The organism is Ralstonia sp. 22111 (genome assembly GCF_052045895.1).
Classification (GTDB): Bacteria; Pseudomonadota; Gammaproteobacteria; order Burkholderiales; family Burkholderiaceae; genus Ralstonia; species Ralstonia wenshanensis.
Genome location: NZ_JBQEPR010000012.1, coordinates 1 through 57,354 on the forward strand (window position 1 = coordinate 1; position 57,354 = coordinate 57,354).

A 57,354-nucleotide genomic window follows, 5' to 3' on the forward strand; every position below is an offset into this window, starting at 1 on the left:
CTTACACCGCGCGGCGCACCATCAATTCCTTGATCTTGCCGATGGCCTTGGTCGGGTTCAGACCCTTCGGGCACACATCGACGCAGTTCATGATGGTGTGGCAGCGGAAGAGGCGATACGGATCTTCCAGGTTGTCCAGACGCTCGCTGGTCGCCTGATCGCGGCTGTCGGCGATGAAACGATACGCCTGCAGCAGACCGGCGGGGCCAACGAACTTGTCCGGGTTCCACCAGAACGACGGGCACGACGTCGAGCAGCTCGCGCACAGAATGCACTCGTACAGGCCGTCGAGCTCTTCACGCTCCTCCGGCGACTGCAGGCGCTCCTTCTCGGGCGGCGGCTCGTCGTTGATCAGGTACGGCTTGATCGAGTGGTACTGGTTGAAGAACTGCGTCATGTCCACGATCAGGTCGCGCACCACGGGCAGCCCCGGCAGCGGGCGCAGCACGATCTTCTCGGGCAGCTCACGCATGTTGGTCAGGCATGCCAGACCATTCTTGCCGTTGATGTTCATGGCGTCGGAGCCGCACACGCCTTCACGGCACGAGCGACGGAACGCGATCGACTCGTCCAGCTTCTTGAGCTTGACCAGCGCGTCGAGCAGCATGCGCTCGTGACCGTCGAGCTCAACCTCGTAGGTCTGCATGCGGGGCGCTGCGTCCTTGTCCGGATCGTAGCGATAGACTTCAAAAATACGCTTCATTTTTGTGGGCCCTTCTTATCCGTTAGAACGTACGCGCCTTGGGCGGCACCGATTCCACCGACAGCGGCTTCAACTGCACGGGCTTGTAGTCGAGGCGGTTGCCTTCGCTGTACCACAGCGAGTGCTTCATCCAGTTTTCGTCGTCGCGATTCGGGAAGTCGCTGTGTGCGTGTGCGCCGCGCGATTCCTTGCGGGCGGCGGCCGACACCATCGTCGCCTTGGCCACTTCCACCAGGTTGGCCACTTCCAGCGCTTCAACGCGCGCGGTGTTGAACACCTTGGACTTGTCCTTCAGGTGGATGCTGCCAGCACGCTCGGCCACTTCCAGGATGCGCTCGACGCCTTCATCCATCAGCTTCTGCGTACGGAACACGCCGGCGTGCGACTGCATGTTGCGGCGGATGTCGTTGGCAACGTCCTGCGCGTACTCGCCCGAGCTGGACGCATCGAGCTTGGCCAGACGCGACAGTGCGCGGTCCGCTGCATCGGCCGGCAACGGCTTGTGCTCGCGGTTCTTCAGGTTCTGCGCAATGATGTGGTTGCCCGCCGAACGGCCGAACACCACCAGGTCGAGCAGCGAGTTCGTGCCCAGGCGGTTGGCGCCGTGCACCGACACGCACGAGCATTCGCCGATCGCGTAGAAGCCGTTGATGACCTCGTTCGGGTTGCCGTTCTTCGGCACCACGACCTGGCCGTGATAGTTCGTCGGAATGCCACCCATCTGGTAGTGGATGGTCGGCACCACCGGAATCGGTTCCTTGATGGCATCGACGTTGGCGAACTTCAGGCCGATCTCGCGGATCGACGGCAGGCGCTTCATGATGGTCTCGGCACCGACGTGGGTCAGGTCGAGCAGCACGTAGTCGCCGTTCGGGCCGCAGCCACGGCCTTCCTTGATTTCCTGGTCCATCGAGCGCGACACGAAGTCACGCGGCGCCAGATCCTTCAGCGTCGGGGCATAGCGCTCCATGAAGCGCTCGCCATCCTTGTTACGCAGGATGCCGCCTTCGCCACGCACGCCTTCCGTGATCAGCACGCCCGCACCGGCCACGCCGGTCGGGTGGAACTGCCAGAATTCCATGTCTTCCAGCGGGACGCCTGCGCGCGCTGCCATGCCCAGGCCGTCACCGGTGTTGATGAAGGCATTGGTGGACGCTGCGTAGATCCGGCCTGCACCGCCCGTGGCGAACAGCGTCGTCTTCGCTTCGAGGATGTAGACCTCGCCGGTTTCCATTTCCAGCGCCGTCACACCCAGCACGTCGCCGTCCTGGTCGCGGATCAGGTCCAGCGCCATCCATTCGACGAAGAAGTGGGTCTTGGCCCGTACGTTACGCTGATACAGCGTGTGCAGCAGCGCGTGGCCGGTACGGTCAGCCGCGGCGCAGGCACGCTGCACGGGCTTCTCGCCGTAGTTCGACGTGTGGCCGCCGAACGGGCGCTGGTAGATGGTGCCGTCGGCGTTGCGGTCGAACGGCATGCCGAAGTGTTCCAGCTCATACACCACGTTTGGTGCCTGGCGGCACATGAACTCGATCGCGTCCTGGTCGCCGAGCCAGTCGGAGCCCTTGACGGTGTCGTAGAAGTGATAGTGCCAGTTGTCTTCGCTCATGTTGCCCAGCGAAGCACCGATACCACCCTGCGCCGCCACGGTGTGCGAGCGGGTGGGGAAAACCTTGGACAGCACGGCCACGGAGAGGCCGGCTTCTGCCAGCTGCAGCGATGCACGCATGCCCGAACCGCCCGCACCGACGATCACCACGTCGAATTTGCGGCGCGGCAGCCCAGTCTTGACTGCGACCATGTCTTAAACCCTCCAGAGAATCTGAGCTGCGTAGCCCGCGCAACCGACGAGCCACAGAATCGTCAACACTTGCAGCGTCAAACGCACTGCCACGGGCTTCACGTAGTCCATCCAGATGTCACGCACACCGATCCAGGCGTGATACGTGAGCGACACGAATGCCAGGAACGTCAGCATCTTCATCCACTGGTTGGCGAACAGCCCCGCCCAGCTTTGGTAAGACGTGTCTTTCGAGAGCAGGAACGCAGCCAGCAGCACGATGGTGTACACCGCCATGATCACGGCGGTGACGCGCTGCGCGAGGAAGTCCTTCAGGCCGTAGTGCGCGCCGACAACGAGGCGCTTGGGACCAATATTGTTTTGTGCCATTGCGGATTCCTCAGAACAGGCCGAACAGCTTGGCGCCGAACACGACGGTCAGCAGCAGGCTGACGATCAGCACGCTCACAGCCGATTTGGAGGCCGAGGCCTTGTCGATGCCGATATGCAGATCGAGGATCAGGTAACGGATGCCGGCGCAGAAGTGGTGCAGGTATGCCCAGATGAGGGCAAGGACGACAACCTTGGCAAAACCGTTGGACAGAAGCGCCGAAAACTTGGCGAAACTGATTTCCGACGTGAGACTTTGCTCGAACAAGTACAGCACGAACGGAAGAAGAAGGAACATCAGCGCACCGCTGGCACGGTGCAAGATGGACACCTTACCGGCCCAGGGCAAGCGGTAACGGGCGATATCGCCCAAACCGATGTTCCTGTAGATGGCGGTGCCATTTTCTGAATTGATTGCCACGTGGCCCTCCGAACAGACTCCAGACACAGATGAAGTTGATGAACTTGACGCAAAGCTCGTCTTTGTAGGGTAACGATCTTCGATGCTCACCCCGGGCTTGCAAGACCGGTAAGCATGAGCGACGCCACTGCTACAAAGGTCAATAGACTGCGCAACCGGAAATACCAGGCTGGTAGTGCCCCCCAACGTAGAAAAACGGCATCCGTCAGCCAGCAGGCTGCCAGCACCATCGCCATCCTGATGAGCGCAGTACGCGGCTCGCCACTCATGGTTGCGCCCCACGCTGCGAGCGATGGCACAACGCTCCAGGCAAGCTGCAAGACATGCCTGCGCGTGGTGTTTGCCTCGTTGAGTACGCGCCCCCAGTGCACCGCACCTACAAAGGATGTAATGGACGCCGCGTACACCACCAGCGAATGCTGGTATTCGCTGCTCCCCGAGGTGTCCCGAAGGCAAAGCCACGCCAACGCGATAAATGGGATGAGACCGCCGATGCCGAGCAGGACAGCCAGGCCGCGCAAGTCTTTCGGCTGCGTACTCATGACTTGGGGGGTACGAGTAATCGCCCTTGGCCTCCATCCACGCCGATCTGCTGGCCGGTGATCCAGGAGGCTGCAGGACTGAGCAGGAATTCCGCAAGCGCCGCGGTGTCCTCTCCTTGTCCGAGCCGGCCCATGGGGTTCGTCTTTGCGAGTCGCTCCGCAACTGCTGGAGCACTTGTCAGGCGAGAAGACATTGCTGACGTGGTCAGCCCCGGATGAATGCAATTGACGCGGATATTGCGATCCGCATACGTTGCGGCCGCCGACTGTGTAAGCGCTCCGACGGCAGCTTTCGCGCTGGCAATTGCTTCATGGTTCGGGAAGCCGGCAGTGGCGGCAACCGAGCCGATCAAGACCGCGCTTGCGTGCACTCTGTGGCGAACAGCCTGCTGTACAAACAGACGCAACACATTCCACGCCGAGAAAAAATTGGCGTCGAATGCCTGCTTGAGTTCGTCCTCCGAAGTCAGGTGCAGTGGCTTGATGATGATCGAACCGACGCAGTGCGCGAGGCCTTCCGGCGCGCCAAACTGAGCGACACCGGCCTCGACTGCAAGCTGAGCGCTATTCCGATCCGTAACATCGGCTGGACATATCAGTGTCGGGCCCGACTTGAGCGAACCAGCAAGCTCTTCGAGCTTGCTCCCGTCTCGTGCACTCAGCACAAGCGGAATGTCTGCCCTGTTCAATCGTCGAGCGAGGGCAGCGCCTACAGCGCCGCTAGCTCCAGTAATCCAAACAAATCCCATGATGACTTCCTGACGTGTGCCCAACTGAACAGCAAAGGCGCAGGGGCAGGGGTCTTCGGAAATATCGCTTGAAGCTGCTCATGGCAACCGTCGCGTGGCGCGCCAGGGGTGGTTTAGAGCTTAGCCCCGTTGAGCAAGTCTTCTTGACGGACGATTTCGGCAAGCGCGGTCTCAAGCAGTTGTACCGCCCGGTTTGCGACGTTCCCGAGCCGGCGGTGCAACAGGGCGTCTTGCGCCGAGCGGTATATGCACTCATCGCTGTAGCGTTGGAACGCGCTGAGCTGGATCACGAGTTCAGCCAAATGCCGCGGGCATTCGCATTGAATCGCTGAGGCGTGACCGGCCAGAGAGGCGAGTGCCTTGTCGTCGAAGCGGCGGGCCGAGCGCCTGCGAGTGTCGGCATTCAAGACGTCTGCCTGGCGGAGCGCCGTAGCCCAATCGACAAGCTCAGCGACGAGCGGTTCAGGTTTGGCTTCAGCGTCGGCTTGTCGGATTACGCGTATACCGCCCAGGCCCGCGCGCTCCGTCGCGTGCGCTGACGCCTCAGAGCAGATCACGCTCACCGCTTTCGCGTGTAACGCTTCGGCCAGTGCCGCAATGCGTGAGATCGTTTCTTCCTGAAGCGAAGGGACAAAGGCCAGCAGTGCATCCGCCCTCGTACCCGTGCGTGCACTTCGAATTGCGTCTTCAAGCGATCTAGGGCGTCCGCAGACACGCATGTGGGCGCAAGCGCAATGAGCGATGTCAAATGACACAGGGCCTACGATCAGAAGCGAAATGGGCTCAACATTGGCCGTCTGAACAAAGCCAGTCGATTCCACCAGCGCCTTCAGAGATTCCGCATTCAAGCTCGCCACGGCGCTGATGGGGTGCCCACGGTCAACAAGGTCTCTGATCAGGCGCAGGCGTTCTATGTCGTCCTCTGTATAGAGGCGTTGGCCCGAGGCGCTCTTCGGCGGCGAGACTACAGCGTATCTGCGCTCCCAAATGCGCAGCGTGGATGCCGGCATCCGAGCCAGTTTTGCTGCTTCGCCGCTTCGGTAATGCCTGGGGGCTAATGACTTGTAGAGCCTTTTCACGAGTCCTCCTCATCACCCTTGTAGGGTAATGCCCCGTTACAACGGAGAACAGCGCATTTCTCTACGGCAAACCACAATGCCCGTTGATGAGTCGGAAATGCATCAAATATCCATGCTCCCGTCGTCGAGCTCTGAGAAGAACTACTCGAACATTCAACCTGCTGATTGCGATTGCGCTTCCTCTTTCATGAATCAGGATACTGATTCAGGCGCTCATGCGATGTGGCTGCACTGTGTAGAGACGACCTTGGCCAGAGCAACCAGAAGGAAGTCCCTTTGGCAGTCTGGCTTTGTGGTGTCACGCCGCACTCAGCCCGGTCGGCAGCCACTCGCCATCGGTGTAGCGCTGAAGCTCGTTGTGTCCGAACCGCCAGAGGTGAAGCCAACCGTTTCTGACAAGTTGCCGGACGACGATCTGGTTTTCAATCACCCGGTCAATGGCCTCCTGTGGCGCATCCACCAGGACGGTCAGCCGAAGCGGCTCATGGACCCAACGCTCTCCGTCATGAAGCGACTGCCGGGATAGGCCGATTCGCAAATCGCCTCCATTGCCTTCAAATACCCCGATTGAGCTGCCGACGACGTTATGCAGGAGTTTGTTGCCGCTCCCCAGATGTTTTGGATCACATGTTGACGCGTGGTATTGCCAGTTGATCCAGTGGGTCACGAGCATGGGTGCCGTCAGCAATTGATCGAGCAGGCTACCGTCGGGATCGGTGCGGTGGTCGTAATCATGTAAGAACACGCGTCCGTCGAGCACCGCACCCTGGGTCCGATAACGCGGAGCGATCACGAATGCTGCATTGCCGGCCAGCCCCCATTCCGGTCGCGTCTGTGCGCCGTCGTTGGCGCGCCGCAGGAGCTTGGTCAAGAGTTGATCATGCGGCAAACGTGCATCGATACCCAGCTTGGGCGCACGCTCGCGTCTGACCTGATCGCAAGCGTGTTTCATTGCGTCTTCAAAGCGTGCCCAGCGCTCAAGCGCGGATTCGGGCAACAGATCAAGGTCGAAGCCTTCGATCTCGTCGGTTGTCGTGTTATGCAGCGCCGCCACAAATTGCACCCGTGCGGGAACGTCGACGCCCAAGTTGATTAGCTCGGCGCGCACCTTCGGGTCATTGAGGAGCAGGGCCAAGGTGCGGGCATTGACCTCACCGCTTTGGCCACAGCATGCGCCGCAATCCAACGATGCCGAATGCGCGTTGTTGTTCGACTGGCTGCCATGACCGACCAGCACCACTAGCGGGGCCAGATTGTGAGCGAGCCCCATGGCGCGGAGCACGCGCGCCGCCAGGTCAGCTTTTTCACGTGGAGACTGCGATAGCAGTGTAGGCCTGCACACCTTCTTGTACCGGGAGGGCAATCCTGCCAAGTCTGCACGCACGCGCCGCTGCGTCGACGGACGGACCCACCGCCACAGCGCGCCGGCGTAGCCAACACCTGCAACCTCGACAAACGAGAATGCACCACTGGGCCAGCGACTGGATTGATTCAACTGTGCGGCAACCCCGAGACGGGTGCGCCGTGCGCGTGTGACCGTACCGTCAGCAGAGGGTCCGTCTTGGCCTGTATTGAGGTGGACACTGTCTGTTACCTCCATTGAGGGCGACAGTAAGCCGGGTAGTTGCGGGCGCCGTGCCCCTGTTCCGAGCGGCGTATAGGCAACGGGTATGCCGAAGAATCCCGCAAAGCCCACCGTCTGGATGGCCGGCCAGACCGCCTCCAAGGAACGGCGCAAGGGTTCGCTGCGGACGTCAATGCAAAACGCTGCTTGTACTTCAATATCGGAGGGCTCAGGCGCCACGCAGGACGCCCCTACACGCTGCGCCAGTTGGCGCTGGTAACCGGCTTCCAGGGCGTACTGCCAAACCTCGTCGATCAGCAAAGCCTCCTCGGCCTCTGCAAGCGTTGAAGATGCGCGGCGCCAGGCGTTGCGAAGGGTGGAGATGGCGGTCTTGGTGCTGTAGTCGTCGTGGCACTTCTGCAGAACGGCGCCCCAGGCAAGCCGAATGGCAAGCAACTCACGCAGGTTGGGGTCTTCCTTCCCGTCCTGACGAGCTTGCCACCCAAGGTAGGCGCACCAAGATGCCCAGCCATTCACCGTGAGCAATACGGCTTCCAGATAGTCTGGCCAGACATCGCTGGACAGATCCAGTTGCTCCAGCGCCCAGTGTTCCGCGTCCCGGAACGTGGGCGGCAACTCCGCCAGATGCTGATCAAGATTCGGAATGCCCATCAGCAAGCCAATGCCGCGATCGTGCCGTAACGTGTCGCGCCAGAAGGCATACAGCCCATCGTTTTTCTGGATCGCCCAGTCCGACTGATTCTCGTCGAAATAGGCGGCGCAGCTTTGGCTGACCTGGTGCGTGATTGCCTCGCGCCAGGAAAGCCTTGTATGGCGCAATGGATCGGTGTCAAGTATGTCGATCAGCAACGGCAAACGTGGCGCTGACCAATCGGTGTTGATGGCATTCAGGCATTGGGAAACCGTCAGACCGGAGACTTTGGCGACGGGCAAGGCAGCAAGCGCATATTCGACGTCGTCTTTGGTAATGCGGCCGGATTGCCATGCCTGGCGCAGGCTTGGACGACTCGGAAACACCTGGATGCCGCCAAGCACTGCCATCCGAGCTGCCACTTGGCGAACAGGCCTGCTCACCCGGCCCCAATGAGGATTGACTGCAATTGCCCGATCTAAAGGCCATGCCGGTGCGATCGCTGCGCATGCTTGATTGCAGGCGGCTTCCATCTGCGCCAGCCGCGCAGCGTCCGTGTACTTTTCCGCCTCAAGATTGACGCACGCTGCGTTATGTTCCGACGTCGGGCTGGGATTGGTGGAGGAGGCAATACCGTTGTTCATGTGAACCTCTTTGAGCAGCATTTACTGGTGTGCATTCGCCTTGGCGGCCCGGGCTACTGCGAGGGGGAAGACATCGGAGCGACTCGGCGTCCAGTTGGTCGGCCACGAGCGCAAAGCCAAGCGGGTATAGAACTCATCCAAGTAAAGGCCCGCATAACAGGCACGGCGCACAGAAGCCAAAGCATGGGGAGATGTCTGCAACGCCACCAGGACGCAATGCATGGCAGCCATACCGAGCAACGCTGCAATGCCGCCACCTGTGTCGGCGTGGTCCGCTATGCCGGTTGGCAAGAGGTGCAGGACGATTGCTGCGCCCATGAGACCCGCAATACTGATCAGGCTTGCGGCAAGTCGGGCCAGCAGCATTGCAGTGGTCGAGCCTTCCTCGACGGATGGCAGCCAGAGCAGTGGTGCCCAAGCAAGCGCGAGAATGCCGCTCCACCACCAAGGCCAGGGAACCTGATTTACCAGCGCATGAAGAAGGACGGCGATGCCGATTGCGATGACGGGGGCTGCGTACAAGCTCAAGCGAGACCGCTTTTCATGGCCAAGGAGCTGTTCCACGCGAAGCCGATCGACCACCGAGGACGCGGAGAGAAACGCGTGCGCCTTGTAAAGCGAATGGCCGAGAAGGTGAAGCGCCGCCAGTGTGTACAGGCCCAATCCACACTCCATCACCATGAACCCCATCTGCGCCACCGTGGACCAGGCCAGCCGGACCTTAATGCTGATGCGGGTGAGCATGATCAAACCCCCCATGACTGCCGTGGCGAGCCCGACCGTAATCAGCAGCCAGCGAGCCGGGGCGCTCTGGCTGAGCAGAGGGGCAAATCGGATCAGCACATAGCCGCCCAGGTTCACCACACCCGCATGCAGCAAGGCCGATACCGGCGTCGGAGCCTCCATGACCTGGATGAGCCATCCGTGCACGGGCAGCAAAGCTGTTCTCAAGATCACACTGACGGCGACGCAGACCGCGCTGACCTGAAGGCTGGCGGATACCCCTTCGCGCGCAATGTGAAGCCATAACTGCGACAGCGAACCGCTGCCTACCTCGTGCCAGGCAAACGCGGCTGCCGTAACCAGAAAGACATCTGCCAACCGGTCTGCCAAGCGCTTTTTGTGCGCGGCAAGCATTGCGAATGGTCGGTCGGGATAAAAGCACAGCAAACGCTGCAACGCGACGCCGATCGTCGCCCAGGCCGCGATCAACACCACCCAATGGTCTGCAAGCAGGAGCACGTGCACAGATGCCAACACCCCGGCAAGCGCGCCGAGATAGCTGCGTTGCCCTGGCTCGCCTTGCAGGTACCGCGCAGAGAACGCGCCGATGCAGGTGCCCAGCAGTTGGACAAGCACGGCCATCCAACCGCCAATCAGAGACAGGTGCAGCCAAGGCGAGAGGACGGAGGTGCCAAAAGGCTCGCCGGAACTCCACGTCGCCCAGGCCAAAGAGAATATGGCAGCACATAAGGCGATTGCCGACAGTGCGATAAAGCCGTGCCAAAGTGTCGGCGTACTTGCGCGGACGGACCGGGGAAGGAGGGCGGCCACCCCCATCAAACCTGCCGGCAGGAGTGTCGAAACAGCCGTAAGAACGTGAACGATATCCATGGGAAGCGCTGGCGAAAATTCATGTGCCCGCATCTTCTCCTTTGGAAATCATTCTGTAAAATTCAATGATCAGAACGATTTGATATATAAAACAGAATGATCAGGCTGGAGCAACTGAACTTCCATCACTTGTTCTACTTTTGGCGCGTGGCCAAGTTGGGACACCTCACGCGCGCCGCCCGTGAGCTGCACACCTCCCAGTCGGCGCTTTCCGCTCAGATCCGCCAGTTGGAAGAAAGACTTGGCGACGCTCTATTCAGCCGGGAAGGACGCAGCCTTGTGCTGACCGAGACCGGCCAGGTCGTGCTGTCTTACGCCGAAGACATTTTCGGACTCGGCCAGGAGATGCTCGGAAGATTGGTTGGCCGAAGCGAGGGAATGACGCGACTTCGCGTTGGAAGCGTGGCGACCCTCTCGAGAAACTATCAGGAGAACTGGATCAAGCCGCTCTTGGCTGACCCCGAAGTGCTACTCACGCTCGAATCCGGGGTTCTCGAAGACTTGCTCGGGCGGCTAGTTGAACATCAACTTGACGTGGTGCTCGCCAATGAAAGCGTGCCCACCAATCCGGATCGCCCTCTCCACTGTCAGTATCTTGGTAGCCAATCCATTTCCTTGGTAGGGCCAGCATCAGTCTGGAAAGGCCGAACCCTGCACATCCCAGAAGATCTTGATGGGCTTGAGATTGCGTTACCTGGGCCGCGCCACGCGCTTAGAACTCAGTTCGACGCCCTGTGCGCGTCAATGGGTGTGGTCCCCCGATTGCGGGCCGAGATAGACGACATGGCTATGCTGCGTCTGATCGCTCGTGACAGCGGCTGGTTGGCCGTGTTGCCCGAAGTTGTCGTTCAAGATGAGTTGCGAACGGGAATCCTGGTGACTGTAGGGCAGTCGACGCAATTGCAGGAACGCTTCTACGCCATCACCACAATACGCAGACACAGGCTTGAAGCGCTAGAGCGATTGCTGTCTCAGCCGGTCTAGGCAGACGCCGGACATAGCCTCCAAACCGTAGTCGTATGAGGTTCCCGCACATGGATGGAGAGCTTGTCGAGCCGTGCGGCGATCCAGGCCATTGCCGGCTGCTGCCGGACGGCTGCGGCGAGCACACAACGCCTGCATCTCAGGGGTAGGCTGATTCAAGCACGGTTGGCTTGGATCAAAGAACCGACGGACGCACCGGCGGCATAGTCGGCGCCATGTCCACGGTATCCGTAAGGAGCCCCCCATGAATGCTCCCGACAATGTCCCCAGCGTCACCCGGCATAGCCTGCTTGAGGACGTGCTCGCCATCGTCACCGGTACGCTCTTCGTGTCGCTCGGCATCACGCTCTTCAAGCAGGGCGGTCTGCTGTCTGGCGGCACGGCCGGCGTGGCCTTTCTGATCCACTACGCCACATCGCTGCCCTTTGGCGTGGTGTTCTTCACCATCAATCTGCCGTTCTATTACCTGGCGGTGCGGCACATGGGATGGCGCTTCACGCTCAAGACGTTCTGTGCAGTGGCGCTGGTGTCGTGGCTGAGCGAGGTGCACGCGCATTTCGTACAGCTGGGGTCGCTCAATCCGCTGTATGCGGGTGTCATTGGCGGCACGTTGATGGGCGTGGGCTTTATCGTCCTGTTTCGGCACCAGGCCAGCCTGGGCGGTGTCAACATCGTCGCCCTGTATCTGCAGGACAAGTACGGCATTCGCGCTGGCAAGCTGCAGATGGCGGTGGATGTGGGCATCGTGTTGGCCTCGCTGGTCGTGGTCAGCCCGATGGCACTGGCGGCCTCGCTGTTGGGGGCGGTGGCGCTCAACCTCAGCATTGCCCTGAACCATCGGCCTGGTCGCTACCTGGCCATGCAGACTGCCAGCACTGCCGCTGGACATGTCGGTAGCAACGGCTCGCCGGGGTCCTCAATGGCTTAACAAGGCTGCGGCGCGTTGCGGCGGGCATAGCCGGCCTACGTCATTCGCACGCACCGCATGTAGACGGCGATGCAGCAGCGCAGTGTTGACTGAGCCGTCAGCTTCACCGAGATGCCGAAGCGTTTGGGGATGAAAAACCTACCGTACGCGCTGGTGATGGGCCGGAAAGCCCAGCATGGCAGCGGGTTCCTTACGTGCATGCTGCGCGGACTCAGCATGAGGACGCAGTGTGTCGGTATCGGCCGCGATAGGGTGGATCGTAGCGAATCGACTCAGCACCCGCGACCCGGTCCGTTTCTCTTCATTGGGGCAAGACCGGCTTTAGCGTGCTGGCGCGAGGCTAGCGGGGACCGTACCGAGCCAACGCCGACTTTGATGGTAGTTGAAGCTTTCGTGCGTTGACCGTTCTCGAAGACGATCCAGGCAGCGGCAAGGTGATCGACACCCGGAGCAACGGGCACCCAGTAGAAGAACGGTAAACCAAAGCGCGCAGGGGCCCTCTATTTGTAGGGCGGCACTCACAGCAGACCGGTGAAGGCCTGTCGCCCCTGCGGATTGTGGATAGCGTGATGGCGACTAAACAGCGGCTGCTAAAACGAATGCTTCATGCCGGCCATCACCCCGAGCTGATTGCCGCCGGGCGCGGGGTTGCTCGTCCCTCCACTGCCGCCGGCGCTCACTGAAAGATTCGACTGCCCACCGTTATCGATGTACCCGCCGGTGAGATACACCGACGTCCGCTTTGAGAAAGCGTAGGTACCCCTGATGGCACCTAGCCACGCTTTGTTGGCACTGTTGTTGAAGTGCAGATAGTAGACCTGCCCTGCAAGGTTGAAGGCGGGTGTGATGTCGTAGGACGCACCTGCGTAGTACAACTGGCTGTGTGACGGCGCGCCACCTTCGTTGTTGCGGAACGAAGCGCCGATGCCCACCTTTGTTTTGTCGAATAACGCGTAAGCCCCGAGGAGCAGACGATCGTCCTTCAGTTTGCTACTGGTGAGGCCAGCCGCTGCGCCGGGGCCACCTCGCAGCGAGTCGTACGCGGTTGAGATGCCCCAGGTGCCGGTTTCGTACATCACCAAGGCGGACCACTCGCGGCACGCGCGGCTGTCCGATGCCAGTTCGCCGGCACAGTTGGTGCCGGCTGGGTTGGCACCGGCATTGACCGTATCCCGGCCGAAGCTATACGTGGCGCCCACGGTGAGGCCGCCGAACTTGCCCTTGTAAGCGATGGCATTGTCGACACGCGCATTCGGGCGGTAGCTGTCCAATGCGTTACCGCCATAGACGTTGGGTCCAAGGATGTCCGAGTCGAGAATCGCCCAGAACAACATAGTGTTCTGTCGGCCAAACGTCACCTCGCCCCACGGCCCGCGGAGCCCCACGTTTGCTTGCCGGCCGAATAGCCGTCCGCCCTGATTCGAGATGCCGGAGTCCGGCGCGAAGCCCGATTCAAGCGTGAAGACGGCATGCAGACCGCCGCCCAGGTCTTCTTTGCCGCGCACCCCCCACCGCGACGGCACGGTGCCTGTGAGGTTCGGCATGCGCACCAGCCCGCTTTTCGCAGCCCCAACGTTATTGACGTATTCAACGCCGGTATCCACCAGGCCGTAGAGCGTGACGGACTGTGCGGCGGCCATCATCGGGGTGGCTGCACCGATGCTCATGCCGATCAGCCAGGACGTGGTTTTCATGGTGAGGTCTCCTCTGTGTTGTACCCGTGCGTGGCACCGCGACGGGGTTTTGTATGGTTTTTTGGGTGCGCTCCGCCAAGAGGCGGTCGCACATGGCGACCCTCTTGGGGCAATACAGGAAGGTAGGGGGGATGGCGCACGGCGGCGCCTCGATACCTAGGGCGAGATGTCTTCGAGCGCCCGGTTGGTGGTCTCGATCATGCGCATGGCCGCCAGCAGGCCGATAACGTTGACCAGCGCAAACATGACAAACACCGACGCGATGCCATAGCCGGCGAGAACCACTCCGACGATGGCCGGCGCAGCAGCCGATGCGGCACGCAACCATGACGTCGCCAGCCCGGTGCCGATGGCACGCATGCGGGTTGGATAGATTTCAGGCGTGTAGAGATACAGCAGTACGGTGGTCGTGCCCATCACAGCGTAGGCAGAAGACGCCAGGATCATCACGGACAGCGCACTGCCGGCACCGATCGCCGCCAACGCTGCCAGCAAGGTACCACTGATCAGGAAGCACGCCATGGCCCAGCGCCGACGGCCGACGCGATCCACCAGGAGGGCGCACACCAGCACTGCACAGGTGCTCAGGACGTTTGAGACTGACGCCATATGCAGAGATTCCTGCAGCGGCAGGTGGTACACGGTCTTGTACAGGCTCGGAAGCCAATTATTGATGCCGTTGGCAACAAAGTAGGAACTGGCCCACAGCAGCCACACGACAAGGGTCCGCCCCCGATATAGAGGCGAGAACAGTTCCTTCCATGAGCCCTTGCGACGTGTGCGAATGCCCTCGAGCAGCGTGGCGACTCGCGTATCGATTTCGGTGCTGTCGCGTTGCGGGTCGAGGTTGCGGCGGGGCGTGCTGGCTTCAATGTCCCGGATCACGTGTTCTGCTTCGTCAAAGCGGCCCTTGCCGATCAGCCAGCGCGGCGACTCCGGCAAGCGCATGATCAGCAGCGCCACGAGAATGCCCGGGATGCCCCCGACCAGAAACATGTATTCCCAGCCAAAGCGCGGCACAAGGAACGCGCCAACCTGGGCCGCCGCCAGCAGCCCCAGCGGAAAGATCAGTTCGTACAGGATGAAGAAGCGTCCGCGCCCGTGCGCTTGCGACAGCTCGTTGATGTAAGTCGCTGCCACCGGCACTTCACCCCCAACGCCGATGCCCTGCAGGAACCGGCACAGAAACAGCATCTGAAAGTTACCGGCAAACGCGCACACCACACTCATGACCGACATCAACCCGACCGTGATGGTGGCGCTTCGCACTCGGCCCAGACGCTCAGCCAGCCAGCCGAACAGCAGCGCGCCGATCACCTGGCCAAGATATCCGGCCGCGATCAACACGCCGATCTCGCCCGGTGAGAGACGCCACAGTCCCACAAGCACCGGCATGACGAAGGCCAGCGATAGCGCGTCAAAGGCGTCGAACAGCGTGGCGCTGCCCATGATGATGCGGGCCTTCGTGTGCCAGCGACTGAAAGGGACGTTCTCGATACGAAAGAGAAGCTGTGCGGCGCGCAAGCCGGAATCGGCCGACGCTGCGCGCGCGCTCTCCTGCACGCCGTGGTGTGCCAGGGCGGGCGTGGTGATGGTCATGTTGTCTCCAGATGTCATTGTTCTGATGCGAGGCTGCGGGTTGCGTCCTGCATCGATGATCTTGTTGTTCTGGTGGCAGCCGTCGGTCGGCTGTGGTGCCGGGCGTGGCGCTTTGATAGCGCTTGTATCACGCCCGGACAGGTACCGCTTATGGTGTGCGCACGCCCTTAAGGCGTTGCCGGCAGCCTGCTTGCCTTATGCGGCAAGAGGCTGCACCACACCGGCACCCGGGCCAGTCAGCCCGGCCGAGCGCATCGCGTTGGCAATGTCGATCTCCGCGCCGGGTTCCAGCGGCAGCAGCGGAGGGCGCACAGTGGCGTGCTCAAGGATGCCCCGTGCGACGAGCGCGTGCTTGAGCGCGACGGTGCCCTCCATGTGCGAGCCACGGTGATAGACGTTCTTCGTGATCGGCAACAGCTTGTCGTGCAGGGCGCGCGCGCGAGGGTAGTCCTTGGCCTTGCCGGCTGCGATCAGTTCGATCAGCAGTTCGGGCGCGATGTTGCCGTATCCCACCAGTGCGCCGTCTACATCGAACATGGTGTGCAGCAGGTATTCATCGTGGCAGGTCAGGATCTGAAGATCGGGGTTCTCACGGCGGATAACAGGAATTTCCGTATCCCAGCGGCGCATGTTGCGTACGCCGTTCTTCATGGCGAACACGCCCGGTTGCGCGGCAATCTCAAGCTGCGTTTCGAGGTTGTACGTTGCCTTGGTCACGTCCGGATACTGGAAGAGGATCAGCGGTAGACCACTTTCCTCATAGATGGCGCGATAGCGGTCCTGCGGTGCACCTTTTTGGTAACCGAAGCGCAGCCAGCCGTGCGACGGATAGACCAGACCAGCCGAGGCTCCGGCCTTGACGGCGCGCTTGGCCTCGGCCGCGGCCACCTGCGTACCTTCGAGCGTGATGCCGGCGATGACGGGAAGCTTGCCGTCGACCGACTTCACGAAACTCTCGATCACGGCGGTTTGTTCATCCTGTGAAAGGAAGGTGCCTTCGCCGGCGTGTCCGAGCACGACCAGGCCCTTCACGCCGTCAAAGCTGCCGAGCCACTTGCCTAGCCGCTGGATGGCCGCGTGGTCGACGGCACCATCGCGGGTGAACGGGGTGACGGGGGCGGGTACGAGGCCGCGCAGATCAATGTCTTTCATGGAGTCTCCTCACGAGTGGATCGATAGGTCTTCCCGGGGGCGTCATGCCTGTGCCCGGGGAGCGCTCGTCGCCGGCGAAGCCTTGGAACGCCTGGGTGGTCAACGTGCTTGCGATGCAGTCTAGGGAGACACAGGACATGCCGGAAGGATGAATTCCGACATTTCAGATATACTGAATTGACATATCAAGAACGTGGGGACACCGTGGATTACGCGGGCTGGAAACTGTTCATCGAGGCCGCCGAGCTTGGCAGCCTCAGCAAGGTGGCATTGGCGCACGGCACGACGCAGCCCCATATCAGCCGTCAGATTGCAGAGCTGGAGCAGGCAGCCGGCGGCCGGTTGTTTCAGCGGACGGGCCGGGGCGTCGTGCTGACGGAACTGGGTCAGCGCATCGCACCGAAGGTGCGGGCATGGCTGGCGGGCACGGAGCAGTTGGCCAATGACATTCAAAGCTCAGCCGGCAAACCGATCGGGACCGTACGCCTGGGCATCATTCCCTCTACGGCGCATCCTCTGGTCAGCACGCTGTATTACCGCTTGCGCGAGCGCTATCCGCTCGTGCAACTCAGCGTGCGAGAAGGTCAAGGCGCGCAGTTGGAAACATGGCTGGAAGACGGCAGCGTTGATCTTGCCCTGTTGTTCCGGCACAGCCCGACACCCAAGCACGGCGACATCTATCTGACCGAAGCCGCGACATACCTGGTTGGCAGACCCGGCGATCCGCTTCTGGCCGAGCCCACCGTGCCGTTTGCGGCGGTGAACGGTCTACCGCTGGTTTCGTTCTGCCGGCCCAGCAGTTGGCGCGATTGGCTCAACCACCTCGCGACCCAACGCGGCATCTCTCTGAACGTCGTGGTGGAAGCCGATTCCCTCAGCCTGCAGACGCGCATCGTCGAGGATGGCGGCATGTACGCGCTGCTAGGGCCCTATGCCATCGCCAACGCCGTGCGCGAAGGCCGGCTGCAAGCCGCCAAGGTTGTGGACCCGACGGTCTATCGATACATCGCGCTGGCGATGTCGCGTCATGGCGATCTGACGCTTGCAAGCCGCACGGTGATGCAACTCACCAAGGAGATCGCACAAACGGGAACAGCGGTCTCCGAGCATGGCCAGTAAGGAAAAGGAGAGCCGCCTTGGCGCGCCTGCGCCTGTGCGAACCACAAGCGACCTCGACGGACTTAATTTACATCCGACAGGCTTTATTTTTTCAGATCAGCCATTGATCCGTAAAAATAAAGTCTGTCGGGAGGGGTGTTTCTAACTCTTTGATTTATAAAGAGTTTCTGTGCCTAAAAAATGGCAGAAAGTCTGTCGGGCCCCCTCGATTTGGCTTCGCGGCCCCTGCGAAATTTAGCAAAAGTCTGTCGGGGCAAGGCGGCACAAGGTTTCGCTGGCCAGCACGATTGCGTAGATGCCTTCTTGGAATAATCCACTGAGGCGCGTGCATTTCGAGTAGCACGCTTGACCGTCCGCAATCACCGGAGCAACATGGATTTACTCCATGTTGGAGAGAATATGCAGACGTTCAATATTCACGACGCCAAGGCCCACTTCTCCCGCCTTGTTGAAGCAGCGTCCGCTGGAGAAGAGATTGTCATCACAAAGGCGGGGAGGCCTGTAGCCCGCTTGGTGCCGATTACACGTTCAAGCGTGGAGCGCAAGTTCGGCGCATTGAAGGGCCAAGTGCGAATTGCTGAAGACTTTGATGCCCCGCTGGCGGATGATGTGCTTGCCTCGTTCGATGGGCGCTAATGTGTCTGCTGCTCGTCCCAAGGATTCACAGCGGCCGTGTCATTCCCTATCGACCTCGAACCGCAACTCCTTGCATTGCTCTCTGAGTGTCAGCGTCTCCTGAATAGCAACGCAGTGGGAAACGAGCGTTGCGCGCACGATCAGCCGAACCAGGTGGCGAAGGAATCGTAGCCGTTGTCAGCGGTCCGGCAATACGTGCGGTACCCCAGCTCCGACAACCTTATGGTCCGACCACGTTTAACATCGGACGAACTCCGGCAATGGGAGTGTGATCATCGTCACTCAGCTTGATCAAGAAGCACCTTGCTGCAGGCCTAATCTAACTGCTTAGTCCCAGCTTTTCGAAAAGAATGCGATTGCGTCGCTGTGCATTGCGGAGCAGTCGATCGTAGGAGATGACCTCGATATAGGCCGGCATATTGGGTGGCTGGAAATAGTATCCTTCACCATCGAACGTCTCATGGGCGATGTTGCGCAGACATCGTCGGAGGGATGGCGTTAGGTCAGCAATGAAGTAACCGACGAACCGGAGGTTCCTCCCGTTGATTTGGCGGCCGGTCACAGACGTTACGGTACCTTCTTGGAGTTCATAAAAACGGTCCGTGATCTGCCGTAAGGGGTCCGAGTTAGAGTAGTCATCTCGCTTTGGACGCTTGAACTCGATCACGACCGCTGCCCCTGTGGCGTCTTCCGAATCCGGGCCAACGGTGATGGCACGATCGTAAAAGCATCCGATGATATCGGGCTCCTTGTTGGAAGTGTTCTTCAAGCCCGGAATGGACTTCATCTTCTTGTCAGACGCCAAGATCGAATGGAAGCTCAGACCTTCGTCGATAACCCACAAGTTCTGCTGATCGCGGAAGATGTCGACTGACGTCTTGCCCATGGGGAATACTAGATTGTGCAGATCCTGTTCCAATGCGTAGTTCTTGTCATCAGCCAGTTTTTGCAAAGATCGCTCGAACAAGTCGAGGATGACTCGTCGATGCACGATGTATTTTGCAAGCTGTGACTTGCCTAGCTCATTCTCTGTTTCTGTGTATTCCTCGATACGCTTTCGGTAGTCCTCCTCCAAACCATCATCCAGAAGTTGTCGGATCTTGGCTCCCTCGGCGCGATGCTCAGATTCGATGTCACGCAGTTCCCGCCAGAGCTCTGCGTCGATGGTATTTCGTGCACCGCTGAATCGCACGCGCCGTAGCACACGATCGCGGTATTTCGCGTGGGTCAAGATCCGATACTCCGGCATCTCGCGGACCAGATCATGAAGCTGCGCCTCGCGTTTCGCGACGGTCTCGTCAACCTCTGCACGGAAGCGATCTCGAACCATTGCCCCAATCTTCTCGAGTAAATCGCCTTTGTTTATCAATTGCTCATCCTCGAGATCTCCCTCTTCACTTTGGAAAATTACGTTCGTGCGGGTCTGATCCAGATGCTTGTCTAGATAGTCGCCGCTGACTAGTACGCGCAGTCCATACGATTTAGCGTCTTCGTCGAGCAGGCGCTCTGGCATATCGGGGACAGTCTTGCCCAACTCTTCGTTAATGACTGCCCGGCCATTGCCACAGAGAATGATCCTAGGAACCGCGTTGGCGCGGTAGTTCCGTACGTAGGCCAGTTCGAACGAATGCCCTGAAAAATTGAGCGTGTCTCGCGTTGTGCGAGACCCGATGCTGGCGTTATATACGGCCGCCAAGACTACAGTCTTGCCACCGGCTTTGATCCAGATGTTCGGCATTCTTCCCAGTGCAAAGAGTGGCAAGAAATGCTCGATGATCTGTTCGCCAACGGAGTAAGGGTCCGACGGCAAGTGCTTCACGTAGCTTTCGCGGGCGCCTCGCAGATGAACGACTGTCTGATGTTCGCCGTCGTACGGGCCGTGCGACTGGATTTGTACTTCCTGTGCGGCATCGAATGAGAAGCAGATTCGCGCTGCGCGGCCTTCGTCACCAGCATATACGCTTTCGACTTGCGCATTGCTGAAGACCTTGAGGTAGGTAAAGCGCCCAAAGCCCTTGCCACCTATCGCAATCTTCCTACTGCTGTACACCTTCTCGAAGGAGGCGAGATTGCCGCCATGGAAGCCGGACCCATTGTCGGCAATGATCAAGCCTTCAACCGGCCACGCCGTTTCATCGGGGTCGCCATCATCCAGTAGATCGTGACGTTTGCAAATCTCAATATTGATCAGCCCTTTGCGAGGATCGTCGCGGAATCTCTCCTCGATAGCATGCATGCTATTGGAGATAGCCTCAAACAGGGGAATCATCGCGCGTTTCGCAGGCAGGCCGATCGCCCGGATAAGACCCTCTACATCGCTGTCCATAGATCCCCTCGGTTCGAATACGTTCATGGCTGCAGGTTGCATCCACAACATCGCCTGATAGGCGGCAGCGATGGCCATTGATTATGCCACTTGCCACAGCAAGCATTTCGGGGGCTGTGTGGAACAAGGGGGCGGGATGTACGGGAGTGGGCTGAGTCGTGTTGATAAGCCATTTGAACCTGATGCTTTTCCATCGCGAGTGGCCATGTACCGACTAGACTGGAAGAAATCTCCACGGAATCCGCAATGAGGGAAGAAGACCGTCTATATCTCGATCGGGCCGTGCCAGTCACAGAAGATCGTGGTCGACCATACAGCGTCAGGATTGATACAGTTCCTTTACCTTGGCGAAGGGCTTTGTAAGAACACATTCGATGTGAGCTAGTGCCTGTCTTCAGCGACGGGGGGGGCGACTGTGTCTATGCTTGGGACTGGGTCGACTGGCTGGATGGCCGTCTGTATTGTCCGTTCTAATGCAGCGTGTCTCCTGTGAGCGAGGCTGGCCTCGCTGGCGGCGCTGATGTCGCAGCCTTCAGATTAACGAGACTAGGCTTCTCTTCGTCCGGGTGGTACATCCATCGCGGGGCGCAAGCAGTAAATCTTCTGCGGCCGCGCGAAAATTCCGTCACAGTTCCCCCCCTGCTCAAGCCGGCTACACGCGACCGTTACGGTGGATGCTGGCTAGCCAATCCCGGATGCGACGCTGAGCATCCGCATCATTGATGCCGCGTGCCGGATCCAGCAGCAGAAAATGGTCTACCAACTCCCCGGGCTCGCGACCAAACTGGTGAGCACCACGTACCGAATCGTCAATTGCCAGCCAATTCTTCAGACTCTTGCCATAGGCATAGCTGGTGATGACGTACGTCCTTTCCGAACCGTCCAAGACATAGCCGAGGCGTGGTTTGATGCCGTACGTTGTACCGACAACCCGTCGGGCCAGTTCCTCAGGCAAATACGAAATTATCTGATCCAAAGTCAGAGTCTCTAACCACGAGGTGGTGAGGACAATTTCCACCTCGGGGTATGGCTTGAGCATTTCGACAAGCAGCGGCGCAAATTCGAGCAGAGGTCTACCCGTATCCAGAGTGACTTCGCCGGTAGTCGTATCGAGCAGCGCGTGACCCACGTGAAGCGTGCCGTCGAAGTCGACGAAAAGCGTCGGCGTGGTGGAGCGAAGCTCCTGTGCGGGCCGCGAGGTGTTCTTTTGCGCTTCATCTGCTGTCGTCGAATAGGGGTGCCATATCACGGTGTGCCCGAGGGCTCGAAGCGCAGCGTCTGCCTCCGCGCGCGGCAGGATCATCATAGCTAAGCCGAGGCCCTCGAGAACCTTCAAGAGGCCGCCGGTCAGCACGGGTTTTCCATTCTCAAGCCGCGAAAGCGTGTCTGCGGAAACACCGCAAGCATGCGCCGTATCGTCGATACGCAACACACAGTCTCTACGTCGACTACGTACGGCTTCTCCTAACGCTTGCAGGTCTCGCGTTAGCGGATTGCGTGCCAATTTTGGAAGCTCGTGTGCCATGGCAGTTCGGCTCTGTCACTGGCGTGAATATGAGTCCATGCTAGTGCGAGACTCGACGCGAGGGAAAGAAAACAGTAGCCCATGGTGTGGCGGGATTTTCTTCCGGACCGGTTGTGCCTATCCTGATTAGAAAGTGAATCGTCAGCATTGGCGCGTTCTAACGTGGTGATGTTGCTCACGTGCGAGTTTGTGTGTTTGCGGCGGCTAGGGTGTGTACCGACGAGGCTGAATTGGTTGCGTAGGTGCTCGATCAAGCCGCCCATAGAGCAAGATGTCTGTTGGTCCGGCGGTAAGCAATTGGTTACCCGACGAGACGCTATTCAGTTTGGTGTCGCGGCAGCATTGCTTATCCGGAAATGCGAGCACTGCTAAAACATGCCGCGAAGCGTTTGGGATCGAACAATTGGGCCCGGAAGCGAACATCCCGGCCGTGCCAGGGCCCTTTGTCATCGCGACTGGCGGCAGATATGGCTCTGCCGAAGAGATTCTGCTGCAACACACCGTGCTGCCGTACTACTTGCCGTTGGCCAGTGCCAAGGTTCGTGCCGATGTGTGGTCAAGTCTCACGTCCGGGAAACCCCTATCCTCGAGATATCCGATTGGGCAGCTTACCGGGCAGTTCTGTTCACACCATCCACTGAAAGCCTGCTCGGCGTGCATGGGCGATGATCAAGCGGCCTTTGGCGTTGCGTACTGGCATCGGCTACATCAGCTGCCAAGCGTTTGGATCTGCACAAAGCATCAAGCGCTATTGTCCGAGTGTATCCGTAGGCAACCTGGAGGCGAGTGGGCGCCGCTATGTCTCCCAGACGCGCGCTCTCTGCGTCTACCTTCATCGATGATCGGAAGTGGTTCGGAAGTCTTGCAATTGATGACCAGCGTTGCCGAGAACTCCGCCGACTATATTCAGTGCGCGCCGCAGCTCTCTCTTGATCGGTTTCGTGTGTGCGCCGTGTTGACGGCGCAAGCCATTAAACTCGGCGCCGCTGACGACGCCGGAAGGGTTGATTTCTTCAAATGCGCACAACTTCTGATGCCGGAATCTGTGGCATCGTCTTCCTTGCTGAACTTGATTAGGCGTGGTCTTGGTGAACGGAGCATTGTCTGGATGGCAAGGCGCGTGTTCGGTGCTGAGTTTCGCTTATCTGTCCTGCACCTCTTGATTACCGTGTCACGTATGTACGGTAGCTGGGCGGCATTCCTGAACGCTTATCAGGCGCAGGAAAACACCCAGGCCCGAAGTGCGGAACGTCGTGTGTCGCGAGCGGTTCACATCTACTTTTAAAGCGGGGCCGGCTATCGCACTCGATACGAGCTCTTCGTATTAATGGACGTGTACCTCGGCGGAGTAGCTGATGCCGGAACGGTTGGAAACTCAGCAAATACTTCTCGCACCCTCCGAGTCGTGCTCTGTTTTTTTACAAGTGCAATGACTTGATCCAGGCCGAGAATCACGAACGGCTGACCCCGTTGCGTCACCACCTCGATCGCCCCCGCGTTGATGCGTTTCAATATGGTGGCGTAGTGCGTCTTAAAGACGGAAACTGGTGTGCCGGCGACGTTGACATCTCCCGCTCGAACGCGTGCACCAACTATCCTGACCGCCGCCTCGAACTCCACCATCCTCCGGCGTCCAAGATGGATTGCCCTGACGGGATTATGCGGGCTTTTGCGCATGATAACTCCTGGTTGGTTGGGCTAGTTGCGCGGTCAGGCGACGTCACGATTCGATCGCTACGCTGTCACGATTTTACGTATCCGAATTTCGCCGGCGCTTGACCGCGTGATCTCCAACGCGTCGCCAATTCTCCAACCTAGGGCATGCATGAGGTCATTAGGGAGTTCCAGCAATCGGTCTCCGCTGCCATCGGCAATGTCGGTAGCTACCGACAGCGGAGGAGGTGCAGCCCTTCGTGGCTTCTTGACTCGCTCCAACGCATGCACCAACTATTCTCACCGCTGTTTCGAATTCCGCCATCTTGCGGCTAGCAGAATGTATCGTCCTGAGAGGATGCGTGGGTATTTCGCATGATCGCTCCTGTTGGTGTTCGCTGCATCTCACGATCGAGACAATGCCGAAGGTTCCCAGCTATGGCGTTGTCTCGGTCGCGTACATGCGAATCGTCCCCCCTACCTTCGCTGTTGTGCTGACTCGCGCAGCTTTGCGTAACCCGCTAAAAGGCCCGCAGCGGAAAGTGGTTGCACTGGTGGCCTCGATTTCGGAGCAGACGGTGTTTGGGGTGCGCCGCTGATCTTCCGATTCAGCGTATCGAGTGCTTTCCGCTCGAAGACATTTAGGGATTGCTCCGTGTAGTTGTGCACGATCTGGACGTCTCGTTCCAACTTCATTTGATCAGCCACGTGGCTCAGAGGTGAGTCTGAATCGAATGGGCAGAGGAGGTCCTTGCTCGGCTTTCGACCGCTATTCATTTGGGCAAGTAGCTCTTCAACTTCGCGCCGATGCATGTTGTCCAGTGACAGATAGGATGCTTGGAGATCCTCGAGCGTGACCGTCTTGCGCCCATCCTCCACCATTTGCCGATAGGCCAAGCAAACTAGATGAACAACGATTCGCTTGATCCCAAAGGTCATCTGGAAGATTGTCCGCTCGTCGCCCTCCACCGATATGCGTAGCCAGCGTCCCGCGACACGCGTGCACTCCGCCAGGTACTCGCGCCAGTCCTCCGTGCCGGGGACTTCCGGCTCCATGACAATGGGTCGGCTGAGTAAGCGATGCCGATCCTCTTGCGGGCGTCGCTTGAGCTTATGGCACAAACTATAGTTCGCCACGTACACCAGCAGAACATCGATTCCCATTAGGGTCAGCAGGATGTCGGTGGCTGCTGTATTGGCGTCGTTGCCACGCGTAATGAATTGAGATTCGTCGGCGATCATTAGCATGGAAAAATCGCGAAATGCGCGCCACCGTACCTGCTTGGTAAGCACGTCCATTCGCGTACGTGGGGGTACAGCTTCGCCATCAGGGTAGCTGATCTTCCTGAGTACGGCCCCGATGGTTCGGTGCTCGCGAAAACTTACGCCAATGCAGTGATTCGAAGGAAATGGATCGTGACCGTGGTCGATGAAGATGCGCTCGTCGATCTGCATCAGGCGCTCGATGGCTCCCACCAAGGCGCTCTTGCCCACGCCAGCTAGGCCGGTCAAACAGATTGCAGTGGACGTCGGACCTCCCGTGGGAGGCTTTTTCTCGTAGACGTGGCGTAGATAGTTGATGCCGTCGTTATAACGCGTGTCAGAGAAGCCAAGCGATGCACCGATGATCTGCTTGATGATCCGACGCACTTGACGCGTGGGAATGAAAATGCTCTCGAGCGCCTTGCGCAGCCGTGCCTCAGTGACTTCCGGGGACTCTCCCGCCGGAATCTTGATTGTAGCGGGGCGAACACGGGTTTTTTCAGAGATGACTGCATCATCGAGTAAAGACGCAATTCGGCCCCTTAGAGTCTGTCTGAGAACGGTATTCATCGTGCGCTCCGGTGGGCTGTACCCAAGGCAGCTTCCGTAGTGGCCTGCCTCGATTTTCTTGAACGGCATTTCGCACGTCCGGTTTTTTCTTTGCCAGCATGCCAATCCTTGCCGGTTTGCTCAGCAAACTGGTCTTGGTAGTTGGACTCAACCGCGTGCTGGTGCTCGCGCATATCCGACTGCAAGTTGGCGCGGGCGGATGCGAGCGCCTGTAGCTCGCTGAGCGAAATGGCGAGTTGGTGGTGACTGTCGCGCAATGGAAGTATGGCCTCTACCTCAATGATTCTGCCGTGGATCTCCACCCAGGCGGCGCGGACACACATGTCCAAGATGTAGCCTTGAACTTCTATGCGTTGCCCCGTTGCGACCTGATCGAGAACCCCGCTGGCGCGAAGGGCGGCGGAGTCGAAGCGCCTGTGTAGGAAATAGGCGCCATCGCTCATTAAAGTGAACGTAGCCTTCGACAGGAATTTTCGGACCGCGTTTTCGAAAGTCATCGGGATCGCATCGGTGCGCCCGCGTTCGGATAAGAATTTCCACATGCCGGCGGGCGAGGGAACGACGCCTGCGGCGATCATGTCTGGCGTCAGCTTTTCTGAGACGTCTCGTTTATGGTTGTCCTTGACGACGCGGAGAAGCTCTCGTTTGACCATCTCCACCGGATTGAGGTCGCTTTGCACATAGGTCGGCGTACCTTCCGTTCGAATCTTGCGAGGGTTCGAGGTCTCCACAGTCGCTTTGGACTGTCCAAACGACGAGGGCGTGCTTCCCCGAATGGGGATTTCTGTCAGGTTGTATCCGCTCGCTAGGACCTTCTTGCCAGGTCCGTTGTCCGCCGTCAGAAATGGCGAGAGCCCCTCACACTGCCAGTCATCATCCGAAAGGGACAGCCCAAACAATGCGGCGAACCTCTGCTTTTGAATGGCCATGGAAAACAGCGCCATTCTGTAGGCATCTGACACTTCCGCGTTCAACGAGAAGCCCACACCTACCGTGCAACTGGAGGCGATATCGACAATTACGACAACGCACAACTTTGGCAGAAGCGTGCCGCAATACGGCGAAGTGGGATGGTCTTTTGTGTACCGCCCGTCTGCCTCGACTTGTTCCAATAGGTTGGCGACGGCATTGGAGTAGCGGCCCTCCGGTGCTCTGAACTTATTGCGCGTACGAACCTCGCCATATAGCGACCGACGCACGTCATCATGACTGTACTCTTTCAATACATGGTATCGATACTGGCCGTAACTGGGGAAGGGCTTTCCATTTGGGTGAAAGAATTCTTTGAAGCCGCGAGTGTCCGTACGCGTTTTGCATCCGAAGCTGTGACGCATGGCTTGGCTATAGATCGACGTTAGCGTCACCCCCGCTCCGCGGTAGCGAACGTACGATTCCTCGATGATTCTTGCCATGTTCTTATCAACTCGCCAACCGCTTTTTTTTCCTTGTTTTAGCCGGTGACGGCCCACCTTTACCTTGGCTTCGGCTCTGGAGTAGCCCCCTATGTTGAAAAAAATTGGGCACAACGCCCAACGTTCGCGACCGAACGCGAGGTATACGAGAAACCAAGCACGTACACGTGTTTCGTTTTTACCGCTGGCACGAGCAAGCCGATTGATAGCCAGATTTGGGTCATCCGAAGAAAGGACTTCTCGCTCCTTCTCCAGAACGGGAGCGATCGCTAGATAGCGTGCGTCTACGTGGTCACTCAATGTCTTTTTTGATGTCGGGCGAAAAGAATCGGCGGCAGAAAGATCTTCGTAGCTTGTGTCACCAAACCAAAAGGGAGTCTCTCTCGGCTGTTGCGCGGTAACGATGTTGCCCGTAAGCAGACCTTCTTCGAACTGCGAACGGGAGATGCGAATTACTACGCCATTGGGCTGACTGCACTTGTCCTTCCAGAACCACGCGAGATTGACGAAAGGCTTGTCCGCAAAGTTGTTCAAGAAGTAGTACGTTGCGTCTGCGGCTAGACTCTTGTAGCCGTGGGGCGCCAACAGTTGTGTTCCGATCATCATGATGCACTCCTGTTCTCAAACCAATCTGCATAGACTTGCAGAACATCTCGCGACTCCTGCTTGAGCGGGTAATCGAAAACGATCGGACTAAACAAATCCACGCGAAGGCGCCGGTGCCAGATGGCTTGGTACAAGATCGTCCGGCAATCATGGAGCGAGCACCCAAATTTCTGCATTAGCTCGCGAGACACCTCCAGCGATGACGCCGTTCCACCCAGGATTTCGTGAAACCGAGCCTCTATCGACTGGTGTACATCGGCCGAAACATTCGTAGAGCGTTGGTGATAACCAAACAAATGCCGCAAGTTGCATGCAACATTGAAGTCGATCTCTTCCTGCGTGACTCGCACGGTGCGAATGCCTGCGTCCTCATAGTAAGCACGCTCGAGATCGTGGCGAAACGCGGCGCGGTGTTGACGGTTAGCCTCCTGCTTTCGATTGCGCTTGAGGCCGAGCCCGCGTTTGAATCCGTCTTCGTTTTTCTTGATCGTCCAGTTCACGCAATACCTGCCGTTGTCATCTCGCATGAAGAGCAATAGATCGCCCATAAGTTGCTTTGGTACCCGCATTCCTCTCTCCGGGGCATCGGGATCAGGAATGGTGACTGTTGGATGGAGTCGAAGCTGACCGAGCCGATCAGCCACATCGACCGTGCCTCGAAAGGATGGGAGGTCCCGTTCACGGGTATCCGGGTGGCCGTCTAGCGGATGAAAATCTGGCTGCGGCGAGAGCACACGCTGCTCGTGCAACTCAAACAGGTCAGGGTGATACAGCGCCAGGATGGCGGCTGATTGTTCTGGCGCAGATAGTAGATGGATATCACGCGCGAGTTTGGCAGAGTAAATGCACGATCGACGTGAAACGCTTGGGGCGTCGTTGGAGAATGCCGAGACAGGCGATTCGTACGAGTCGGTCCACCCACTTGGTGTTCGTGCAGCAAGTCTTTCGAGGTGTGGGAGAGGGTTGCGTCGTTTTGCGGCGGGCTCGCGCGCGTCGCCGAGTGAGCTGATGGCTGTCATGGTGCTTCCAAACAAAGTGAGTCGATCGCCACCCAAAAAAAAGGGTGTACGTCCGCTGGCTTAGTAGCGGTGCAGGGCTCTGGAAGCATCAGATGCGATGTGTTGGCGCGAGCGCCACCAGAGCCGCCTTGACAGGTGGCTCTTGCCGTCGCAGAATGACAGCGTGTCCTAACGACACTGCAATTCAAGGGCCGCTATCTTTGCCGAGATAGTCGGCCCTTTCTACATTCCAGGCTTCGTGCGCGCTTGCCGTTATGGCTCGTGCATGTTGCGCTCCTTTCCTTCCTTTCCTTCCTTTCCTTCCTTTCCAGGCGCTTGTTATGGCGCGCTGCTGTCCTCACGCATCTGACGGTTGTCCGTCAGCCGATTCAATAGCTTCTCTGTGTCGCCGGTCACGCCGGATTTCAGTCCCAGGCAGACGGCAATTCGATGGGCTTCGCCTCTTCGTCCGGTGGTGCGTCCGCTGAGCAGGGCATAGACATCCTGGCGCCGGAAGTCGTGGGCTTTCGCCCAGTCCGTCACTGAAAGCCCGGCCGCATCAAAGGCAGCGCGAATTTCGTTGCGAGTGAATGTCTCGTTCATGATGAAGATCGATGCGACATGGCTTGATTCAGTATAGGTACGCTCCGCAGTAGCGCAGCATCAATTCGAAAATTGGTGGGTGAGGCTGATCACATCAGCCGCGCATCCGGTGAATTCTTTACAATTTGTAAGAAGGTTTTTTCGTTGAAATGAATGCGAAATGATTCTATCATTTGTTTTATATATTCGGCAACTATTCTTTAATTCTAATATTTAAAACATAACACGTATGTATAAATCTTATGTTTTTTGTTTTTTGAGGGTGCTATCTGATCGTGAGGGTGTGGGGGCTCAATGTTGAGCGTCGCCCCGAGGCCTGGTGAGTTCATTCGCGGCCATGCGGGACGGCTCAGTGTGATCAACGGATTTCAGAGTGCCGAGGAACTGCTTGCTGTTTTGGATAGCAAGGCTCGCAATGGTCAGAAGGGGCGAGATCCCGTTGCTGCATACCAGCTCACCGCACCGTTTGCCGGCTTGGATCCGGTGACCTATTTGAAGTTGCATTCACTGTTACCTTTCGCGCGCATAGGTGCCAACGGTGATGAAGACGTACTGGACTATGAGACGCCAGCTCGAGCAAAGCAACGGACTGCCTGGATGCAATTGAAGGACGCGGCGTACGTCTGTCCACGCTGTGTTGCCGAAGATGAAGAGATGCTTGGCTACTCCTATTGGCGTGCATTCCATCAAGCTCCCGGCATTGACGCATGCGAGATGCATGGCGAGGCTTTGGCTGCTGTGAAGAGTCCCGGTGCATTTGACTGGCAGCCAGGGACATGGTGTGGCGGCGCTCGACCAGTCTCTGATGAGCTTGCCACATTGCGTGAAGTGCCCATCATTGTGCGCTACGCTCGAATTACGCATGCGTTTCTGACTGGCGGACGTCGAGTGTCTCGATTCGCCGCGTGGCGCTGTTTTGGGAATCGAGCTTCCGTACTGGGCTTCCAGGTTGGTATCAAAGGTCATCGGTCCACGCTCGCAGACTGCATTCGCGATGCGTTTCCCGCCCGTTGGTTGGAGGCGCACTACCCGCGGCTATACGGCAGGGCTAGCGTGCGCAATGTGCACTCAGTCAATGGTGCTGCACGCGCTCAACTTTGTGAGGGGATCGTGTACGCGATGGCGCTCGCTGCAACGTTTTCGTCTGCTGAACAGGCCATTCATGCTTTCCATACGACATCAAATGATCGCGTGCGAAGGCCTCGCTCAAAGTATGGCCCCCTGTCGGAGCGCCGCGAGCGGCTCCTTCCTTTGTACCTTGCTGCAGAGGGAAAGATATTGCGGGTGGCCGAAATGCTCGGTGTCACGCAGTCGACTGCGTTCCGTCAGCTTCGAGCGGTTGGGTTGCCGACTATCGGGAAGGTTCCAAAGGTGGATAGGCAGCGCGTGGTTGCCTTCGTATCGAAGGCATCAACGACTGAAGTGAATCGTTGGATTGCGGCCGGGTCTGACCTCCGTTGCCTCTGAGCCGTCGCAGATGGCCTATGGCGACTGCATCGAGGCACAAACTGTGGATTCGTAGCTGCGAGTGGTCACTCGGCAGCGTCGCGGTGTAGTAGACATCCGAACTTAACAGCCGCTTAGACATGGCGACATATAAGGAATTGTTGGCTCAGAAGGCAAAGTTGGTAGAGCAGCTTGAGAGTGCTCGCTTTAAGGAGTTCGAGACTGTCGTCCAGCAGATTCGCCAAGCCGTTGCAGAGTACGGGCTTACGGCCGAGGATCTTGGCCTGGCATTATGACGCGGCCGGGGTTCTGCGGAGAAGACGTCCGTCGCCCCAAAGTATCGCGATCCGAAGACCGGAGCTACTTGGGCAGGGCGCGGCCGTGCTCCGGCATGGATCGTCAAGAATCGCGATAAGTTTTTGATTGCTTGATATTTCGTAGCGGCAGAGCTCGGTGTTAGTGAGCCGACGGCAATGAGGTGGCTGAAAGGGGTGGGCTTGCCTTCTCTTGGTGGGCTTGTTAAGCCAGGACGATGTAGAGTCATCGCATTTTTATCGAGAGCATCAAAGGACGAAATTGATCGCTGGATTGCGGCCGGTTCGAATGTCTATGCCATCTGAGGCTGATGGCGCGTGGAAGCGATAGTGAGTCTGCCGCCCGAATGACCGTAGGCCGCGGAGGCAGCGTTTCGCCTCTCTGACAGCCTCCGGCGCGATGTTCGATTGGTCCGTGCTATCTCAGAGAACGTAGAGCTTGAACAACGCCATTCACAACGCCTCGTGGGGCGATTCACGCTAAGTTGCTAAAGTTGTCATCAATTTGGATGAGCAGGCTCCTCTTTATCAAAATGTTGGATATCAATCGAAATCATGAGCCGCATACTCTTCGCTTGGGAACTCGGCGCGAATTTTGGTCACCTCGCACGAGACATTCCGGTCGCTGAGCGGCTGCGTGCGCAAGGACACGATGTTCTATTTGCTGTAAAAGATGTTGGCGTGGCGGAGCAGCTACTGCAGACGAGGGGCTTCAGCTTCGTGCAAGCTCCAGTGGCCCCGTCGTTGCCGAGGAGAGAGGCACCGGCCAGCTATTCAGAAATACTGATCGCTGCCGGTTATGGAGATTCGTCGAGCCTAGGCGGTCGCGTTCGGGCTTGGACCGCTCTTTTTGAGCTACATGGCTCACATGTCGCTGTAATAAACCATGCGCCTACAGCGCTGCTCGCCGCGCGGGTGGTCGGGCTGCCGGCAGTGGTCACGTGCATTGGATTTGAGGTGCCGCCGCAGGTTGATCCTCTGCCCAGCATTCGTCCATGGGAAGGTACTCCACTGGAGCGATTGCGGTCGGCAGATACGTTTGTGCTTAAGAGGCTCAACGAAATGCTCGGTCCTCGCGGGCATCGTCTGTTCGCGCGTGTGTTTGACCTGTTTGAAGGCGTCCCTACGTTCTTCACGACGTTTGCGGAATTGGATCACTACGGTGTTCGCTCGGAGGCCGAGTATGTCGGCATGTTTTCGTCCGTGGGTTGCGGAGGGCGCCAAGCTTGGCCCGAAGCTGGTGGTGCACGGGTATTCGCGTATCTACGTCCGTCCGTACCTGGTTTTGAACATATGCTCGGAGCACTGCGCGACGCGGACGTGTCTGCGATTTGCGTTGCGCCGGGCACGTCTAAAGACATTGCTGAACGATATCGTTCTCCATCGTTGGAGATCGTCACTCAGCCTCTTGCGTTGAGCCCGATGCTAAGCAGTGCCAGCTTGGCCGTTGTCTATGGCACTGGAACGATGTCAGATGCGCTGCTGGCTGGTGTGCCGTTGCTGATGGTGCCGCAGGTTATAGAGCAGGCGTTGGTGGCCGAACGAATTGAGGCTCTTGGCGCGGGCATGTTGTGGCGCGCACCTCGCACGGCAACGGGCGCGAGTGACATTTTGAGGTCAGCGCTCTCGAGTGCAGACCTCAAGCGTGCGGCTGAGAGGTTTGCCAGCAAATATCAAAATTTCTCACCAAGTGATGCGGCGGAGCGAGTCAGTCAAGCGGTCTTGCTGGCGGCGGCGTCTTAGGTCTGCTTGTTGTTGTGTGCGGTGTCTGTGGGGCCGTCTCCACAGTGTGGGTGTTACTTTCCCCGTCGGACCGCCGCCGGCAAGAATTCAGTGAGTGCTTAATTTTCTTATTTCTTAGGCCTGGCACAAATTCAGTATAAATAAGATCAGGTATTAGGAAATTTCACGCGAGGAACCCTACGACGAGGGGTTCTCACTGCAGAGAGGGCTCTCTACTATCCGTCCCCAATCAGGGATAAGGGCGTTGATTCCCGGAATCAAACGCTCCAGCATGAAGTGGGGGAGTTTCCTATGAGTCAGGTGCCCAATAGAGGTCCGCGTAGCAAGTACGCGGATGCTTGGCGCTCGTGCCGCAAGCGGCTATCCAGTCGCAACACTCCGGATAGGCAGGGTGCGCATTCATTTAGGTAAGAATCTGCCTCGCAAACTCCCTCGCCAAATTCATCTGTAGCGGATTTTCGCAATCGATACTGCCACGCGTGTTTTGCGTGGGGCCGTAGGTTTCGTGATGGGTTTGCGGAGAGGCAGGGCAGCGTGCCGTCAGTGCTCTGACGCAGCGAAGCATAGGGAATTTTCACACGATGCACGCGGATATGGCTTTGCGAATGCTTAGCGATCTTCTCTGGACCGGGGTAATCGTTTGCGCTCCTGTGCTTGGTTTGACGATGGCAGTCGGTTTCTTCATTAGCCTTTTGCAAGTCGTGACACAGGTACAAGAGAACTCATTGACGTTTGTGCCGAAGTTGCTCACTGCTGTGATCAGTCTGATTGTGTTCGGGCCATGGATGCTGAGGAAGTTTGTTCAGTTCTCTGTGCATCTTTGGTCTGGAATTCCTTCGATGATCTGAGCCGACCGTGACTGCGTCCGTATTCCCTGTATTCAATATCGAGCGTCTTGAGACAGTTTTGTTACTGTCCTTACGGCTAAGTGCAGCATTTTTGGCGACGCCGATTCTGCCTGCCGCAGGCGTTCCAACGGTTGTGCGCGTTCTGGTGGTGCTGTCACTCGCTACCGCCCTCTCATTCAGCTTGCCCGGAGCAGATGCAGCCCAGGGCGTTTCCGGCCACCTCGGTACTCTGGTGGAAGCCGCGTTGTCGGAACTGGCGCTAGGAATGACCCTGGCCTTGGGCATTCTGCTCGCGTTCGCTGCATTCACAACGGCAGGGCAACTCCTCGACGTCCAAATCGGCTTCGGGATGTCGCAAGTGCTGGATCCGGCGACCAACGCGCGCATGCCGATCTTCGCGACGGCTTACAACCAAGCTGCTGTGGTGGTCTTCTTCCTGGTCAACGGACATCACGCGCTCTTGCGCGGTCTGGCGTACAGCCTGGAGCGATTCCCATTGGCGCAACCATGGCCGCTTGCTGCGGCGCTTGCCCCGATTACCAAGCAAGTCGTGGGGCTCCTAGGTTTGAGCTTTTCTTTGGCTGCTCCCGTTGTGTTCTGCCTTCTGCTGACAGAAATGGCCCTTGGGGTGGTCGCCAAGAATTTGCCTCAGATGAACATGCTCACCATGGGCATTCCAGTAAAGATTGTTGTGGGCGCGGTTGCAGGATCGTTATGGTTTGCCGGTATCGGCAACATGATGACGCGCGTCTACGACGATATCTACAAAAGCTGGGGCACCATTTTCTCGGCAGAACATGTCGGGCTCCGTAGCGCGCGGCAACTGATCAGCGAGGAGGCATGATGGCTGATCAGGACATGGATAAGAGTCAACCAGCAACGCCCTACAAGTTGCAGAAGGCCAAGGAAAAGGGGCAGGTTGCAAAGAGCCGTGATGCTATCTCGGCGGTGACATTCACGGTTGCGATGGTGTTTCTTGCGTCGCAAGGCTGGGATACATGGCGCCGTATTTTTCAAATCAACCGGGCCCTTCTTGCGTACGCGGGCAATGTGGACGCGACAGAGCCGGCCATGTGGCATCTCATCGATCAAATGGTTCGCGCTGTCCTCGATCTTGGTATCCCGTTCTTCATGGCGCTGTTGCTTGCGGCGGTCGCTGGGAATTTGCTGCAAACGGGCCCCATCCTGTCGTTTGAACCGATCAAGCCTGAGTGGGATCGTGCGAATCCGGTTCAAGGGTTCAAGAGGCTGTTTTCGTTGCGTACGTTGTTCGACGGCGCACGTGCGCTGTTGAAGCTCGCCTTGCTGGGCTTGGTCGCGTATTTCTCACTGAAGAGTCTGGCACCCCAGTTTTATCACTTGGCGAGCCTTCCGGCGAACGGATTTGTGCACACGTTGCTGGATGATCTGGCTTCCCTTGGCCTGAAGATGTCAGCCATGCTGGTGTTCATCGCACTGCTGGACCTTATCTACACCCGACGTGAGTTCAGCAAGAAGATGCGCATGAGCCATAAGGAGCTCAAGGACGAGTTCAAGCATCGGGAGGGCGATCCGCGAATCCGCAGCCGGTTGCGCAAGCTACGCCACGAAATGCTCAAGCGCAGCCGTTCCGTCAGCAAGACTCGTAATGCCGACGTGCTGATTACCAATCCGACCCACGTCGCAGTTGCGTTGCGCTACGTTCACGGCGAGATGGAGTCGCCGCAACTGGTTGCCAAAGGCGCCGGTGCGCTGGCCGCGGTGATGCGCAAGATTGCGGCTAAACACCAGATTCCTGTTGTCCAGAACCGGGCATTGGCGCGGGCGTTGTTCCACTCGCTGGAGGTTGATCGCTCCGTGCCGCCGGCAATGTATGCCGATGTGGCGCGCATCATCGTTTGGGTGTTTGCCATGCGTCGTGCACGCGAAAAGACAGTGGCCAGGGGCACGATGTGACGCTACTCAAACGTTTCTTTGGCGCCAACAGCGACATGGCCATGGTGTTGCTGATTCTCGGCGTGCTCGTCGTGTTGTTTGCCCCGATTCCGTCGGGGCTGTTGGACTTCCTAATCCTCTCGAATTTCAGCTTCGCGTTCCTGATTCTTCTGCTGACGTTCTACATGGCGAGGCCGGTCGAGTTCTCGACGTTCCCGTCGCTGCTCCTGGTTGCGACGTTGTTCCGGCTGTCGCTGAACGTGGCGGCGACGCGGCTCATCCTCTCGGATGGAGATGCCGGCAAGGTGATCGCAGCGATCGGCTCCTATGTCGTTGGCGGCAACTACGTGATCGGGTTGATTGTGTTCCTGATTCTGATCGTCGTGCAGTACGTGGTGGTGACCAGCGGGGCGCAGCGTGTGTCTGAGGTTGCGGCGCGTTTCACGCTCGACAGCATGCCGGGCCAGCAGATGAGTATCGATGCTGATCTTAATATGGGATTCATCGATCAAGCGGAAGCCCAACGGCGGCGGAAGAATCTGGAGAAGGAAGCCGCCTTCTACGGCGCGATGGACGGTGCCAGCAAGTTTGTCAAAGGGGACGCGATAGCAGGCATCGTGATCCTGCTGGTCAATATCGTCGGTGGCCTTGTCATTGGTGTCATGCAGCACGGCATGGCTTGGAGCCAGGCGCTGCAGACGTACACACTGTTGACCATCGGGGACGGCATCGTGACACAGGTGCCGGCGCTTGTGATTGCAGTTGGCACCGGCATCATCGTCACACGCTCGGCATCCGATGAAAACCTGAGCCGGGAAGTGCTGCGGCAGGTGACGTCATACCCGAAGACCTTGTTGCTTGTCGCAGCAGCGCTTGCTGGATTGCTGCTGCTGCCCGGTATTCCGGCCGGACCGACGTTGCTATTGTTCGTAGCCATTTCGTTTGCTGCCTTCCTGATCTACCGTTCGGCTCGGCAGGCTGATGTGGAAGAGACCGGTACCGACGGTGTGGCGGACGAGAGAGCTACTGGCGCGGACGATGATCCATATGCGCTGCTCGCTGTGGACCCGATCGAAATCAATATCGGGGCCAACTGGGTGCCTATCGCCAATCAACCCGGAAGCCTATTCATGGAGCGCATTGCTGCGTTCCGAAAGCAGCACGCGCAGGATCTGGGCATGGTATTGCCACGCGTTCGTTTTAGGGACACTGCGCGGCTTGGCCCGGACCACTACGAGATCGTGCTGGACGGCGTGGTTTGCGCGAAAGGCGAGGCGAAACAGGATCGAATTCTTGCGATTCACCCCGCAGGCGACACGCGGGCGATTCCGGGCGAGGTGACGCGCGATCCAACCTATGGGCTTCCTGCGCTTTGGATTGAGGAACATCAGCGGCAGGTCGCGGTTGCAGCCCGATTTACCTTGGTGGATGCCCCCACGGTTTTCATGACGCACTTGAGCGAGGTTCTTCGCCGAGAGTCCGCCGTGCTGTTGACCCGCGCCGAGACTGAGAAGCTTCTGGCGCGTGTTCGACAGTCGCAGCCGGGGCTGGTTGAAGAGACCGTTCCGACAGTGCTTTCCCTGAGCGACATCCAGAAAGTCCTTCAGAACCTTCTGCGAGAAAAGGTTTCGATTCGGAACATCGACGCGATTCTGGAGGCGTTGGCCGATGCTGGACGGAACACCAAGGACGCGAATCTCTTGACGGAAGCCGTTCGGCGTCGGTTGGGTCATGCGATCTGCCAAGGTTTGCTGGGTGAAGCGAGTGCCTTGCATGTGATGACGCTCGACCCGCAAATCGAAGGGCAGTTCCTGCAAAGCATGCAAGCCGCGAGGGGCATGGAAACTGCAGGGCAAGGGGCGCCATCGGCTTTGTTTGTCGTGGATCCGAAGCTGGCTGAGCAGTTTATTGGGCGCCTCGTTCAACAGGCCGAAAAAATGATGAAGAGCAACTTGCTGCCTGTTCTGCTGTGCTCGCCTGAGCTGCGTCGTCATATTCGAGCGATGTCCGAGCGCGTGGTGCCGCATCTTCGGGTGCTGTCGATGTCGGAGATTCCGCAAAACATCGAGCTGAAGTCGTGGGGCGTCGTTGCAGTGTGAGACGCCCAATCTTTCATTCTGAATTCTGATCCACGGTATCCATCTCATGCAGGAAATCTTTGCCGTCACGCTGGCTAGCATGCATCAAGACATGGCTCGTCTTGATGGCGTGGCACTGAATCTCGCCAACGTTTCGACACCCGGCTACAAGCGCGGGGTGGTCGCGATACAGCCGTTTTCCAGTGTTGTCGATGCCGTGGTGGAACAAGCTGGGACAAATGCGACAGCGGCGAGCGGTGTACAGGTCATGAGCGATATGCGCCCGGGCACCGTGAAGCTGACTGGGGAACCGATGGATGTTGCCCTGGCTGGCGATGGGTTCTTTGAGGTGACCACGCCCTCTGGTCCAGCCTATACCCGACAGGGAAACTTTAGGACGGACGCGATGGGGCGTTTGGTGACTGCGCAAGGCTATCCCGTGATGGGAAAGAACGGCGAAGTCTTCCTCACGACCCAGACGCCGGTCATCGATGCGATGGGCAACGTGACGGAACCCAATGCCACCACGGGCCCCTCCGCCGTCAACCCGCGGACGCCCATCGCGCAGATCAAAGTGATCAAGTTCGATAACCCCAAAACGTTGCAGCGCCTGGGCGAAGGGCTATTGGCCTCCGGCGCTGGCATGACTGTTATGGACGATGCCAATGTACAGATTCGCCAAGGCGCGTTGGAGAACGGCAATGTCAGTTCGATGCAGGAAATGATGCAGCTCATTCAAACGATGCGGCACTTCGAGTCGGTACAAAAGATCACGCAGGGCTACGACGAAATGATCGGCACTGCAATCCGCAAGCTCGGCGACCTGTCCTGAACAGGCGGCTCGTTTCCAACAGATACTCCACAGGGACCACGAACATGTTCGATGCGCTTTACATCGGTGCCACCGGCATGCAGGCACAGCAACTGAGCGTTGACACGATCGCCAATAACCTGGCCAACGTGAATACGACAGGCTTCAAGAAGAGCAGGGTGAGCTTTACCGATCTGGTGGCTCAAGAGGCAGGACGCATTCAGCCTACCAGCGATGCATCGTTGGGCCCCTTGTCGGCATTGCCCGGGTTGGGCGCCGGAGTGGGTATTTCGAGCGTTGCCAAATTGTTCGACACCGGCAATCTACAGCAGACGGGCTCATCGTTCGATGTTGCCATCCAGGGAGATGGTTTTCTGGAGGTGGCGTTGCCCGACGGGAGCCGTGCATTCACTCGGGGAGGCACGCTCAAAGTCAATTCGGATGGCATGCTGGTGACGCAGGCAGGCTATGTGGTGAAACCCGGCATTTCGATTCCCTCCAATGCGAAGGACCTGACCATTTCTGCGGATGGTCACGTGCGAATCTCCGTGCCGAATCAGTCATCGCCCGTCGAAGCAGGCCAGTTGGAACTCGCGCATTTCGCAAGTCCCGGGATGTTGCTCGCCCAGGGCGACAACCTCTATCGGCCAACCGATACATCCGGCGAGCCCGTAGTCGGTAAGGCGGGCCAGGATAATTTGGGTACTTTTGCGCAAGGGTTTCTTGAGGGTTCGAACGTCAAGATGACTGATGAGATGGTCGGTCTCATGGTTGCGCAGCGCGCGTACGAGGCCAACGTCAAAGTCGTTCAGGCTTCGGACGAGATTCTCGGCATGGTTAACAACCTTCGCAAGTAAGCGTAGATGCCTGGTCAGTTGACGATGTTGCTTCTTCGCACGCGGACAATGTTGGCAATCGCTGTCGCAGTGGCGGGGGCCGCCTGCCCTTTAGCGAACGTCGCCGCCCGCACATTGCCTGTGGTCGAGCGTGCTCCATTGGGTGCTGAACCCGGCGACGTCCCAGTGGCTCGCATCGAGTTGCCCACTGTCATGGAGGCCAAACGCGCCGATGTTGTAATGGGCGATGTTGCACAGATTTCTTCGAGAGACTTGACCACGCTGCGCAGATTGATGCGTTTGCCGCTCGGTCGCCTGGCGAGATCTGGCGAGTCCGCCCATCTTGATCGCTCCCAACTGGCACGCTGGGTTCGTGCTCGTACTGGTATCGATCCCCAAGCGATCACATGGAGTGGTGCAGAGGCCGTTGATATCTATCTCGCCACCCACGAACTTAGCGGAGAACAGTTGGTATCCGCAGCAAAGGCAAGTTTGCAGGACTGGCTCTTCGCCAGAAGCACGCGCTCAAGCATCGAATTGAGCCGTGTTCCGCATGACCTTATTGTGCCTGCGGGGGAGGTCAAGGTGCAGGTTCGCCCCATTCCCAATGCAGCGTTGCTGGCTCGACACATGTCGGTGTGGGTTGATGTCTGGGTTGATGATTGTTTCATTCGGACGGTGCCGGTGAGCTTCGAAGTCAGCGCCTATGAACAGGGCTACGTTATGGATATGGCGGAGGCCAGCGGAAGTCCTTTGGGTCAGGTGCACATGCAACCTAGGGAAGTTGACCTGACTGCGCTGCCGTCCAAGGCAATTCTCGCATCGCTGAAACCAGAGGCGGTGGCAAGCCTTCGCCTGCGTCGCCCGATGGCTGCGGGGGAAACTGTGACGCGTGACAGTGTGGAGTCGCGTCCGGCTGTAGCCCGCGGAGATTGGGCCACGCTGCACGCCGTCGCAGGCGCGGTGAATCTGGAGAGCCGTGTCGAGGTGCTGGAAGACGGCCTGACGGGGCAACTGGTACACGTCAAGCTGCCGAATGCAACGTCGCCCATGCTGGCGCGTGTTGTCGGGGAGCGGATGGTGGAGGTCAAACAGTGAACTACCGACGCTTGGTTTTGCATTCGCTTTGTGCTGTTGGTCTTGCGACGTGCCTTCATGCTGCTGTGGCAGAAAGTCTGTACAACGAAGGGACGTATCGACAACTGACATCGGACAACAAGGCATTCCGGGTCGGGGATGTGATCACCGTTCAGGTCTATGAGAACTCGAGCGCGTTGACGAGTACAGACACGACCAGTCAACGCAAAAACAACTTGAACGTAGGCATCACCACATTGCCGGCGGGTCGACAGATCGGCGGCGCAATGAATGTCGCCGGTGATTTTGACGGCGGTGGCACGACGCAGCGTACCAACAAGCTGCTCGCAACAATCACCGTGGCGGTGAAAGAGGTGTTGCCTACTGGAGACCTTCGCGTCGCGGGCGAGCAATTGCTGACGGTCAATGACGAGCAGCACAAGGTCTCACTTGAAGGTCGCGTGCGGCCACAGGACATTTCGGACGGCAACGTCGTGCTGTCGACGCGACTTGCTGAAGCACACATCAACTATGTTGGAGATGGTGAGTTGTCCGATCGCCAGCGACGCGCCTGGTGGCGAAAACTGCTTGATCTGCTGGGGCTGTGATGCATATCGGTCATTGCATCGTTAATTTCGCCGTGTGCGCCTCGGTACTGCTGGGTTCTATGGCGCCGGCGGATCCCGTGTGGGCCGAGAGCACGCGTATCAAAGATCTAGGGAAGATCCAGGGCTGGCGCGACAACGCGTTGGCGGGGTACGGCATCGTGAGCGGCTTGGCAGGCACAGGCGATTCGCCGACGAATCGTACGACCCGTCAGGCGTTGTCCAATGTGTATTCGCAGTTCAATCTGACGGTGCCTCCGGAGCAGGTGCAGAGCCGCAACGTGGCGGTGGTGATGGTATCTGCTTCGCTGCCGCCATTCGCACGCGAAGGGGATACGTTAGACGTGACGGTATCGTCGGCCGGAGATGCCCGCAGCCTTGTAGGCGGAAGCTTGCTGTTGACGCCGCTCAAAGGCCCGAATGGGCGCGTCTATGCGCTTGCGCAGGGACCCTTGTCGGTTGGGGGGTACCGCTACGATGCAAACGGCAACGTTTTGCAGAAAAACCATCCCACGGTGGGTTCGTTGCCAAATGGTGCGACGGTTGAGGTAGGCGTCCACGCTGAAATGCTGAGTGCGAGTCAGACCGTCACCTTCGTTCTTTCCGATCCCGATTACACAACCGCCAATCGCATCGCATCAGCAATTAATGGACAGGTCGGTGGCGGCATCGCCAGGGCTCGGGATGCGTCCGGTATCGAGATTCGCGTGCCGGACGGCCAGCGAGACCAACTCGTTAGCTTTGTCGCCAAGTTGGAGAACGTCACTGTAGAGCCGGATCGTCGGGCCAAGGTCGTTATCAACGAGCGCACCGGAACGGTGGTGTCCGGAGGCGATGTCCAGATTTCGAAGGTTGCCGTATCGCATGGTGATCTGAAGATTTCGATCGCTACCCAGAACACCGCCTCACAACCGAGCGACGTGATTTTCCCGGGGCCTGGCGTGCGGACGGCCATCGTGACGAATACCCGTATGGAGGCGACTGAACAGAATGGTCCCGGCTTTGTCCCGCCGGGAAGCAACACCGTCGCCGATTTGGTGCAGACGCTCGCCAAGCTGCATACCAACACACGCGACATCATTTCTATTCTCCGAGCAATCAAGGCAGCAGGTGCATTGCACGCCGAGTTGGTTGTGCAGTAGAGCAGTATTCAACGAGGGATCGGTATGACGGAAGGGATCGAGGCTGTGACTACAACGATGATGGGGCTGGCCCTGGACGCAGCAAGCCTGCGCCAACAAGCGATTGCCGCCAACATCGCGAACAGCGAAACGGCTGGTTACATCCCCATGGGCGTTAGTTTCGATGCACGCATGACTGACATGCAACGGGTGCTTGATGGCGCCAGAGGCCAATTGGATGCCGTTGCGCTCGATGCCATGCAGCCACGCTTACAGCCTCTAACCGACATGGCCGGCGTTCCCGCCAAGATCCTGCTGGATGTCGAGGTTGCCAATCTCGCGCAGAACGCTGTGCAGTACCAAGCGCTGGTGAAGGGGCTCTCGAAACATTACGCCATCTTGTCGAGCGCCGTGAGCGACGGCAAAAAGTAAGGAGTACCGCGATGGACTACGCACGTGCCTTTGCAATCAGTGCCGCGGGGATGGCTGTCGAGCGTACCCGCGTTGATGTGGCATCACTGAATTTGGCGAATGCCAATACTGTTTTGGCAACAGAAGGAGCGAACTACCAGCCGCTGCGTGTTGTCGCGCGCGCGATGCCAATCGGTGCAAATCAAGAGGCAGGTTGGGCCAGCTTCTCGGATCGTGTGGAACAGGGGTTGGATACGCCCGATCTCTCTTCGCTAAGCCTCCCGGTAGTACAAACCGAGCCCACTGGTGCGCAGCCAAGAATGGTGTACGAGCCAGGGCATCCACTTGCCAATGACAAGGGCTTCGTCGCTTATCAAGGCGTGGACACAGCCACGGAGATGGTCACGCTGATGAGCGCATTGCGCGCCTACGAGGCCAATGTGGTAGCAATGAACACAGCGCGCACGCTGTCATTGAAAGCGCTGGATATTGGAGGTGGGTCATGATGACAGACGCGATTCAGGCCATCGCACAGGCCGGAAACGGAGAGGCTGTTGCAGACCTCCAACCGAGCCCGGTGGCGATGGTTCCTGCGGTAGGGACGGGTTTTGGCGACTTGGTTAGTCACGGGCTAGCGGGTGTCAATCAACAGTTGCTGGTGTCCCAGAAAGACTTGCAGCAGCTGGCGACAGGAAACGTCGAGAACTTGCATCAGGTCATGATCCGACTTGAAGAGAGTCGGCTCTCGTTTCAGTTGCTTCTCCAGGTCCGTAATCGCTTGCTGGAAGCGTATCAAGACGTCATGAAGATGCAGGTGTAGGGAAGGGGGAAAGTCATGTGGTTGACGCAGAGCCGGAACTCACCGGCGCAATGTTGGGGGAGTGTCTGGTGATTCGAGATGTTTGGAAAGGGCTGAACACGTTGGCTCGCGCTGGCTTAATCGGGGGTGCGCTCTGCATTGCTGTTGCCATGGGAGTGTTCAGCTATTGGGCACTACATACGGACTATCAAGTCTTGTTTTCGGATCTGACACCGCAGGATGCGACGGCGATGGTGGCGGAGCTTGATCGGCTCAAGGTGCCTTACCAACTAGGTGATCAAGGCACGTCGATCCTGGTGGCGCAGGACCAGGTCTACAAAACGCGCATCAAGCTGATGGGCAAGGATTTGCCGCTCCATGGAGCAGTCGGGTTGGAGTTGTTCAACAACAGCGACTTCGGGATGACCGAATTTGCCCAAAAGATCAACTACCAGCGCGCGCTGCAAGGGGAGTTGACGCGCACCATTCTGTCGCTGTCCGAAATCCATGACGTTAGAGTGCACCTCGCGTTGCCTGAGCAGGGGCTTTTCAAGCAGGCGAGCAATCGAGCAAAAGCTGCAGTGACGCTAACCCTGAAGCAGGGTCAAGTGTTGCGACCGGAGCAGATTACCGGTATCCAGCGCCTGGTATCCGCATCTGTGCCTGGCATTGCCACGCAGGACGTGACGATCGTTGACCAGCATGGTGTAGCTCTGACGCGCGCGTCTGGAGCGGAAGGCGAGATCGACGCCGCATCAGGCAGGCTCGACCTGAAGAAAGAAACGGAAAACTACCTGCAGCGCAAAGTCGCCGATGTGCTCGAACGCAGTTTCGGCCCTGGACAGTCGATTGCCAGCGTCGATGTCACGCTGGACATGGATCGCATCCAGACCACAACGGAAGACGTTGTCCCCGCAGCGAGTCGAACAGGTCAAACACCTAGCGGCGTGATGACGCGTGAGCGTGAGAGCGTGCGGGATACCGGCGCCCCTCTTGATACACGTGTCGCCGATGCGAGCGGCGGCGCGCGTGGCGGCAGCTCACAGCGTGAAACCGACTATGCGGTTGGCCGTCGTGTAGAGCAGGTGGTCAGCCAACCGGGTTCGGTGCGCCGCATTCAGGTGGTTGCAATGGTGCGCACACCGCTTGATGCTGACCAGCAGGAACGACTGCGCCGGTTGGTTGCAGCTGCGGTCGGCGCTTCGTTCGAACGAGGTGATAGCGTGGTGGTCCAGCCTCTGAATGCCTTGGTCACCGAAAGTGCTATTGGTACTTCAGCGAATGCCATTGCGCAAGCCGACTCGTTCCCTGCCATGAAAGAGCATGGCGATGGCCGTGAGCGAGATAACGCGGCCTGGCTCAATGGACTCTCGTCGGATCGTCTGTTGGCGGGCGGAGCGCTGCTGGTGCTGGCAGTAGGTGCAGGTCTAGGCGTGCTGTTGTCCCGCCTCCGGAGTCAATCCACCTTGCGTGCGAATGGTCTGGGTGCGGCCAGAGGGCTAACAGTAGCGCAACGTGATGCGGCACTCGCACAGGTAGAAACATGGATGCGTGGCGATGCTGCGCGCGATGGCGGACGGGGTGCGACGTGAGCATATTCAACGCGCTCGCTACACCAGAAACCGATATGTCAGCCAGAAGCGCTGCGTTGCTACTGCACGCGCTGGCTACCCCCGATCGGGAATGGGTGCTGCAAAAGCTGGAACCGAGTGATCGAGCGAGATTGCGCCCCATGCTGGCCGAGTTGCAGGAGATGGGGATTCCCGCAGACCCGGCAATCGTTGAACGCACGCTTGGTGCAATGCCCTTCTTGGTCGCTGACTCGAGCCAACTTTCGTCTTCTGCTGTCGGGCGTGGACAGGATCGAACTTCCGACGCCAATGCGGACCAGATTGCGCGGCTTCGCTCCGGTGCTCCAACCGCTTTGGCCGAGGTGCTGCGCTCTGAACCGCCTCGGGTCATTGCGACGTTGTTCCTGATTGCAGACTGGCCGTGGCGTGCAGCGGTGATGGCGCATCTCGGGCCATCCGTCCGCGGCCGGGTCGAAATCGCGTTGGCGGATTTGAAGAAAGACCTTGCAGGCGTTCACTCAGCAACGGCTCTGCGTGCCAGCTTGCTAAAGCAATTGTGCGCGCGGTTGGAAGCATTTCTGGAGAGCGAGCAGTGGATGTTACTGCAACAGAGGGTGCAATCTCCAGCTGCGCTTGGGTCGGGTCTCCGGCATAGCGGCGCCGTCGCTTCGCGTCGCACATGGTGGTCGGCATGGTTGAGCCGACTGGGAGCCCGCTAATGAGCGCTACGCATCTCGGGCACAGCGGGCAGGATGCCGCCCCCCGTGAGGACGCTGACCATATGGGAGCGGCGGTGTTGCGCGATATTCCGGTACAGGAAGTGCCGCGCCTGCTGACAAGACGTCGTACCGCGATCCATACGAATGCGGTGGCGTCTGAAAGATTAATTGAGGCCACAGCCCAGGACTACGAAACCGGCTGGCTGACAGGTCAGCGTGACGGGACCGCGCACGGGCGCGAAGAGGGGTACCGGGCGGGATTCCAGAGTGGGCGGGAAGAGGGTTATCAGCAAGGTCTGAAGGAAGGGCGCGTCGATGGCTTAGCCGAAGCACAATTGACGGCCGCGCAGGCGGTGGAGGGTCGCCTGGAACAACTCGATCGACTGTTGTCCGCTATGCCAGAAGCCATCCTGCAACGCTTGGACGAGTCGGAAGATGAGATGGTGGCCTTGTGTTTTGAGGTGATTTGTCGAGTGATTGGCGACAGGGCTGCAGATCCGAAAGTCGTACAGGACATGATCCAGAACAATGTGCGTCGGACAAGTACGCGGCTTGTCGCGGTGCATGTACATCCTGCTGACTTGGAGCGTTTGCGCAGCGATGCCGAACTGAATACGTGGATCGTGCGCCGAAGCGCTCAGCAGGGTGTTCCTGTTGACTGGATTGCTGATGATCGTGTCGAGCTGGGTGGGTGCATTCTGCAATCCCCGCAAGGGAGCTTGGACGCGAGGCTGGAAGCGCAGCTTGAGTCTGTGCGTGAGATTCTGTCTCGGGATGTCGCTACTTCGTCGGAGGGATCCGCATGATGCAGCGCAGCCTTCGGCAATTGCGTTCTGAATTGCGTGATGCGGAATTGACGCGCCGCATCGGCACCGTTGCGCGGTTGTCAGGGCTAGCCATAGTTGCACAGGGCCCTAATGCCCAGGTTGGTGAACTTTGCGCGATTTTTCCTTCCGGAAGCCCAGCCTCGGCTATTCGTGCTGCTTCGAAGGCGCGCATGAACGCAGAGCAAGTGCTCGCCGAAGTGGTGGGCATCGAAGGTGATCAGGTCATCCTGATGCCGTTTGGCAGTGTGCAAGGGCTTGCTGCAGGCAACGAAGTGATCGCACTTGGCAGCCGTGCCGAATTTCGGGTAGGCGACGCATTGCTTGGACGGGTGATTGATGCCTTCGGAGTTCCGTTGGATGGCTTGGCCACGCCGGTATTGCCTGAAGCGAGAAAGCTCAAGGCAGCGCCCATCAATCCAATGCAGCGTCCCCGGATAGGCACCATTCTTGAGACAGGCGTGCGCAGCATCGATGCATTGCTCACCTTGGGGCGGGGGCAACGCATCGGCATCTTTGCAGGCAGTGGCGTGGGCAAAAGTACCTTGCTTGGCATGATTGCCCGTCACGTGGATGCGGACGTCAACGTGATTGCATTGATCGGCGAGCGTGGTCGTGAAGTGAAGGAGTTTATCGACAAGCAGCTTGGAGCCGAAGGTCTCAAGCGCTCGGTGGTCATAGTGGCTACGGCAGATCAGCCCGCGCTGGCGAGAGTGCGGGCGGTGTATGCCGCCCTGACGGTTGCTGAATACTTTCGCGACCTTGGCAAGCAGGTTGTGCTGACGATGGATTCGATTACGCGCTTTGCAATGGCTCGGCGCGAGATCGGGCTCGCGGCGGGTGAGCCACCCACGGCACGCGGCTATACGCCGTCGGTGTTTGCAGAGCTGCCTGAGCTGTGTGAGCGTTGCGGAACGGCCTCCTCGGGTGGGGCAATCACCGCGCTCCTGACAGTTCTAGTGGAAGGTGATGATCTGAACGAGCCGATCTCCGATGCACTACGAGCCATTCTCGACGGCCACGTCGTGCTGTCTAGGCAGATCGCGCACCAAGGTCAGTATCCCGCCATCGATGTGTTGAAGAGTGCGAGCCGTTTGCTTCCTGATCTTTCGAAGTCGGAGGAGCGAGCGCTGGGCGCTCGAGCCATTCAGATCTTGGCCATGCTGGAGAGAAACCGCCAGATGGTGGAGCTGGGCGCCTACGAACGCGGTACGAATCCTGAGCTTGACAGGGCCTTGGCGTGTGCTCCCTATCTCAAAACCTGGCTGACTCAGGCCGAAGGTGGGGCGCGCCGGGACGAGGCCATGCAGCAACTGGCGGCAGCGGTGTCGCATGACGGAGGGGCCTATGCATCGCGTGGATAACGCTATATGCCCGCGGCCTATTGTGCGGAGGCTAAGAGATGCAGCCTGACCTGCGTGGGTTCGAGTACGCCGTGGAACCGCTACGGCAGCAGCGGCGGTGGCATGTGGAGCGGGTGCTCGCCGAGCTTGGCCGACTACAGCACGACATTTCGCAAGCGCAGGAGGTTGTGAGGCGGTTTTGCATTGAGTACGAAGGCCACGCACGCGCAATCGCAGAGACCATACATCAACGCTTCGATATTGATACCCACCGCCGAGGACTGTACTGGCTGGCTGCATTGCGGTCACAGATTCTCGAGAGCGAATCGAGATTGGATATGTTGCAACAGAAGAAGGTGGAGATGCAGCAAGCTTTTGTGCTTGCCCAGCAGAAACTGGACGTGATGGAGCGGCACCGCGATGAGTCCATCGCAGACTACGCACAAGCCCAGAACGGTCGATTGCTGGCGCAGGCGGATCAGGATTGGATGGCTAGGCAAGGCCGGCGTGAGGAAGGAGGGGGGGTATGAAGTTGGAGCAGGGCATTTCCATGCCCGTCGAGGGCGGCAGTCGATTCTCGACCACGAGTCGCGATGGCGGCGCTGCACTTTCCTCCGGGCATGATCAAGCTTGGCAGCGGGCAATGGAGCAAGCGGAGTTCGCCGGCTGGTTTAAAGACCCGGGCGAGGGGCGCCAAAGCTCTGGCTCGGCGGCCGCGGGCGACTCAACTTCCGCGAGCGAAACACCTTCCGCATCGCGCATGACCACCGGACGGAGTGTGCCCATGTCGCACTACTCGCTATTCGAGCCGACTCAAACCTCCCGATTGCGGGCCGATAGCGAGGGCGAGGATTCTAGGGCGGCCTCCTCACGGGTGAGCGTCTCTGCAAGCTCGGTGGGATATGTGACGGGAGGTGAGACTGGATTTGCGATCCGAGACGAGATTGCATATGCGACCAAGGATGAAAGTGCACAAGGACCCGTGAATCTCGGAGGGGTGATCGGGTCACTGTTGGCCTCGTTGCGCGAGGTGGGCACGCTCGCCGTCGGTTCTTTAGTCGAATTTGATGTGACGACTACCTCTGCGGTGGGTGCAACGCCGACAAGTCGTTCATGGCCGATTGTTTCGGTGCCGTTGGCAGCCACTAGTTCTTCGGAGCCAGTTAGTGCAGAGGATGGGCTGACGGAGGAGGCCGCAGCATCTCCCGCGCCCGGAGCGCAGGAGAGCGCTGCCAACGCTAACCCGAACCCGAAGATTCGAGTTCACGTGGATTGGACCGAAGAGGGCGTCCGTGTTTGGTTGGGCGTCGATCACGATGCCGAAGCGGCGCTACCACAAGTGCAGCGGCAATTGGATCGCGTTCTGGCTGAGAGTGGCAGCCGATTGTTGAGCCTTGTTTGTAACGGCCGCCCTGTGATGGGTCAGGTGGATGGTTCGTGGGCAAAGCGCACCTCGTTGGCGATATCCCCGCCGAGGCCATATCAACAGGGTTTTCAAGGTGGTGACTGGTCAGCCGGTCAACCGATGTTTCATCTCGATGAGCAGGTAGAGCAATGACGATCACCTCGGCAAGCAGTGTCGCTAGTGCAGGCAGTTCCCAGGTGAACAACCTGAATATGCAAGATTTCCTGAAAGTCTTGCTGACGCAGTTGACTTACCAGGATCCCCTCAAGCCCATGGACAACCAACAGTTCATGGCCCAGATTGCCCAGTTCACTGCGCTTGGTCAAAGCCAGCAGATGAACAGCAACATCGAGACGCTGGTATCGAATCAGGCGTCCTTACAGTCTGTTGGATTGATTGGTCGGACCGTCGACATCACCACCAGTTCGGGCACCTTGACCGGTACTGTTTCCGCGCTCTCGCTATCCGGAACTTCGCCTCAATTGACCATCAATGCCGGCAGCGGAGGGACGTTGAGCAATATCGATCTGAGCCAAGTTATCGCCGTTCGATGAGCGCACATCATTTTTCAGAAAACGGAGTCCACGATGCTTGATTCGATCTATATCGCGATGACCGGCCTGCATGGCTACGAGGAAGCGTTGCGCGTGATCTCAAACAACACGACCAACATGAACACTCCCGGTTTCAAGGGATCGACTTCACAGTTTTCGGATTTGTTCTACTCGAATGGGGGACAGAGTGCGCAAGGTGGAGGGCATGCTGCTAGCCAGTTGGGTTTCGGGCTCAACACGGTTGGCACCCTGCTCAATTTCCAGCAAGGGCAGATGCAAACCACAGGCAACGATTTGGACGTAGCCGTGGACGGCCAAGGACTCTTCGTTCTCAAGGCCGCAGACGGCTCTCTGCGTTATACCCGGGATGGGCAGTTCAAGTTCAACACGGATGGCAATCTGATCTCTAGTGTCACCGGTGAGCAGGTCATGGCGCTAGACTCAACCGGCAGTCTGACCCCAGTAAGCATCTCAGGGCTGAAGACAAGCGCCGCCAAGGCAACGAGTACGGTAACTTTCAGTGGCAATCTTCCGAGTGCTTCCACCGGACTGACCGTGGGGAGTATCACTGTCATTGATACAGCAGGCGGCACCCATACGTTGTCTGCAAAACTGGCACCTGTCAGCGGGAAATCGGGTAGCTGGACCGTCACGCTACTCGATGGTACGACCACGGTTGGCAGCGGCACGATTGCTTTCATCAACGGCAAACCGGACCCCGCAAATACGACGGTATCGCTGACCTATACACCGACGGGACAGTCGGCGATACCTTTGACGCTGGATTTCTCGAAGAATGTGACCTCGTTCGACTCGGGTAGCCAGTCGACGTTGGCCATGTCCTCCCAGGACGGCTTTGCTGCCGGCAATCTGACCAAGGCGACTTTTGACAGTACTGGGACGCTTGTGCTGACCTATGCCAACGGTCAAACCATCAAGAGTGTGCAACTGGCTTTGGGCCGCTTTAGCTCGCCAGATGCAGTTGAAGCGGTGGGCAACAACGAGTTCAAAGTGGTCAACGGTCAGGCCTGGGAAACGGGCGTGGCCGGCGCTGGTGCCTTCGGGACGCTCCATTCCGGCATGGTGGAAAACTCGAACGTCGATTTGTCGCAAGAGTTCAGCAATCTGGTGATTATGCAGCGCGGCTATCAAGCCTCGTCGCAAGTGGTCTCCACCGCGAACGACATGTTGACCGAGTTGTTCTCCATGCGAGGTAAGTGATAGTGCTGGAGGAGTGGTCCGACATGATGCAGCGTCGTCTCTCGACAGCACAAACGGAGCAGCCAGAGGCTGCTCGTCCGTTGCGATGGTGGTCGGCTGCCCAGCTGGACTTGCTGGCATTGCGCGCGCAAACGCTGTTTGATCAGTGGCGTGGAGATTGGGGCTTGCCTGTAGGGCAAGGAGAAGCGTGCCGAGGCGTTAAGGCTGTACTCGCGCATCCTGAGGAGGTTCAAGTCGACCAGCCATGGACGGCATTGTCTGCCGGCGAAGGTGCAGGCTGCGCCTGGTGGACTGTCAGACCGGGGGGGCGTAGTCGCGCACACTTTGGGGGCGGCTCGAAAGGGCGTGACTCGTCAGCGCTGGAGCTCGCAAGGGCAGCCGTCCAGATGGCACTTTTCGGCGAGGATCTGAATCCGGCTGGCCAATCCGATCCGTTGGTGGCATCCGGCGTCGGCGGCGATGCAGTCGATGACTGGTGCCTGCGGTTACGTCACTGGCTCGGTGCGGTAGATGGCGGCGAGGCTTCGTCCTTGAAGGAGCCCTTGCATGCCTTCCCACCAATTGAGTTGACGCGGCTTTGGTCCGGCGCGGTTTTGCTGACAGTCGATTGGTTCGGCGACGTCTTCGAACTCGCGCTCGATTGTGAGTATGTGATGCGCTTGATCGGCCCATGCTTCGCTTCAACTGATAAGGTGAATACGGAGCACAGGTCGGAAAGCTTGTTGACGCCAGTCTTGTCTGCTCTATCTGAAGAGCCACTGTCGATGACGGCGGAGTTAAATCCGATTGAACTCGATCTGGGCACACTGACTGGTTTGCAGATCGGTGATGTCATTCGGATTCCGCATTTGTTGGAAATGCCGCTTCTTGTTCGCGCTGGCGATGGGGCGTTGCTCTACCAGGCTTTTCTGGGGCGTCTTGAAGACCAAAAAGCGATCGAACTATTTCCCCTCACCCAAACCAGCTAGGTGTAGGCGCGACCGCGCGCCTCAAGGTAAAACCAAATCTTGATGAGTACAGCAATGGAGCCTTTCTTGAACCCTGTCGCTACCGATCGGGAACCTGCATTTGCAGAATCCCATGGTGCCCAGCCTGTGGCGCAAACACTGGCCTTGGGTGAACTGCATCCTGCTAGCGAGCCAATCTCGAATGCCCATCCACTGAATGGTGGGATTCTTTCGAACACGAATCCACTGCATCGAGTAAAGGCCCAACTTACCGTGTGCATCGGGACAGCAACTTTGACCGTCGGCGAGTTGATGGCGGCAAAGGAGCAGCAAGTATTGCGACTGGATAGCAAGGTCGCGCAACCTGTAGATCTGCTGCTCGAAGGCAAGGTTGTAGCACGAGGTCAGCTTGTCGCGGTGGACGAACATTTCGGCGTACGGATTACCGAACTACCTGTTGCACTCACGGTTTAGGGATGTTGTGTTCGGATTTTTCATGCTTCATTCACTTTTTTCCGCGTTCGCCAGGACATTTGTGCGTCGTCCAGCAGCTCGCCTGATATTGCTGGCTGTGTTGGCACTATCTGGTTTCAATGCGGCGGCGCAGGCCAACGGCTCTCAATCGCTGGCTGTTGTTGGGGCATCACAGTCGTCTGGGTCCGCTGAGATGACAGGGCAGACGGAACGCTTGCCCGACAGTATCCCTTTGCGCCGGGAGGCGGAGACAGAGCGCGGTGCGGTATCTAGTGTGCCGCAATTGCTGGTTGTGGTTGCTGTCTTGGCGGCGCTGCTGTGGTGGCTGCTCAAGCGCTTTCGCACAAATGCACCGCAGAAAAACAAACCGGGCATCTGGCCAGTCAGAGTCACGGCTCATCCGGGTAGTGGTGGGCTGCGCGTTATCAAGTCATCACGCTTGACGAGCAAGGCGAGCCTGCATGTCATCGACTGGGATGGGCAGCAATTGCTTGTTGGATGTACGGAGAACGGACTTTCGGTGTTGAGCACGCGTCCAGACCACGGCGCCGGCGCCCAGGGCGGCAAGCCAGAGGTTCGCGAGCATGACTAGAGCCCTCGTTCAACAGATGGTGCTGTGCGTATCGAATATTCAGGCGATCTTTCGCGTGCTGTTGTGGGCGGGTGTGCTGCTGTGTCCTATGCAAGGCCATGCCGCGGTATCTGTCGCACCTGCAGCAGTGACTGTTCCCTCGCTGTCGCCTGCCATCCGCCCGCAAAAGGCCGCACCGGCCGCCGACACCGCACAAGCCTTACGCATCGTGCTGGGGTTGACGGTGTTGGCAGTTCTGCCCGCATTGTTGGTGTCCGTCACGTCCTTTCTGCGCATCATCATCGTGTTGTCCATGTTGCGGCACGGATTGGGGATGCAGGAAACGCCGCCCAATACGGCGCTCATCGGCTTGGCTTTATTCCTGACGCTGTTCACCATGTCACCGACACTGGAGCAGATCAATCGACAAGCCTTTCAGCCCTTCATGGCTGGTACGATTTCCATGGAGCAAGCTTATGAGAAAGGCAGTGCGCCGCTGCGGGATTTCATGGTGCGGCAGACACGTGAGCAAGATCTTGCCCTGATGGTCGAACTATCCAAGGCCAAGGCGCCGCAGTCGATGGACGATATCAGCAATGTCCAACTAATCCCGGCGTACATGCTCTCCGAACTGCGCACCGCATTCCAGATCGGATTTGTCGTTTTCCTGCCATTTCTTTTGATCGACCTTGTGGTCTCCAGCATCTTGATGGCGCTGGGCATGATGATGATGCCGCCTTCGACGGTTTCCTTGCCGCTCAAGGTGTTGATGTTCGTATTGATGGACGGTTGGGGCTTGCTGTTGAAAGCACTCGTCGGATCGTTCCATTGACGGCGGCGTAACTGCGCATGGCAGAGTCAAGCTACGCACCGTTGCCAGAGGATTCGCGGCGTCCACGCGACGATCTGGTTCAGCCAACGGACGCTGGGAAGGCCGATGTCCCGCCATCAGCGCCTGAGGTGGAACTGTGGCGTGCATTGCGGGAGCAGGGGGATACCGTTGCGCGCGAGGCCTTGATTGCACGCTATCTTCCCTATGCAAAGGCGCAGGCCGCGATGCTGTACGCACGGCGCACACACGATGCGTTCGAGTTTCAGGAGTATTACCAGTTCGCCGTGGTCGGGCTGATGGAGTCCCTGGAGCGCTACGATCCGCAGCAAGGTGCGCAGTTCAAGACCTACGTCACACCGCGCATCGTGGGGTCTGTGCTGAATGGGCTGGAGCGGCTGAGCGAGCAGCAACAACAAATTGGTCTGCGTCGTCGTTTGGCAGCTGAGCGTGCCGCATCTCTTGCCAACGAATCATTGTCGGAGGGGAACCCCCAAAAGTTGCTGCGGGAGTTGGGCGAGATTGGGGTGGGCATCGCGCTGGGCATTCTACTGGAAGGTACCGGGATGGTGGTTGGCCAGGATGAAGGGTTGCCGGACAACGCGTATTCCCGGATCGAGTTGCGCCAGCTGCGACATCAGATCTGGCATTTGGTCCAACATCTGACCGACCGCGAACGAGACGTGATCCGCCTGCACTATCAACAGCAGAAGCCCTTCGACGAGGTTGCCATAGAGTTAGGTGTGACGAAAGGCCGTGTGTCGCAACTGCATCAGCAGGCGTTGAAACGGTTGCAGGCGCTGGTCGCCAAGCAGGCGCGATGCGATGTCGCCTATTGATGGCACGCATGCCTGTCCATGAACGATTCAATCCGGCGTCGAATGTCGTCGGTCTATGCCTTGTGAGAGATTTCTGATGCAACTCAACCCTGTTCACGCACAACGTCTGGCGAGCTTGCAGTCATATCTGGAGGCCGATCCAGAGAACGTGCAACTGCGCGCCGATATTTTCGATGTGGCACTGGAGGCCGGGGATTTTGGGTTGGCGGAGCAACAGATCGGTGTTGTCTTGCAGAAAACGCCCGACGCGAAGCCCTGGCTACATCGTCAGGCTTTGCTTTTCCTGGCACGCAAGGACTATTCGGTGGCCCAGACTGCGCTGGAGGCGTTGCTTACAGCGGGAGTGAATGACGTCGCCGTCCTGTACAACCTTGCATATGTCCTCTTTGCGCAAGGCCAAGTGAAGGCGGCACTTGATCGGTTGGCGCCGGTAGTGGACGCGGCTGGCGAGGTTATGCAGCCGGCGTTGGCGCTATGGTTGCGGTGCATGCACCATCTGATCCAGCTGGACGAGGGGCTGCGCAAGTTCGACAGTTATGCATCAACCCATACCGTTACGGAAGAGGTGTTGGGCGTAGCCAGTTTGATGGCGCTGGATGTGGGGCGAACGGAAGAAGCGGACGCCTGGTCTGCGCGTGCATTGGCTGTGAATACCAATCGACTCGAAGCGCTTGTCGTTCAGGGGTCACTGGTGCTGGGACGGCAGGACATGACTACCGCACAGGCGCTCTTCGAACGCGCATTGGCAGTCAACCAGGCGGATGGCCGGAGTTGGTCCGGATTGGCTTTTACGTATTTGCTTGAGCATCGCCTCGACCTTGCCCTCCAGGCTTTCCATCATGCTGTCCGAGCAATGACCCAGCACATCGGCACGTGGATCGGCTTGGGATGGTGCGAATTCATGCGTCGGGATTTGCCTGCGGCGCACCAAGCCTTCGCAAGCGCATTGGTGCTGGATCGAAATTTCGGCGAGAGCCACGGCTCGTTAGCTGTGGTGCTGGTGGCCGAGGGCAAGCGGGCTGAGGCGGCTAGGGAGGTTGAGCTGGCGCTTGGGCTGGACAAGGCCTGTCTGTCAGCGCGCTACGCGCAGGCCATGCTTTCTGGCGAGGTGAATGACCCAGTGGCTTTTCGTCGGTTGGCTCAGCGTGTACTCGCCCAGCATCGCGGGCCGCGCGAAGGGCTGTCACTTGCAGATGTAGCATTCAAGGCCAGATCCCGCTAATTGAGCTCTTAGCGCCGAGGTGGCGTCGCCTTGGCAGTCTCTAGCAGCAACTCTCCCGCACGCTCCATCGCAGCGTGCAGTTGTGCGTTCTGGTCCATCGAGTCCTGAACGCGCCCCACCAAATCGTCGAATCCGGGGTCGTTGAGTAGATGGAGGCCAAGTTCATTGGCCAGCACCGATCCTAAGTAGATGCGGAAGGCTTTCCTCTTGCGCGACGGATCGTCAGGATCAATCGCGACGACGGCTTGTGCCACCCGGGCGAGAAGGTCTTCCGCATTGCGTGGAGTACTCAGCGCAGATGGGGATGACGGGTTTCGCCCCGTTGTAGCAGACGTGTCTCGACGCCATGTCAACGCTTCCGCGCGAATATGCGCAAGGAGCTTGCTGGTTGGGTCGATGGAGTTCATGAGAGAGCGCTTTCAGAAGGCACGCGATACAGCGGTGATCGCTCGTGAAAAATCAATGCAGGTTCTTGTACGTTGAGACCAAGAAATGCGCGCTGGCTTCGTGAGCCGGCGAGGCGGGCGTCTCTGCGTTGGTTGATGGGTTGGCCACACCGTCTTTCGATGCCGCTTCGAGTTTGACAAGCAGTATCTGCATGTCACGGTTCAACGGCGGGTTGTCGGTGTTGTATTGGATGCCCTCACGCAGATAGGCGCAAGCGGTTCCGACCTGGTCGTGCTGCAACTGGTCGAATGCCTGCTTGAAAAGGCGCAGCGGGTGCTTCTCGCTCAGAAGATCAAGTGGCGCCCAGGTTGTGAAAGCGGTGGCTGGCCGGGCGTTGGTCAACTGGAGCAATCCGAGCTGGAAGCGCGCGATCGACAGGCCTGGATCGAGATTGAGGGCTGCGATATAGGCCGCTTCGGCTTGGTCCACATGCTTGTTTTGCATGTAGTACCCCGCCAAGAGCAACAGCACATGCGGATTCTGCGGGTGGTGCGTGACCGTCGTTTCCAACAGCGCCACAGCGCTTGCGGTGTCGCTCGCTTCGAGCTTTCGAATCAGTTCGGGAATGGGGTTTTGATTGGCGGTCATGTGGCTTCCGGGTGGTTGCGGGTACGCAAACCAGAAACGGCTTCACGTAAATCATGCTAACGCAAAACTTATCCGAGGAATTCGCCAGAAGTTTAGGGTGGATGGGCGAATATTTTCCTTGCTACCGGCCGCCCTGAATTCGAAGCCACCGCGGAGGTGAATCACCCTAAACTTTTTCAGTCGTTGCTGGATAAGTTGGTCAAGTGCAAAACATTTGGCGGGTGCCCGGGTCGGGCATTCGGGCACCACCAACTTATTTAATGGGCGGCGACACCATGGTAGCAATCGTCAGTGGCAACAACCTGGGCCTGAATCTGGGATCGCTGGCCACGCTGGGTAACAACGGGCAAATCGGTACGGCCACGCAAGGGCGAAACGGGGAGCGTGGCTACGTTAACGTTGCGACAGGCGATCTGGTTCTGCAGGACCAGGATGCTTGGCTAGCCGGGGTGGGCTCCGGTTCGGCGGCGGTGCGCACCTATAACAGTCAAGGCAATTTCGACCCGAACAATGCCGGCGGCTGGGCGGAAGGGCCGCACAAGTCGATTTCCGTGGGTGCCGCCGGAACATTGGTGCGGACCGATATCGACG

General features: G+C 58.5%; 54 protein-coding genes and 2 pseudogenes (1 of these 56 only partly in view). 36 read left to right on the forward strand and 20 right to left on the reverse strand.

From position 1 onward, the window contains the following. Position 1 precedes the first annotated feature (1 nt). The 9 genes from ACTJK4_RS22905 to ACTJK4_RS22945 all read right to left on the reverse strand — a co-directional run bounded on the left by ACTJK4_RS22905 (position 2) and on the right by ACTJK4_RS22945 (position 10,138). Entirely contained in the window at positions 2–703 is a 702-nt protein-coding gene (locus ACTJK4_RS22905; RefSeq protein WP_009241007.1) for a succinate dehydrogenase iron-sulfur subunit, read from the reverse strand. A gap of 22 nt (positions 704–725) precedes the next feature. Beyond that, entirely contained in the window at positions 726–2,504 is a 1,779-nt protein-coding gene (sdhA, locus tag ACTJK4_RS22910; protein WP_316882014.1) for a succinate dehydrogenase flavoprotein subunit, read from the reverse strand. Between the two features lie 3 nt (positions 2,505–2,507). Then, positions 2,508–2,873, reverse strand: a complete 366-nt coding sequence (gene sdhD / locus ACTJK4_RS22915) for a succinate dehydrogenase, hydrophobic membrane anchor protein (protein ID WP_316882015.1) — start codon at positions 2,871–2,873, stop codon at positions 2,508–2,510. A 10-nt stretch (positions 2,874–2,883) separates the two neighbouring features. Beyond that, positions 2,884–3,294 carry a succinate dehydrogenase, cytochrome b556 subunit gene (gene sdhC / locus ACTJK4_RS22920; protein WP_232039257.1) on the reverse strand — a complete coding sequence of 137 codons (411 nt, stop codon included), beginning with the start codon at positions 3,292–3,294 and terminating at the stop codon, positions 2,884–2,886. A gap of 86 nt (positions 3,295–3,380) precedes the next feature. Then, on the reverse strand, positions 3,381–3,836 hold the full coding sequence (locus ACTJK4_RS22925; protein WP_343619481.1) for a DUF3429 domain-containing protein: 456 nt from the start codon (positions 3,834–3,836) through the stop codon (positions 3,381–3,383). Next, entirely contained in the window at positions 3,833–4,585 is a 753-nt protein-coding gene (locus ACTJK4_RS22930; RefSeq protein ID WP_433868193.1) for an SDR family NAD(P)-dependent oxidoreductase, read from the reverse strand. Before ACTJK4_RS22930 ends, ACTJK4_RS22925 begins: the two co-directional genes overlap by 4 nt. 113 nt (positions 4,586–4,698) lie before the next feature. After that, positions 4,699–5,664 (reverse strand): MerR family transcriptional regulator, encoded by a 966-nt coding sequence (locus ACTJK4_RS22935; RefSeq protein ID WP_232039260.1) that lies wholly within the window; start codon positions 5,662–5,664, stop codon positions 4,699–4,701. A 298-nt stretch (positions 5,665–5,962) separates the two neighbouring features. Then, a complete protein-coding gene (locus tag ACTJK4_RS22940; RefSeq protein WP_232040247.1) occupies positions 5,963–8,413 on the reverse strand; it encodes a DUF2309 domain-containing protein in 2,451 nt (816 codons plus the stop codon). Between the two features lie 132 nt (positions 8,414–8,545). Then, the gene (locus tag ACTJK4_RS22945) at positions 8,546–10,138 is read right to left on the reverse strand and encodes an NADH-quinone oxidoreductase subunit L (RefSeq protein WP_433868192.1); all 1,593 of its coding nucleotides are present in this window, start codon (positions 10,136–10,138) and stop codon (positions 8,546–8,548) included. 99 nt (positions 10,139–10,237) lie between these two features. Between ACTJK4_RS22945 and ACTJK4_RS22950 the strand changes: the two genes are divergently transcribed. Together ACTJK4_RS22950 and ACTJK4_RS22955 are read left to right on the forward strand one after the other, a co-directional pair. Then, complete coding sequence (locus ACTJK4_RS22950; RefSeq protein ID WP_232040248.1) at positions 10,238–11,122, forward strand: LysR family transcriptional regulator; 885 nt, start codon at positions 10,238–10,240, stop codon at positions 11,120–11,122. A gap of 244 nt (positions 11,123–11,366) precedes the next feature. Continuing rightward, positions 11,367–12,050 (forward strand): YitT family protein, encoded by a 684-nt coding sequence (locus tag ACTJK4_RS22955; protein WP_433868191.1) that lies wholly within the window; start codon positions 11,367–11,369, stop codon positions 12,048–12,050. Between the two features lie 590 nt (positions 12,051–12,640). Here the strand turns inward: ACTJK4_RS22955 and ACTJK4_RS22960 are convergent. The 3 genes from ACTJK4_RS22960 to ACTJK4_RS22970 form a co-directional block, all read right to left on the reverse strand. Then, positions 12,641–13,744 carry a porin gene (locus ACTJK4_RS22960; protein WP_414562511.1) on the reverse strand — a complete coding sequence of 368 codons (1,104 nt, stop codon included), beginning with the start codon at positions 13,742–13,744 and terminating at the stop codon, positions 12,641–12,643. Positions 13,745–13,900: 156 nt separating this feature from the next. Continuing rightward, positions 13,901–15,343: an MFS transporter gene (locus tag ACTJK4_RS22965; RefSeq protein ID WP_394372425.1), complete on the reverse strand. Its 1,443-nt coding sequence runs from the start codon at positions 15,341–15,343 to the stop codon at positions 13,901–13,903. 195 nt (positions 15,344–15,538) lie between these two features. Then, positions 15,539–16,495: a dihydrodipicolinate synthase family protein gene (locus ACTJK4_RS22970; protein WP_232039264.1), complete on the reverse strand. Its 957-nt coding sequence runs from the start codon at positions 16,493–16,495 to the stop codon at positions 15,539–15,541. Positions 16,496–16,699: 204 nt separating this feature from the next. On the opposite strand from ACTJK4_RS22970, the gene ACTJK4_RS22975 reads away from it, so the two are divergent. Both ACTJK4_RS22975 and ACTJK4_RS22980 read left to right on the forward strand, forming a co-directional pair. Then, a complete protein-coding gene (locus tag ACTJK4_RS22975) occupies positions 16,700–17,614 on the forward strand; it encodes a LysR family transcriptional regulator (RefSeq protein ID WP_433868190.1) in 915 nt (304 codons plus the stop codon). Between the two features lie 399 nt (positions 17,615–18,013). Beyond that, on the forward strand, positions 18,014–18,250 hold the full coding sequence (locus ACTJK4_RS22980; RefSeq protein WP_433868189.1) for a type II toxin-antitoxin system Phd/YefM family antitoxin: 237 nt from the start codon (positions 18,014–18,016) through the stop codon (positions 18,248–18,250). Between the two features lie 319 nt (positions 18,251–18,569). On the opposite strand, the gene ACTJK4_RS22985 is transcribed toward ACTJK4_RS22980, so the two are convergent. Both ACTJK4_RS22985 and ACTJK4_RS22990 read right to left on the reverse strand, forming a co-directional pair. Further along, positions 18,570–20,654 (reverse strand): ATP-binding protein, encoded by a 2,085-nt coding sequence (locus ACTJK4_RS22985; protein WP_440819069.1) that lies wholly within the window; start codon positions 20,652–20,654, stop codon positions 18,570–18,572. 574 nt (positions 20,655–21,228) lie between these two features. Continuing rightward, complete coding sequence (locus ACTJK4_RS22990; protein WP_440819071.1) at positions 21,229–22,101, reverse strand: HAD domain-containing protein; 873 nt, start codon at positions 22,099–22,101, stop codon at positions 21,229–21,231. 271 nt (positions 22,102–22,372) lie between these two features. Here ACTJK4_RS22990 and ACTJK4_RS22995 point away from each other — a divergent pair. Further along, a pseudogene (locus ACTJK4_RS22995) lies at positions 22,373–22,843 on the forward strand (TniQ family protein); the annotation flags it as partial. 120 nt (positions 22,844–22,963) lie between these two features. Further along, positions 22,964–23,386 (forward strand): hypothetical protein, encoded by a 423-nt coding sequence (locus ACTJK4_RS23000; RefSeq protein WP_440819100.1) that lies wholly within the window; start codon positions 22,964–22,966, stop codon positions 23,384–23,386. 845 nt (positions 23,387–24,231) lie between these two features. Here ACTJK4_RS23000 and ACTJK4_RS23005 read toward each other — a convergent pair. The 4 genes from ACTJK4_RS23005 to ACTJK4_RS23020 form a co-directional block, all read right to left on the reverse strand. Beyond that, positions 24,232–25,587: a hypothetical protein gene (locus ACTJK4_RS23005; RefSeq protein ID WP_440819073.1), complete on the reverse strand. Its 1,356-nt coding sequence runs from the start codon at positions 25,585–25,587 to the stop codon at positions 24,232–24,234. Next, a complete protein-coding gene (locus ACTJK4_RS23010) occupies positions 25,584–27,605 on the reverse strand; it encodes a hypothetical protein (RefSeq protein WP_440819074.1) in 2,022 nt (673 codons plus the stop codon). Before ACTJK4_RS23010 ends, ACTJK4_RS23005 begins: the two co-directional genes overlap by 4 nt. Then, complete coding sequence (locus ACTJK4_RS23015) at positions 27,602–28,624, reverse strand: hypothetical protein (protein WP_440819075.1); 1,023 nt, start codon at positions 28,622–28,624, stop codon at positions 27,602–27,604. Before ACTJK4_RS23015 ends, ACTJK4_RS23010 begins: the two co-directional genes overlap by 4 nt. 318 nt (positions 28,625–28,942) lie before the next feature. Further along, positions 28,943–29,206: a DNA-binding protein gene (locus tag ACTJK4_RS23020; RefSeq protein ID WP_440819077.1), complete on the reverse strand. Its 264-nt coding sequence runs from the start codon at positions 29,204–29,206 to the stop codon at positions 28,943–28,945. Between the two features lie 294 nt (positions 29,207–29,500). Here ACTJK4_RS23020 and ACTJK4_RS23025 point away from each other — a divergent pair, with 294 nt between their 5' ends. The 29 genes and pseudogenes from ACTJK4_RS23025 to ACTJK4_RS23165 all read left to right on the forward strand — a co-directional run bounded on the left by ACTJK4_RS23025 (position 29,501) and on the right by ACTJK4_RS23165 (position 55,728). After that, on the forward strand, positions 29,501–30,673 hold the full coding sequence (locus tag ACTJK4_RS23025; protein WP_440819078.1) for a TniQ family protein: 1,173 nt from the start codon (positions 29,501–29,503) through the stop codon (positions 30,671–30,673). Positions 30,674–30,792: 119 nt separating this feature from the next. Next, a pseudogene (locus ACTJK4_RS23030) lies at positions 30,793–31,083 on the forward strand (H-NS histone family protein). A gap of 438 nt (positions 31,084–31,521) precedes the next feature. Beyond that, entirely contained in the window at positions 31,522–32,709 is a 1,188-nt protein-coding gene (locus ACTJK4_RS23035; RefSeq protein WP_433868186.1) for a glycosyltransferase, read from the forward strand. A gap of 605 nt (positions 32,710–33,314) precedes the next feature. After that, positions 33,315–33,557 (forward strand): flagellar biosynthetic protein FliQ, encoded by a 243-nt coding sequence (locus ACTJK4_RS23040; RefSeq protein ID WP_440819080.1) that lies wholly within the window; start codon positions 33,315–33,317, stop codon positions 33,555–33,557. Between the two features lie 7 nt (positions 33,558–33,564). Continuing rightward, positions 33,565–34,401: a flagellar biosynthetic protein FliR gene (locus tag ACTJK4_RS23045; protein WP_433868184.1), complete on the forward strand. Its 837-nt coding sequence runs from the start codon at positions 33,565–33,567 to the stop codon at positions 34,399–34,401. Continuing rightward, on the forward strand, positions 34,398–35,492 hold the full coding sequence (locus ACTJK4_RS23050) for an EscU/YscU/HrcU family type III secretion system export apparatus switch protein (protein WP_440819082.1): 1,095 nt from the start codon (positions 34,398–34,400) through the stop codon (positions 35,490–35,492). Before ACTJK4_RS23045 ends, ACTJK4_RS23050 begins: the two co-directional genes overlap by 4 nt. Then, positions 35,489–37,570 carry a flagellar biosynthesis protein FlhA gene (flhA, locus tag ACTJK4_RS23055; protein ID WP_433868182.1) on the forward strand — a complete coding sequence of 694 codons (2,082 nt, stop codon included), beginning with the start codon at positions 35,489–35,491 and terminating at the stop codon, positions 37,568–37,570. The genes ACTJK4_RS23050 and flhA overlap by 4 nt, the downstream gene beginning before the upstream one ends. A gap of 46 nt (positions 37,571–37,616) precedes the next feature. Further along, positions 37,617–38,381, forward strand: a complete 765-nt coding sequence (locus ACTJK4_RS23060) for a flagellar hook-basal body protein (protein ID WP_433868181.1) — start codon at positions 37,617–37,619, stop codon at positions 38,379–38,381. A 44-nt stretch (positions 38,382–38,425) separates the two neighbouring features. Further along, a complete protein-coding gene (flgG, locus tag ACTJK4_RS23065) occupies positions 38,426–39,217 on the forward strand; it encodes a flagellar basal-body rod protein FlgG (RefSeq protein WP_433868180.1) in 792 nt (263 codons plus the stop codon). Between the two features lie 48 nt (positions 39,218–39,265). Then, positions 39,266–40,294: a flagella basal body P-ring formation protein FlgA gene (locus ACTJK4_RS23070; RefSeq protein WP_433868179.1), complete on the forward strand. Its 1,029-nt coding sequence runs from the start codon at positions 39,266–39,268 to the stop codon at positions 40,292–40,294. Further along, on the forward strand, positions 40,291–40,881 hold the full coding sequence (locus ACTJK4_RS23075; protein ID WP_433868178.1) for a flagellar basal body L-ring protein FlgH: 591 nt from the start codon (positions 40,291–40,293) through the stop codon (positions 40,879–40,881). Before ACTJK4_RS23070 ends, ACTJK4_RS23075 begins: the two co-directional genes overlap by 4 nt. Next, entirely contained in the window at positions 40,881–42,020 is a 1,140-nt protein-coding gene (locus ACTJK4_RS23080) for a flagellar basal body P-ring protein FlgI (RefSeq protein ID WP_433868177.1), read from the forward strand. The genes ACTJK4_RS23075 and ACTJK4_RS23080 overlap by 1 nt, the downstream gene beginning before the upstream one ends. A gap of 24 nt (positions 42,021–42,044) precedes the next feature. Then, positions 42,045–42,431 carry a flagellar basal body rod protein FlgB gene (locus tag ACTJK4_RS23085; RefSeq protein ID WP_433868176.1) on the forward strand — a complete coding sequence of 129 codons (387 nt, stop codon included), beginning with the start codon at positions 42,045–42,047 and terminating at the stop codon, positions 42,429–42,431. A gap of 11 nt (positions 42,432–42,442) precedes the next feature. Continuing rightward, positions 42,443–42,916 (forward strand): flagellar basal body rod protein FlgC, encoded by a 474-nt coding sequence (gene flgC, locus ACTJK4_RS23090; protein ID WP_433868175.1) that lies wholly within the window; start codon positions 42,443–42,445, stop codon positions 42,914–42,916. Further along, on the forward strand, positions 42,913–43,230 hold the full coding sequence (fliE, locus tag ACTJK4_RS23095) for a flagellar hook-basal body complex protein FliE (protein ID WP_433868174.1): 318 nt from the start codon (positions 42,913–42,915) through the stop codon (positions 43,228–43,230). Before flgC ends, fliE begins: the two co-directional genes overlap by 4 nt. 17 nt (positions 43,231–43,247) lie before the next feature. Continuing rightward, the gene (gene fliF, locus ACTJK4_RS23100; protein WP_433868173.1) at positions 43,248–44,801 is read left to right on the forward strand and encodes a flagellar basal-body MS-ring/collar protein FliF; all 1,554 of its coding nucleotides are present in this window, start codon (positions 43,248–43,250) and stop codon (positions 44,799–44,801) included. After that, a complete protein-coding gene (locus tag ACTJK4_RS23105; protein ID WP_433868172.1) occupies positions 44,798–45,499 on the forward strand; it encodes a hypothetical protein in 702 nt (233 codons plus the stop codon). The genes fliF and ACTJK4_RS23105 overlap by 4 nt, the downstream gene beginning before the upstream one ends. Then, positions 45,499–46,305: a FliH/SctL family protein gene (locus ACTJK4_RS23110; RefSeq protein WP_433868171.1), complete on the forward strand. Its 807-nt coding sequence runs from the start codon at positions 45,499–45,501 to the stop codon at positions 46,303–46,305. The genes ACTJK4_RS23105 and ACTJK4_RS23110 overlap by 1 nt, the downstream gene beginning before the upstream one ends. Further along, positions 46,302–47,687: a FliI/YscN family ATPase gene (locus ACTJK4_RS23115; RefSeq protein WP_433868170.1), complete on the forward strand. Its 1,386-nt coding sequence runs from the start codon at positions 46,302–46,304 to the stop codon at positions 47,685–47,687. The genes ACTJK4_RS23110 and ACTJK4_RS23115 overlap by 4 nt, the downstream gene beginning before the upstream one ends. A gap of 38 nt (positions 47,688–47,725) precedes the next feature. Next, a complete protein-coding gene (locus ACTJK4_RS23120) occupies positions 47,726–48,196 on the forward strand; it encodes a hypothetical protein (protein WP_433868169.1) in 471 nt (156 codons plus the stop codon). Continuing rightward, positions 48,193–49,224 (forward strand): hypothetical protein, encoded by a 1,032-nt coding sequence (locus tag ACTJK4_RS23125; protein WP_433868168.1) that lies wholly within the window; start codon positions 48,193–48,195, stop codon positions 49,222–49,224. The genes ACTJK4_RS23120 and ACTJK4_RS23125 overlap by 4 nt, the downstream gene beginning before the upstream one ends. Next, complete coding sequence (locus ACTJK4_RS23130) at positions 49,221–49,625, forward strand: flagellar hook capping FlgD N-terminal domain-containing protein (protein ID WP_433868167.1); 405 nt, start codon at positions 49,221–49,223, stop codon at positions 49,623–49,625. Before ACTJK4_RS23125 ends, ACTJK4_RS23130 begins: the two co-directional genes overlap by 4 nt. A 33-nt stretch (positions 49,626–49,658) precedes the next feature. Beyond that, the gene (locus ACTJK4_RS23135; RefSeq protein ID WP_440819088.1) at positions 49,659–50,846 is read left to right on the forward strand and encodes a flagellar hook protein FlgE; all 1,188 of its coding nucleotides are present in this window, start codon (positions 49,659–49,661) and stop codon (positions 50,844–50,846) included. Positions 50,847–50,869: 23 nt separating this feature from the next. After that, positions 50,870–51,814: a FliM/FliN family flagellar motor switch protein gene (locus ACTJK4_RS23140; RefSeq protein ID WP_433868165.1), complete on the forward strand. Its 945-nt coding sequence runs from the start codon at positions 50,870–50,872 to the stop codon at positions 51,812–51,814. A gap of 66 nt (positions 51,815–51,880) precedes the next feature. Continuing rightward, the gene (locus ACTJK4_RS23145) at positions 51,881–52,267 is read left to right on the forward strand and encodes a FliM/FliN family flagellar motor switch protein (protein WP_433868164.1); all 387 of its coding nucleotides are present in this window, start codon (positions 51,881–51,883) and stop codon (positions 52,265–52,267) included. A gap of 22 nt (positions 52,268–52,289) precedes the next feature. Next, a complete protein-coding gene (locus ACTJK4_RS23150; protein ID WP_433868163.1) occupies positions 52,290–52,859 on the forward strand; it encodes a flagellar biosynthetic protein FliO in 570 nt (189 codons plus the stop codon). An 88-nt stretch (positions 52,860–52,947) separates the two neighbouring features. Beyond that, on the forward strand, positions 52,948–53,670 hold the full coding sequence (gene fliP, locus ACTJK4_RS23155) for a flagellar type III secretion system pore protein FliP (protein WP_433868410.1): 723 nt from the start codon (positions 52,948–52,950) through the stop codon (positions 53,668–53,670). A 17-nt stretch (positions 53,671–53,687) separates the two neighbouring features. After that, the gene (locus ACTJK4_RS23160; RefSeq protein ID WP_433868162.1) at positions 53,688–54,506 is read left to right on the forward strand and encodes a sigma-70 family RNA polymerase sigma factor; all 819 of its coding nucleotides are present in this window, start codon (positions 53,688–53,690) and stop codon (positions 54,504–54,506) included. 76 nt (positions 54,507–54,582) lie between these two features. Further along, positions 54,583–55,728: a tetratricopeptide repeat protein gene (locus ACTJK4_RS23165; protein WP_433868161.1), complete on the forward strand. Its 1,146-nt coding sequence runs from the start codon at positions 54,583–54,585 to the stop codon at positions 55,726–55,728. 8 nt (positions 55,729–55,736) lie between these two features. Here ACTJK4_RS23165 and ACTJK4_RS23170 read toward each other — a convergent pair whose 3' ends face one another. Together ACTJK4_RS23170 and ACTJK4_RS23175 are read right to left on the reverse strand one after the other, a co-directional pair. Then, positions 55,737–56,135 (reverse strand): hypothetical protein, encoded by a 399-nt coding sequence (locus ACTJK4_RS23170; protein WP_433868160.1) that lies wholly within the window; start codon positions 56,133–56,135, stop codon positions 55,737–55,739. A gap of 52 nt (positions 56,136–56,187) precedes the next feature. Continuing rightward, entirely contained in the window at positions 56,188–56,763 is a 576-nt protein-coding gene (locus ACTJK4_RS23175; protein ID WP_433868159.1) for a tetratricopeptide repeat protein, read from the reverse strand. A 275-nt stretch (positions 56,764–57,038) separates the two neighbouring features. On the opposite strand from ACTJK4_RS23175, the gene ACTJK4_RS23180 reads away from it, so the two are divergent. Continuing rightward, a protein-coding gene (locus ACTJK4_RS23180; protein WP_440819091.1) for a LysM peptidoglycan-binding domain-containing protein crosses the window boundary here: on the forward strand, positions 57,039–57,354 show its beginning. The gene runs 12,872 nt beyond the window's last position; only the first 316 of its 13,188 coding nucleotides appear in the window; the start codon lies at positions 57,039–57,041; the stop codon falls past the right edge of the window.

Coding starts and splice junctions, on each gene's coding strand:
- ACTJK4_RS22905 (WP_009241007.1), bottom strand. CDS start 703: ATGAAGCGTATTTTTGAAGTCTATCGCTACGATCCGGACAAGGACGCA.
- sdhA (WP_316882014.1), bottom strand. CDS start 2,504: ATGGTCGCAGTCAAGACTGGGCTGCCGCGCCGCAAATTCGACGTGGTG.
- sdhD (WP_316882015.1), bottom strand. CDS start 2,873: ATGGCACAAAACAATATTGGTCCCAAGCGCCTCGTTGTCGGCGCGCAC.
- ACTJK4_RS22925 (WP_343619481.1), bottom strand. CDS start 3,836: ATGAGTACGCAGCCGAAAGACTTGCGCGGCCTGGCTGTCCTGCTCGGC.
- ACTJK4_RS22930 (WP_433868193.1), bottom strand. CDS start 4,585: ATGGGATTTGTTTGGATTACTGGAGCTAGCGGCGCTGTAGGCGCTGCC.
- ACTJK4_RS22940 (WP_232040247.1), bottom strand. CDS start 8,413: ATGGAAGCCGCCTGCAATCAAGCATGCGCAGCGATCGCACCGGCATGG.
- ACTJK4_RS22945 (WP_433868192.1), bottom strand. CDS start 10,138: ATGGATATCGTTCACGTTCTTACGGCTGTTTCGACACTCCTGCCGGCA.
- ACTJK4_RS22955 (WP_433868191.1), top strand. CDS start 11,367: ATGAATGCTCCCGACAATGTCCCCAGCGTCACCCGGCATAGCCTGCTT.
- ACTJK4_RS22960 (WP_414562511.1), bottom strand. CDS start 13,744: ATGAAAACCACGTCCTGGCTGATCGGCATGAGCATCGGTGCAGCCACC.
- ACTJK4_RS22965 (WP_394372425.1), bottom strand. CDS start 15,343: ATGACCATCACCACGCCCGCCCTGGCACACCACGGCGTGCAGGAGAGC.
- ACTJK4_RS22970 (WP_232039264.1), bottom strand. CDS start 16,495: ATGAAAGACATTGATCTGCGCGGCCTCGTACCCGCCCCCGTCACCCCG.
- ACTJK4_RS22980 (WP_433868189.1), top strand. CDS start 18,014: ATGCAGACGTTCAATATTCACGACGCCAAGGCCCACTTCTCCCGCCTT.
- ACTJK4_RS22985 (WP_440819069.1), bottom strand. CDS start 20,654: ATGGCCATCGCTGCCGCCTATCAGGCGATGTTGTGGATGCAACCTGCA.
- ACTJK4_RS22990 (WP_440819071.1), bottom strand. CDS start 22,101: ATGGCACACGAGCTTCCAAAATTGGCACGCAATCCGCTAACGCGAGAC.
- ACTJK4_RS23005 (WP_440819073.1), bottom strand. CDS start 25,587: ATGAATACCGTTCTCAGACAGACTCTAAGGGGCCGAATTGCGTCTTTA.
- ACTJK4_RS23010 (WP_440819074.1), bottom strand. CDS start 27,605: ATGATGATCGGAACACAACTGTTGGCGCCCCACGGCTACAAGAGTCTA.
- ACTJK4_RS23015 (WP_440819075.1), bottom strand. CDS start 28,624: ATGACAGCCATCAGCTCACTCGGCGACGCGCGCGAGCCCGCCGCAAAA.
- ACTJK4_RS23020 (WP_440819077.1), bottom strand. CDS start 29,206: ATGAACGAGACATTCACTCGCAACGAAATTCGCGCTGCCTTTGATGCG.
- ACTJK4_RS23025 (WP_440819078.1), top strand. CDS start 29,501: ATGTTGAGCGTCGCCCCGAGGCCTGGTGAGTTCATTCGCGGCCATGCG.
- ACTJK4_RS23035 (WP_433868186.1), top strand. CDS start 31,522: ATGAGCCGCATACTCTTCGCTTGGGAACTCGGCGCGAATTTTGGTCAC.
- ACTJK4_RS23040 (WP_440819080.1), top strand. CDS start 33,315: ATGCTTAGCGATCTTCTCTGGACCGGGGTAATCGTTTGCGCTCCTGTG.
- ACTJK4_RS23050 (WP_440819082.1), top strand. CDS start 34,398: ATGATGGCTGATCAGGACATGGATAAGAGTCAACCAGCAACGCCCTAC.
- ACTJK4_RS23060 (WP_433868181.1), top strand. CDS start 37,617: ATGCAGGAAATCTTTGCCGTCACGCTGGCTAGCATGCATCAAGACATG.
- flgG (WP_433868180.1), top strand. CDS start 38,426: ATGTTCGATGCGCTTTACATCGGTGCCACCGGCATGCAGGCACAGCAA.
- ACTJK4_RS23070 (WP_433868179.1), top strand. CDS start 39,266: ATGTTGGCAATCGCTGTCGCAGTGGCGGGGGCCGCCTGCCCTTTAGCG.
- ACTJK4_RS23080 (WP_433868177.1), top strand. CDS start 40,881: ATGCATATCGGTCATTGCATCGTTAATTTCGCCGTGTGCGCCTCGGTA.
- ACTJK4_RS23085 (WP_433868176.1), top strand. CDS start 42,045: ATGACGGAAGGGATCGAGGCTGTGACTACAACGATGATGGGGCTGGCC.
- flgC (WP_433868175.1), top strand. CDS start 42,443: ATGGACTACGCACGTGCCTTTGCAATCAGTGCCGCGGGGATGGCTGTC.
- fliE (WP_433868174.1), top strand. CDS start 42,913: ATGATGACAGACGCGATTCAGGCCATCGCACAGGCCGGAAACGGAGAG.
- ACTJK4_RS23110 (WP_433868171.1), top strand. CDS start 45,499: ATGAGCGCTACGCATCTCGGGCACAGCGGGCAGGATGCCGCCCCCCGT.
- ACTJK4_RS23115 (WP_433868170.1), top strand. CDS start 46,302: ATGATGCAGCGCAGCCTTCGGCAATTGCGTTCTGAATTGCGTGATGCG.
- ACTJK4_RS23120 (WP_433868169.1), top strand. CDS start 47,726: ATGCAGCCTGACCTGCGTGGGTTCGAGTACGCCGTGGAACCGCTACGG.
- ACTJK4_RS23125 (WP_433868168.1), top strand. CDS start 48,193: ATGAAGTTGGAGCAGGGCATTTCCATGCCCGTCGAGGGCGGCAGTCGA.
- ACTJK4_RS23130 (WP_433868167.1), top strand. CDS start 49,221: ATGACGATCACCTCGGCAAGCAGTGTCGCTAGTGCAGGCAGTTCCCAG.
- ACTJK4_RS23135 (WP_440819088.1), top strand. CDS start 49,659: ATGCTTGATTCGATCTATATCGCGATGACCGGCCTGCATGGCTACGAG.
- ACTJK4_RS23140 (WP_433868165.1), top strand. CDS start 50,870: ATGATGCAGCGTCGTCTCTCGACAGCACAAACGGAGCAGCCAGAGGCT.
- ACTJK4_RS23150 (WP_433868163.1), top strand. CDS start 52,290: ATGCTTCATTCACTTTTTTCCGCGTTCGCCAGGACATTTGTGCGTCGT.
- fliP (WP_433868410.1), top strand. CDS start 52,948: ATGCAAGGCCATGCCGCGGTATCTGTCGCACCTGCAGCAGTGACTGTT.
- ACTJK4_RS23160 (WP_433868162.1), top strand. CDS start 53,688: ATGGCAGAGTCAAGCTACGCACCGTTGCCAGAGGATTCGCGGCGTCCA.
- ACTJK4_RS23165 (WP_433868161.1), top strand. CDS start 54,583: ATGCAACTCAACCCTGTTCACGCACAACGTCTGGCGAGCTTGCAGTCA.
- ACTJK4_RS23170 (WP_433868160.1), bottom strand. CDS start 56,135: ATGAACTCCATCGACCCAACCAGCAAGCTCCTTGCGCATATTCGCGCG.
- ACTJK4_RS23175 (WP_433868159.1), bottom strand. CDS start 56,763: ATGACCGCCAATCAAAACCCCATTCCCGAACTGATTCGAAAGCTCGAA.